We start from the raw sequence: 54,100 nt of genomic DNA, 5'->3' as shown, positions 1-54,100 counted from the left end.
TGTGTACGTCGCCATAGACAGCAACCTTCGAAACTACGTTAAGGCCCCAGATGATTTTGGATACGAGTGGGTGGCAATGGCGGTTAAGAAACAGCAGCTTTGTCTGTATGTGGGGGTAGGGGAGATGGGGTATCGCGCACTTGCCTCGGTGCCCGTCAATGTAAGCCATCTCGCAAAATTTGTTTTTCTGGACACCAAATAAACCGGGTGACTTGCTCAGGCGCGGGTCCCAAACGCCCGGCCATCGAACGAATAGGCGCCTGCGCCAGCCATTGCCAGCGCCAGAAAACCGCCTGCAGTGGCGATGTCCTTCATCAGCATCTGTGAATGCATGAAGGTCAGCGTCGGATCGTCGCCACCCTGGCCATAGTGGCCGATGAAGCCCGCCGCGATGCAGAACGCAGCGAGTAGCAACGCCACGATCGGCGTCTTGAAGCCGACGAGGATGAGCAGTCCGGCGATCAGCTCGAACAGGCCTGTCGCCCAGGCCACCAGCGTCGGCAGCGGCAGGCCGAGGCCGGCGAAATAGCCTGATGTGCCGGCGATGTCGGCAAGCGCATGGAAGCCGGACGGCACGAACAGCGCGGCGAGCAGCAGCCGGGACAGCAAGAGCAGCGCATTGCGAGGCATGGTCTCCTCCGATATCGGCGGCCGATCCTAGCAGAGTTCCAGCCAGCGGATATAAACCGACAACGAAAAAGGGGCGCGGAAAATTCCGCGCCCCTTTGTTCAGGAAATGCTGGGCCGCTTCAGCCGCGCTTGGCGTCGATCGAATACGCGCCTGGGCCCGACGAGGCGAGCACGAGGAAGCCGCCGGCGATGCCGAGGTTCTTCATGAAATTGATCATCTGCATCTGATCGGCCCAGCCGGTGTGGGCGACCAATGCGGTGGCGACGGTGAAGATCGCCATCACCCAGCCGACGATCCGGGTCTGGAAGCCAACGAGGATGGCCAGGCCGCCAAGCAGTTCGATAAGGCCGACGACAATGGCGGTCACCATCGGCAGCGGCAGGCCAAGGCTGCCGAAATAGCCGGCGGTGCCGGCAATCGCCGTCAGCTTGCCGAAACCGGAAAGCAGGAAGATGACAGAAAGCAGGATGCGGCCGAGCAGGATCGTGCCCGAGGCGCCGGCGGCGGTGCCGGAACCGGCAAACGAAGTGTTGGTCGACGTGTTGGTGGACATGCGTAACTCTCCAGAAGGGTTTGGCCAAACGGCTTGGGATACCCGTCTAGTTAGCGCAGGCCGACTGTTCACCAAAGATGCCAGATTGGTTACGGATTGTTCACCAAGGTAACGTTTTCGCGATCAACTTACCCCGGATGCGTCATGTCCTGCGGCCGCACCAGCCGCTCATAGTCGGCTTCGCTGACCAGCCCGGTGGCCAGCGCTTCCTCGCGCAGCGTTGTGCCGTTCTTGTGCGCCGCCTTTGCAATCTTGGCCGCGTTGTCGTAGCCGATCGTCGGCGCCAGCGCGGTCACCAGCATCAGCGAACGGTCGAGTGCCGCCTTGATGTTGTCCTCGCGGGCCTCGATGCCGACGACGCAATTGTCGGTGAACGACACCGAAGCGTCGGCCAGCAGCTGCACCGACTGCAGGAAACAATAGGCCATCAGCGGATTGTAGACGTTGAGTTCGAAATGGCCCTGGCTGCCGGCGAAGCTGATCGCCGCATTGTTGCCGAAGACCTGCACGCAAACCTGCGTCATCGCTTCGCACTGGGTCGGGTTGACCTTGCCCGGCATGATCGACGAGCCCGGTTCGTTTTCCGGCAGCGACAATTCACCGAGGCCCGAACGCGGGCCGGAACCGAGCAGACGGATGTCGTTGGCGATCTTGAACAGCGCCGCCGCGCAGGCATTGATGGCGCCGTGCGAGAAGACCATGGAATCATGGGCGGCAAGCGCCTCGAACTTGTTCGGCGCGGTGACGAAATCGATGCCGGTGATCGCGGCGATACGCGCCGCCACCTTTTCGGCAAAACCGACCGGCGCGTTGAGGCCGGTGCCGACCGCGGTGCCGCCTTGCGCCAATTCCTGCAGGCCGGGCAGGGTCAGTTCGATGCGCTTGACCGACGAGGCGACCTGCGCCGCATAACCGGAGAATTCCTGGCCGAGCGTCAGCGGCGTCGCGTCCTGTGTATGGGTGCGGCCGATCTTCACAATATGGGCGAAAGCCTTGGTCTTGGCCTCGAGTGCCGCATGCAAATGTCTTAGCGCCGGCAGCAGGTCGTGGATGATGCGCTCGGCGCAGGCGATGTGCATTGCAGTCGGATAGGTGTCGTTCGACGACTGGCTCATATTGACGTGGTCGTTGGGATGCACCGGCTTCTTCGACCCCATGACGCCGCCCAAAAGCTGGATCGCCCGGTTGGAAATCACCTCATTGGCGTTCATGTTGGACTGAGTGCCTGAGCCGGTCTGCCAGACGACCAGCGGGAAATGCTCGTTCAGCTTGCCGTCGATGACCTCCTGGGAGGCCTCGATGATGGCCTTGCCGATCGCCGGATCGAGCCGCTTCAGCTCCATATTGGCCTCCGCTGCCGCCCGCTTGACGATGCCCAGCGCCCGCACGATCGAGGCCGGCTGTTTCTCCCAGCCGATCTTGAAATTGGCAAGCGAACGCTGCGCCTGCGCGCCCCAATAGCGGTCGGCGGCGACCTCGATGGGACCGAACGTGTCGGTTTCGGTTCTGGTCTCTGGCGCGCTCACGAAGTCTCTCCGGTTTGCAATTTGCAAACGGCGTATCGCGTTGCACAAATGCCTTCAAGCGGAGATTGCGGGTGACGGGAATGCAAATCGGTTGAAGGTGCTGGCAATCTCCCCACTTGAGGGGGAGATGTCGCCGAAGGCGACAGAGGGGGTCGGTAGGTCTTGACGCAACTCCCATAGCGGACGGAACAGGCTGGTGTTCCACGCGAGACGACCCCCTCTGGCCTGCCGGCCATCTCCCCCTCGAGGGGGGAGATCGCAACCTCACCCCGCCGTGTATCCTCCATCCACGGCGAAGATTCCGCCGCTGGTCCATGCCGCTTCGTCGCTGGCGAGATAGACGGCGATGCCGGCAAGGTCGCTGGTTCGGCCGATGCGGCCGAGCGGGTAGCTGCGCTCGACATAGGCCTTGAGCTCGGCTTGCGCGGCCTCAGGCAGGTTTTCGATCGACCTGCGCCGCATCGCTGTGTCGACCGTGCCGGGCGCGATGGCGTTGACCCTTATGCCGCGCGGCCCAAGCTCGAAGGCGAGCGACTTGGTCAGCGAATTGAGCGCGCCCTTCGACAGCGAATAGAGGCTGGACGGCCGCTTCGGAATCATCTTGTGCGCGAAATAGGACGAGATGTTGATCACCGAAGCCGCACCCGGCGCGAGATGCGGCAACAGCCGTTGGGTGAGGAAGAATACGGCCGTGACGTTGAGCGCGAACGACTGCTGGAACTGGTCCTCGCTGACGGTCTCGAACGGCACAAGGAACGCTACGCCGGCATTGTTGACGAGGATATCGACAGGTGGGCCGCGTTTGACATGCGCGACCACGGCATCGATGCCGGCGCTGGCCGACAGGTCGGCCGAAAGCGTTCCGACATTATCCCCGAGCTGCTTGCGGGCGGCGTCGAGTTTTTTGCCGTCGCGGCCGACGATCAGCACGTCCGCGCCTTCGCGCAAAAACGCCTCGGCGATTGCCAGCCCGATCCCGTCCGAGCCGCCGGTGACCAGTGCCCGTTTGCCGCCTAGTCTCATCCAACACTCCCGCGCATTGCCGTCTTCCGCCGGCGGCATGAACCCCAGAGCAGCGCTGCCTGCACTCCGGGTCAAGTCGCCTGCCTATCCCAGCGTATGAAACTTCGCCTCGTCTCACCGCCCAAGCAGCGATTGTGAGGTTGGCGACAGCCGCAAAGTCTCAGTCGGCTTGGCCATACGTGACTGGACGCTCTGCTCGAACACTTGCCACTCCGGGGAGGCAGCCAAGGCTGCCTCGTGGCGGGCATGTGCATCGGCGCTGGCGAAACCGGTGATGCTGATGAAGACGTTTTCGCTGGCCCGCACCGGCAGCCGCGGAAAGCTGTTTTCGGCATGCTCGGTAACGAAGGCGGCAAGCGGCCGTGCGCCAAGTGCGGCGAGCACCGGAAGAGCTGCGGTCTGACACTCCTTGGCGAAACGGGCTTCCAGGCCCGGTTGCAAATGATGAATCCTGATGACAACAATTGCCTGCAAATCACTGCTTGCGCTTGGTTCTTCGAGGTCCGACTGGGGTACTCGTTTCGATCCCGAGAGGTCTAGGCTCGCGCCCGGCCAGGCCGGCTTCAGCAGCAGCACGTCGTCGGATGAGATCATCGTGGCGTTGGCGGCGTCGCGCCAGGCAGCCCAGACCGGCCCGTCATAGAAGGCGGTCAGAGCGTTTTTCCGCGCTTCCATACCGTCGAAGCCGCGCAGCCAGACGAACATATCCGGCCGGTCGAGATCGCGGAACTGGCCGATGATGGTCATCCCCGCGGTTTCCTGGCCCTCGATCAGGTGATTGTCGAAGATGCCGATCAGCGTCTCGCGCTTGCCGGGTTTCAGCGTGTATTGCCTGAGTTCGACAACGGGCGAGGCGAGCATATCGGATTTAGATTCGACGTTCAAAGGCAGGTTCATTGCGCGATCTCCAAAACAGGACAGTCATCCTGTTTTGCAAAACAGACCGGTTGTCCTGTTTTGTCAATCTGCTATCGTGTGAAGATGTCAGCAGAGATAACCGCGCGCCCAAAGTCGCGGGCTCAAAAACGCACCAACGACCCCGAAGGCATGCGCAAAAAGGTGCTCGATGTCGCCGAGGAGGCGTTTCAGGCACGCGGCTATCATGCATCCAGCATGGGCGACCTGATGGCGACGGCGGGCGTCACCGGCGGCGCGCTGCACCACCATTTCCCAACCAAGAAGGCGCTGGCGCTCGCAGTGATCGAGGAGCGGGTCGCCGCCGCCGTAGAAGAGACTTGGATCGCGCCGATGCGGATGGCTCCCTCAGCGCGCGAGGGCGTGCGCTCCGTGTTCGCGGCCGTCGCGGCGGAGCTGGAGCAGCAGGGTTTCGTGCGCGGCTGCCCGCTCAACAACCTGGCGCATGAACTGTCGCTTGCCGATCCGGATTTCCGCATTGCCCTTGCCGGCATTTTTTCGACCTGGCGTCAGGCGATCGCCGACAAGATCAGCGCCGACCAGCAGGCGGGCCGGGAGCTGGGCACCGATCCGCAGCGCTTCGCAGCGCTCGCCGTCGCCAGCTATTCGGGCGCCATGTCGATGGCCAAGACAGCACAGGACGCGAGCGTGCTGCGTGACTGCCTGATGGCGTTGGAGCAGGGAGTTATGTCGTCCAAAGCAGGAACGAGGCGACGTAGCAGGATACTGCACAGAGCCCTCTGACGCCGGCAGGACAGTCGCTCACTATGACCGAGGCGGGGAGGCCGAGCTCTTAATTCGGCAGCGGCTTGATCAGCTCGTAGCCGACCACGCTTTCGGCACTGGTGCCCTCGTCATAGCGCCTGGCCACAACTGCCTGCAGGTCGGGTGCGTAAAGCGCGGTAAACTCGTCCCGCATCTCGCCGGCCTCGCTCCTGATGGTCTGCTTGACCGCGAGCACGGAGTATTTGCAATCACCCAGGCTGAACGTCTCCTTGCCCTTGATGTTGATCTCCAGCGTCTCGGTGCCCTTCGGCGGCTTGTTCGGTGCGAGACGGGCAAATACGATCTTGCTCTTGGCACCCGCCTTCAGCGGGAACACCTTCCTGAGATCGGAAAACGGGATCATCGCCAGCTGCCCCGTGCTGCTGTCGCGAAACACCTCGATCAGCCCGCCGAACAGGTACTGCGACTGCGGCGACTGCGACTGGTATTTGTTGGCCACGGCAACCATTCCGCCCGCCGCCGGACGAAATTCGCTGTGGATGCCAGCCCTTTCGAGAATAAAGCCGGCCTTGGCCGATTTGGCGTCGATGCACTCGGCGCCTTGCGCCGCGCTCGTTACCGCCAGAATGGCCATTGTCATGCCGATGGATGCAGTGTTCATGGCGTCCTCCTCTGCCCGCGTAAGTTGAATGCCGAAAGCAATGCCAGACCTGGGGGAACGTGTCGACACACTTTGCGAGCAACTGGACTGCCGGTCCGCGTCGTGCTGAATTTTAGCGCATGATGCATCGCATTTCCGCCCGGCCGGTTTCCCGGCGCAGGTTCCTGATGAAGGCAGCGGCCGTTGCCGCGGCCGGCGCCGTTTCGCGCCCGGCCTTCGGCCAGACCGGGCAGCGCATCCCGCCGATCGACGCCACTTTCCTGTTTATCGCTGATGTCCATGCCTGCCGCATGGCGAACGGATTGAGCCCGCACTGCGAGCAGGAGGGCAAGACAGACGCTGCCTTGCTGCGCAACGTCGCCGCACTCAACGGCGTCGGCGACAGGCAATGGCCGGTTGAAATCGATGGCGTTGCCACCGCCCTGCGCTCGACGGGCAAAATCGGCACGCCGCTCGGCCTCGTCGTTGGCGGCGACATCACCGATGATGGCGGCGGCCAGATCACCCAGCCCAGCGAGGGCACGCAACTGCTTCAGTTCAGCCAGCGCTACCAGCAAGGCGTCGGCCCCGACCGCGTGCACATGCCGGTCTATGTCGGCCTCGGCAACCACGACCTCGACCAGAACGGCCCGCGCTCGCATGTCGACTGGTACCGCCGCGAAATGCGCGACTACGTCGAGGTCAACCACCGCCCCGGCGTGTTCTTCAAGCCGCCTGCGCCGGCGACCGACTACGATGTCGGGACCGATTGCTACTCATGGGATTGGGGCGGCCTGCATCTTGTCCAGACGCACCGTTTCGCCGGCGATATCGGCCATGGCGCCGTCAGCAGCCTGCCATGGCTGAAGCAGGACCTGGCGACTTATGCCGGCGACGGCCGCCCGGTCATCCTGTTCCAGCATTATGGCTGGGATACTTTTTCGATCGAAAGATGGGACGCCGCCGAGAAAACCTTCGACGACGGAGGCAAGGGTCCGCCCCACTGGTGGAGCGAAGCCGACAGGCAGGCGCTGCTGGCTGTGCTGAAGGGTTACAACGTCGTCGGCATCTTCCATGGCCACCAGCACGCGACGCCGATGATCTACCACCGTGACGGGCTCGACTTGTTCAAGCCGAAGGCCGCCTTCATGGGCGGCTTTGCGTTGGCGCGGGTGACGGGAAACAGCATGGATGTGGTGCTGGGCGAAGCCGCCGGAGATCATGGCGAGGTCACCTTCACCAATGCATACAGCAAAAGCCTGACTTTCTGACGGGCAGGAGAGGGCCAAAAAAAGGCGGCCGAGCGCCTTTTCTGGTTTGCAAAGGGCCGGCGTCAAAGCGCCTCCCTAGCCTTGTCCTTCACGTCGCCGTAAGCCTTCTGCATCTTGCCGGTGGCCTTGTCGACGTCGCCTTCGGCCTCGGTGCGCCTGTTGCCGGTGGCCTTGCCGGCGGTCTGCTTGACCGAGCCCTTGGCTTGCTTGGCAACGCCGGCAACCTGATCCTTGTTCACCATCTCGCATCTCCTGAACCGTTCGCCTGGAGAAACGGTCGCGGATCGCTTAGGTTCCGGGTTCTGCCCGTCGATTGGGATAGCTTCCGGCCGCAAAGCCGACAGGATAGGGTGCACCAGAACGCCCGAACAGACAGGGCCGGAGGGACAATGGCTGAATTCACGCTCTTCATCGGCAACAAGTGTTTTTCGTCGTGGTCACTGCGGCCGTGGCTGGCGATGAAGTATCTGGAGATCCCGTTCGAGGAAGGTCTTGTGCGCCTGCGCACGCCCGAGACCGCGGCCAATCTGGCCAGGATATCGCCGACCGGCCAGGTGCCGGTGCTGAACCATCGGCTGCCGAATGGCGAGGTCCGGATCGTCTGGGAAACCCTTGCCATCCTTGAATATCTCGCCGAGCTGTTTCCCGGGAAAAAACTCTGGCCGGCCGACATCGGCGCCCGCGCGCTGGCCCGCTCGGCGGCGACAGAGATGCATTCCGGCTTTCGCGAGGTCCGCTATGGCTGGCCGATGAATTTGCGCCGGCCAAAAGGCCACAAGCCGCTCGACGCCGAAGGTGAGGCACAACGGGCGCGCATCGAAGGGCTATGGCGCGAATGCCGCGAAAAGCACGGCAAAGGCGGGCCGTTTCTGTTTGGCCGTTTCACCGCGGCCGATGCCATGTACGCGCCGGTCGTCACCCGCTTCGACACCTATGGCGGCACGCTGGCAACCGATACCCGCGCCTATGTCGACGCCGTGCTTTCGATGCCGGCGATGCGCCACTGGTATGCCGAGGCGGCGAAAGAGCCTTGGCCGGAGCCCGGCCCAGACGAGTAGAACCACGCAAAGCCGGTCTTCCACTTCGCGGCCCGCGGCCTATCTGAAGATCGGGCAGGGGCCTTGGAGACTTCACAATGACTTCTGTTTCTTCCGCACTGGCCGCCAAGGTCGCACTTGTCACCGGCGCCTCCTCGGGCATCGGCGAGGCAACGGCTGTGGCGCTCGCAGCCGCCGGGGCCAAGGTGGCGATTGCCGCACGCCGCGCCGATCGTCTCGAAGCGCTGGCCGCACGTATCGAAAAGGCCGGCGGCACGGCGCTCCGCATCGAGGCCGACGTCACCAGCAACGACGATGTCACCGCCATGGTCGACAAGGTTGTCACCGAATGGGGCCGCCTCGACATCCTCGTTAACAATGCAGGTGTCATGCTTCTGTCGCCGGCCGCCGATGCCGAACTCGACGACTGGCGCCGCATGATCGAGCTCAACCTGCTGGCGCTGATGGGCGTCACCAAGGCGGCGCTGCCGCATCTGAGGGCCGCCAAGGGTCACATCGTCAATGTCTCGTCGATCGCCGGACGCGTCGCCAATCCCGGCGCCAGCGGCTATGCCGCAACCAAGTTCGGCGTCGTCGGCTTTTCCGAATCGCTGCGCCGCGAAGTCTATGCCGATAAGGTTCGTGTCACCGTCATCGAGCCTGGCCTTGTGCGCACCGAACTCGGCGACCATGTCACCAACCCGGCGGCGAAGGCCGGGCTCGACCAGCGGCTCGCCGCCATGGAGGCGCTGACCGCCGAGGACATCGCCGCGGCCATTCTCTACGCCGTGGGCCAGCCGGCACACGTCAACGTCAACGAGATCGTCATCCGCCCGACCGACCAGGAACGGTGAACGGCGTCAGATATTTTCGCTACGCCTCAAATCCCGCCCGCAGGAAATCGCCACACTCCTCGACCAGCCGCGACGGGTCCCTCGCGAGGTAGACGCCGAAATCCGCCATCGGCGCCGGCGGCAGGTTGAAGCGTCCGTTGAGGCTTTGGCAGTCGGGCGGTAGTCCTTCCTGCAGCAGAAGGCCGATGCCAAGCCCGGCCCTCAGCGCCGAGATCAGCGTCGCGAAAGTCGACACGCGGCAGCCGATCTTCCAGCCGATCCCGGCCTCGGCGAGCGAGGCCAGCATTCTGTCCTGCCAGGAGCAGGCGCCTTCGAAGATGATCAGCGGAAGCTCGACCTCGTCATCGATCTCGATCATGCGGCTTGCCGCCCAGACCAACTGTCGTGACAGATGGCCTCGCGGCGCCTTTGTGAAGCGCGCCGGATCGGCCATGACGATGTCGCATTTTCCTTCGCCCAGCGACTTGCTGAGATCGCTGCTGCTGGCTGATGTCAGCTCGATCTCCACGGAAGGATGCCGGCGGCGGAAGTCGGCAATGATCAACGGCAGCCGTGTCACCGCCAAATCCTCGACGATGCCCAGCCGGACACGGCCGACCAGCTTGCGGCCTTCTATCTCGCGCCTGGCATCGTCGCCGATCGCGATGGCCTTGCGGGCGAAGGCGAGCAGGATCTCGCCGGCCTCGGTCAGCGTCACGCCGCGCGGCGAACGGCGCAGCAGCTCGGCGCCGACTTCACCCTCGAGGCGCTGAAGCTGCATACTCACCGCCGCCTGGGTGCGGGCAAGCCGATCGGCGGCCCGGCTCACCGTTCCCGTATCGGCCACGGTGACGAAGGCGCGCAGCAGCCGGACGTCGATATCTCCAGTCATAAGAATTCCTGATAGCTGTGTCAGTACTATCAGGCTACCCGAAAGCCCGATCTGAATTCAAGGTCCGCTCGCACCAACGAAAACAGGAGCAGCCACCTTGTCCTACAGACGAAGATTTGAGGAGTTCGGTGTCGCCTGGCCGTCGCTCGATCGGCCCGCTTTGCCGTTCTCGCCGACGGTTCGGGTCGCAGACATCGTCTATGTCTCCGGTCAGATCCCCGAGATCGGGCAGGAGATCGCTGCGATCGGCCAGGTCGGCGCAGAGATCGATCTGGCCGCGGCGCGGAACGCCGCCCGGCTCTGCGCGGCCAACATCGTCTATTGGCTGGACAAGGAATTGGACGGCAATCTCGACCGCGTCGTGAGATTCGCCAAGCTGACCGTCTATGTGAACGCGGCGGCCGGCTTTGCGGCCTATTCGGAGGTCGGCAACGGAGCATCCGAATTTCTGCTCCATGTTTTCGGCGAGCGTGGCGAGCATGCCCGCTGCTCGCTCGGCATGGCCGGCTTGCCGGCCAATGTTCCGGTCGAAGCCGACGCCATTGTGCATGTCCGCTGATGCACGCCCAAAGCATGCACTCAGGGCTTATCCGGGAGTGCGCAGTGAAACCAGAGGAGGCTTGGCTTGATAAGTACAAATCTTGAGGGGCGGAAGGCGCTGGTTCTCGGAGGAGGCAAGGGCCTGGGTTTCGGCGTCGCCGAAGCGCTCGCGGCGAAAGGCGCGGAGATCATCCTGGTCGGACGAGGGGAGGAGACCCTGGATGCGGCGCGGCGCGCGATCGAGTCCGCCGGCCCCGTCTGCTCGACCTTCAGCGCCGATCTTTCCGATAACGACAGCGTCTCCCGGCTGATCCGTGCCATCGAGGACGAGCATCAGCGGATCGACATCGTCCTGCTCAATGGCGGCGGCCCGCCGCCCTTCGCGGCCAGCGTCTTCGATGCGAGCGTCTGGGAGAAGCAGTTCACCAGCATGGTGCTGAGCCAGATGCGTATCGCCATTTCTTTCCTGCCAGGCATGCGGTCGCGGCGCTGGGGGCGCATCATCGCCGTTTCCTCCACGTCCGTCCGCGAGCCGATCCCCGGCCTCACCGCTTCGAATGCGTTGCGCGCGTCGCTTGCCGGCTGGGCCAAGACCCTGGCCGGCGAAGTGGCGGCGGACGGCGTCACCGTCAACCTGTTGCTGCCTGGCCGTTTTGCGACGGACCGGACGAAACAGTTCGACGCGATGGACGCCGCCGACAGGGGTGTGGACGCTGCTGTGATCGCCGCCGAGAGTCAGGCCGAAATCCCGGCAAAGCGCTATGGAGCCCCCGCGGAATTCGGCGCGGTTGCCGCATTCCTGGCCAGCGACGACGCCGCCTATATCACCGGCGTGGCTTTGCCGGTGGATGGCGGGCTCAGCCGGGCCATGCTGTGAGGGGCAGGGTGCAGCGGCGCGAATGGTCGCATCACAGGAACGCCCCTCGTGCCTTTTATCTGCGCGGGGGCGTCCTGTTTGTCGTCCGCCTCTCTCAAGATCGCTCTTTCAAGAACGGCTTTCGACACCGAAAGAATGCCCCGGCGCCAAAATGGTTCCCGGCTGATTGGTTTTTTCGGCGGGCAATAGCCCGGCTTTCGCCGTCCGATGTGCTGGCGCGGGCCGCCGCCGCGCGTCTCCGCGAGTGTGGAAAATCAAAAAAATTGACACAACGCGCAAAGAAGTCTATAAGAATTTTGTCGATATTTGTTTGACCGACTTTTGTTATCCGCGTGCTTAGGCGCGCCTTTGGCGAACTTCCCCCATCAAAATCGAGACAAACGTTGTTGTGCATCCGCATGACGGCGAACGAATATTTGCCATGGAAAGGGTTCGTTATGAGCACAGGCACAGTTAAATGGTTCAACGCCACCAAGGGTTTTGGTTTTATTCAGCCTGACGACGGTTCTGCCGACGTTTTCGTCCACATCTCAGCCGTCGAGCGCGCCGGAATGCGCGACATCGTCGAGGGCCAGAAGCTTGGCTACGAGATGGTCCGCGACAACAAGTCGGGCAAGATGTCCGCCGACCAGTTGAAGGCGGCCTAAAACGGAATTAAGCCTCACCGGTGACCACGGATGTACTGGCACCGGTGAATGGCAAATTCCAGCGCATGATCGCGGGGATGTTAAGTCCCCGCTCATGCGCATGAGAAGAACGTTTCCTTGCGCGTCTCTCGGGATGCGCGGGCGCTCTCATGGAAGGTCAGGCGGTGCCTGGCCTTTTTCATTTTTGCGCTTCGATCGCCGAAAGAGCGCTGCTCGACGGCCCGGACGTGCTAAGGACGTTCCAGCAATTTGAAACCGGCTGCCGTATTGCTTTGTGCGGGATCCTGGCCGAAAGACCAGTCTCGCCACTTTTCGGCGGCGTGCTCCGAACCGGGAGAAAGACCTTGACCGCAACTTCAAAAAAACCCCGCGACCAGGCCGAATCCATTTTCAGCAAGACGCGGACCCAGTCGATGTCGCTCGACCGCATCAATTCCGAACGGGATGCCGTCAGCCAGGCCCGCGAAGCCAAGACCGCGCGGCTGCGCGAATTGCGCCTGGAGAAGGAAGCCGACGACATGGCGGCGGCGGTTGCGCTCGCGGCCTCGCCGAAACGCGCAGGCAAACGCTGATGGCCACCAAACGCGTGCCTCAAAAGGCGATCGCCGCAGATTCGACCATCGCCGATGTCGTGGGCGAACTAGACAAGCCGGTCGAATATGTCCGGCGCGTGCTCGAAAAGCTCGAGCGCTGCAGGCGTGTCCACGGCGATGCCCAGGTTCGGCTCGGCGTGCGCGGTCGTGCCGAATGCCCCAATTATCTGATCGAATACGTCCGGGAAAACGCCAAGACCCGCGAGCGCGTGACCTTTCAGGATGCCGCCTACAGCGGCAGCACGCATCGCGAGCTGGCGCCCCGGCACATCGAGGAAGCCAGGAACTGGTCGCCCGAAGAAATGAACATCACGGCCGTTTCGGCGCTCATCGGCCGCCTTCGCAATCCGAATGCGCCATCATCGCGTTTCTCTGACGAGGATTGATATGGCAATCAAGTTTTCCGCCAAGGGCCAGCCGGCAGCGCCTGCTGCCGCCGTGAAGCCGGCCAAGCCGACGGCCGCGCCAAAAACCGGCGAAGCCGCCGAAGCGGGCACCGATCTGTTCAGGTCGCCGGCGGAAGCACCGCCGCGCAAGCCCAAGAAGAAATAGCGCCCTTGCAGCAAAATGCCGACCGGAAATCTGCGCCAAGGCTGCTTGCCCTGGCGGTCGCAGAGGAGTTTTCGTCGCCACAAGAGGGCGCCGCTCCGATTGCCTTCGATTGCCAGACCTGTGGCGCCTGCTGCGCCTACTCGTCCAGATGGCCGCGCTTCTCCACCGAGGATGACGCGCAGCTCGACCTTATCCCGCAAAAATACGTGGCTGCCGACGAAGCCGGTATGCGCTGCGACGGCGCGCGCTGTTCGGCACTGTGCGGCGAGGTCGGCAAGTCAACGGCCTGCGGCATCTACGACATCCGCCCTGACGTCTGCCGCGCCTGCATGCCGGGCGATGACGACTGCCTGATCGCGCGTCGGGCTCACGGTCTGCCGACGCTGTAATGACGGCCCTCGGGCTGGCGTCTCAGTTTGAATTTCGTCAATCAGATGCGCGAAAGTCGCTGCGGTAGAGGCCGGGCGATCGTCCGGTCAATCGTTTGAATGCCTGCGAGAACGACGGCACCGATTCATATCCGACGGCGCGCCCGATCTCGCCAATGTTCTGGTTCGTTTCCCGCAGAGCCTTGGCGGCAAGGTTCATCCGCCACCGGGTCACATAGGACAGCGGCGGCTGTCCTACCAGTTGAGCGAAGCGACGCGCGAAGGTGGCCCGGGACTGTGCTGCGCCGCTGGCAAGGGAAGCGATGGTCCAGGGATTGCCCGGCCGCTCGTGGATCAGGCGCAAAGCCTGCGCAATGCCTTTGTCGCGCAAGGCGCCAAACCATCCCCCTGTTCCGAGTGGCTGATGTTCGATCCAGGCACGCAACAAGAAGATCAACGTGCTGTCGAGAAGGCGTGGGGCGACAATGTCGTGGCCGCCGAGATCGCCTTTCGCTTCGACCTGCAGAAGTTCCAGGGCAAGCCGTAGCGGCTCGCTGGTGCCAATCTGATTTCGGGTCAAATGGATCAGCGGAGGAAGCAGCGAAACCATCGGGTATGGCCCGACGCCGTCGAGTGAATATCTCGCACAAAGAAGAGTTGTCGCGTCGCTCTCGCTTTTCGGTTCCAGTCCGCTCCGATTTGCGGAAAGGACGGCGGATATCGATGCCGTCGGTGCATCCGCCGGATTGCAAAGGGCATGCCCGATACCGCTCGCGACAAGGATGACATCTCCCTCGCCTAAGCGGATCGGCGCTTTTTGACCAGTCAGCCGCAACCAGCATTCGCCGTTCTGTATGACGTGGATGGCGGCATTCCTTGTCGGATCCACCGAAATACCCCATGGCCGATGCAGGGTCGCGCTGCCGATCATGGCGCTGCCAAATCTCAGCGACGCAAGAACTTCGGACAAGGCGTCCATGAGAACCATCCTCCAACGATGAATAGGACGACGCTATTAGACGATTGGATAAGAATCTAGTGGAATAGCGTATCGACCATCTCACAATCGCAACAGATCATGTTGGCAATGTCGGCGTGCGGACGCTCCCGTCCACACCGGGCAGAAGCAGGCACGGGAAGGAGCAAAACATGCGTGACGAACCATCAAATTCAGTTCCAGCCAAGATTCATAGTTCGCTCGAGACCAACAAGGCGATCGTCCTGGACTTCATCGACAAAGCAGTAAACCAAGGCAACATCGAAGCTGCTTCGATGCATTTTGGCGAACGCTACATCCAACACAATCCGAACATTGCGGATGGTGCGGAAGGCTTCAAAGCCTATCTGCAGCAGCTCAAACAGTCATTTCCCCTCGTGAAGGGAGAGGTGAAGCGGATTTTTGCCGAAGGGGATTTCGTCATCGTGCACATGCACGCAAAACGCGAACCGGAGGAGGAGGGCTTGGCCATCGTCGACATTTTCAGGCTGAAGGACAGCAAGCTGGTCGAACACTGGGAAGTTCGGCAGCCTATTGCCGATAGCAAGCTGCACGCCAACAGCATGATCTGAATGCGCATAGGCTCTCAGGTTGGCTTGTGCCCGCACGTTTCGCTGATTACGCTGCCGGCGGCAGGGCCAGCACCGGGAGACCATCCGTGAGCATCGAATTTCTGTTGACGTCGCTGATTGTCGTGGCTTCGCCCGGTACCGGCGTTCTCTATACGCTGAGCGCCGGGCTTTCGCGTGGTGCGCGCGCCAGCATCATTGCCGCTTTCGGCTGCACGCTCGGCATCATTCCGCACATGGCGGCCGCCATCACCGGCCTCGCGGCTCTGCTGCATACCAGTGCCGTCGCCTTCGAGACGCTGAAATATCTCGGCGTCGCCTATCTTCTCTACATGGCCTGGAACACGCTGAAGGAGAAGGGCGGCCTGAGCGTCGACGAAAATGTCGCGCCGCGCTCGGCCGGCAAAGTGATCACTTCGGGCATCCTCATCAACATCCTCAATCCGAAGCTGTCGATCTTCTTCTTTGCCTTCCTGCCGCAATTCGTCAGCACCACCGAACCGCATGCGCTGTCGAAAATGCTGGAGCTCAGCAGCATCTTCATGCTGCTCACCTTCGTGGTCTTTGTCGGCTATGGCATTTTTGCCGCGTCGATCCGCAGCCATGTCGTGTCGCGGCCAAAGGTGCTGACCTGGATGCGCCGCACCTTCGCCGGTGCCTTTGTCATGCTCGGCGCCAAACTGGCGCTGGCGGACCGGTAGACAGGAAGATCGCGGACCTAACCCTTCACGTAGCCCATGGCCTCGACGATCTGCCCGTCCGCCACGCGCATCAGGTTGACGCCGCGCAGCGATCTGCCGTCGGCCATCCAGTAGCGCCAGCGGATCGTCGCCCGGTCGCCGGCGACGAAAGTTTCTTCGATGTCGAAGCGCGTGCCGGGTCCGGTCGCGATCGCCGACCACAGTTCGACGCAGGCGCCCTTGCCGATGCGGCGGGCGCCGTCCGGGGCCGGCGTGGTGTTCTCGATCACGCAATCTTCCGCCACCAGATCGTCGAGCGCCGACGGGTCGTGGCGCTGGAAGACGTCGTTGTAGCGCCGCATGATCTCGGCCGTTTCGGCGGAGCGTTTGGCTGCGGCGATGTCGATGATGAGTTCCTGTGTCATTGGATATTCGTTCCCTTCAGTGATCGGTAGCGGTTTCGATGAGGCGGGCCTTGAGCGTGATCACTGCGACGCCGGCCAGCGCCCGCGACACGAGGCAGCTCTCCTTGGCCGTCTGCGCCAGCCGCTCGAACTCCCCCGCCGCCAGCCCGGCGACGCTTGCCTCGGTCTCCAGCTCGATACGGGTCAGCGTCGGTCCGGCCGCGGTGGCGCCGAGATGCGCTTTCGCGATCGTGTGGATGCGTGCGGGAGTGTAATCTTCGCGGCCGAGGATGGCGCTCAGCGCCATCGAGAAGCAGCCGGCATGCGCCGCCGCAATCAATTCCTCGGGGTTGGTGCCGGGACCGTTCTCGAAACGCGACGGGAACGAATAGGCGCCTTCGAAGACGCCGCTGCCGAGCTTCAGCCGGCCCGAACCTTCCTTCAACGATCCCTGCCATTGGGCCCCTGCTTCACGAATGGTCATTGTGTCTCTCCTTTGATTTGAGGGGTCGATCAGATTTTGGGGCGGACCAGTCAGGCGCCGTCGACGACCACTTTCCCGAAGACGTCGCCTTGCTGGAAATAGCGATAGGCGTCGTTGGCCTCGTCGAAGGCGAACACCTTGTCGATGACAGGCTTAAGCCGATGCACCGAGATGGCGCGCAGCATGGCTTCGAGGTTGGTGCGATTGCCGACGAACAGGCGGCTGATGGTGGCGAGGCTGCGCTGGTAGACCGGGCCGGGGATCTGCACCGTCCCGCCTTTCGCATCCTGTATGGTGAGAAGCACGATGCGCCCGTAAAGCGCGCAGGCGATCATCGATTGCGCGAAGGTCAGCGGGCCGCCGGTCTCGACGACGAGGTCGATGCCGCCGGTCTGCTCTCGCACCGCAGCACCCCATTCCGGCATGTCGGCGGTCGAGACGACGAGGTCGGCGCCCAGCGCCTGCAGCCGGTCCAGCTTCTCGTTGCGCGAGCTGACTGCCACGACACGGCAGCCGAGCAGCTTGGCGAATTGCAGCGCAAATAGCGCGACGCCACCTGAACCGATGACAAGAACCCATTGGCCGGGCTTCGGCATTTCGGCTGCCGTCACGGCATTCCAGGCGGTCAGGCCGGCGCAGGTTAGTGTCGCCGCTTGATGCCAGTCGAGATGATCGGGAAGCCGCACCGCCCATTGCTCATCGAGCACGGCGTATTCGGCCAGCATCCCGTCCAGCGTGCAGCCAAGCTGGTCGATCAGACCGGCATTGATGCGGCCATCGATCCAGCGCGCAAAATAACTGCCGGTGACGCGGTCGCCGACGGCGAAGCGGGTGACGGCCTCGCCGACGGCAACGACTTCGCCGGCGCCGTCGCTCAGCGGGATAACGCCTTGGCGCGGCGCCAGCGGGTAGGTGCCGTTGAGGATCATCGTATCGCGGCGGTTGAGCGAGGTGGCGCGGACACGCACGACGATCTCGAGCGGCTTCGGCGTCGGCTGCGCCTCGTAGCGCATCACCAGGCACTTGGTCCCGCAGGTTCCTTCAAGACGATAACTGCGCATTTGCCTCTCGTATATGTAGACTGATCTACATATTATGTAGACCGATTGTCATATTCGAGGCAAGGCCTATAATGCTCTCTCCTGACAGGGGTTGACATGGCGAACGACACCCGCACCCGCATACTCGAGACGACGGGGCTGCTGCTGAGGCAGCGCGGCTACCACGGCACGTCGCTCAACGATATTTTGAGCGCCTCAGGCGCACCGAGAGGTTCGCTCTACTTTCACTTTCCGGGCGGCAAGGATCAGCTGGTCATCGAGGTGACGCGCGACAGCGTCGCTGATGTGACGCAGAGGCTGGACGCCGCGCTCGCTGCCGAAAAGGACCCGGCGGTGGCTGTCCACCACATCTACCAGTCGGTCGCGCGCATGCTGGAAGACAACCAGTTCACGCTCGGTTGCCCGATCGCGCCCGTGGTGTTGGACTCGCCGATCGACATGCCGGAACTGGCCGAGTTGTGCCGGTCCGCCTTCGAGCAATGGATAGGCTTGCTCAGGGCGGCCTTCGTCAGGGCAGGGGTGCCCGAGCGCCGCGCGCACGCGCTCGCATTGCTGGTCGAATCATCGCTGGAAGGGCTGATGGTGATCGCACGCGCCACCCACGACCGTGCCCCTGTGCTGGCAGTAGCCGATGAAGTCGCGGCGCTGATTGAGGGGGCATTGCCAGCGAAAGAGGACGCCGTCACGGCGCATTGACGTTCGCGCTTCCACGGCATCGAGGCCGGCGCGGAGCCCTGCCGAAGGGCCGACGCTCCAGCTCTGCAATTCACGTTCTGCGCCGACGTCGAAGAGGCGGTGAGGGGTATGCTTCCGCTTCCTTTGCAATCGGACCGCCTCTCATCCTCCGTCCCATCAACGAAAAAAGGGCGACCTCTCGGCCGCCCTTTCCGCATCTAAGGCGGATGGTTGGATTAGAAATCCATGCCGCCACTCAAGCCCGCTTGCGGGCTTGAGCAACTTGAGTCCATGGGCGTGCTTTATGGACTTCTTAGAAGTCCATGCCACCCATGCCGCCCATGCCGCCGCCGCCCATGCCGCCAGGCATGCCGCCGCCAGCCGACTCCTTCTTCGGAGCCTCCGCGATCATGGCTTCGGTGGTGACCAGCAGGCCGGCGACCGAGGCCGCGTCCTGCAGAGCCGTGCGCACAACCTTGACCGGATCGACGATACCCATGGCGATCATGTCGCCATATTCGCCGGTCTGGGCGTTGTAGCCGAAGGTTGCCCCCTTGTTCTCAAGGATCTTGCCGGCAACGATCGATGCTTCCGCACCGGCGTTGGCCGCGATCTGGCGGGCCGGAGCCTGCAGCGCGCGACGCACGATGCTGATGCCCGCGGTCTGGTCGGAGTTGGCGCCGGTTGCCTTGATGCTCAGCGAAGCGCGCAGCAGTGCGACGCCGCCGCCGGGAACGATGCCTTCTTCGACGGCCGCGCGGGTCGCGTTGAGGGCGTCATCGACGCGGTCCTTCTTTTCCTTGACTTCCACTTCGGTCGCACCGCCGACGCGGATGACGGCAACGCCGCCCGCCAGCTTGGCGAGACGTTCCTGCAGCTTCTCCTTGTCGTAGTCCGAGGTGGTCTCCTCGATCTGCTGCTTGATCTGGGCGACGCGGCCCTGGATTTCGGCCTTCTTGCCGGCGCCGTCGACGATGGTGGTGTTCTCCTTGGAGATCGACACCTTCTTGGCGCGGCCGAGCATGTTCAGGCCGACATTCTCGAGCTTGATGCCGAGGTCTTCGGAAATGACCTGGCCACCGGTGAGGATGGCGATGTCTTCCAGCATGGCCTTGCGGCGATCACCGAAGCCCGGCGCCTTGACGGCAGCGATCTTCAGGCCGCCACGCAGCTTGTTGACGACCAGCGTGGCCAGGGCCTCGCCTTCGACATCTTCCGAGATGATGACCAGCGGCTTCGAGGTCTGCACGACGGCCTCGAGGATCGGCAGCATGGCCTGCAGGTTGGAGAGCTTCTTCTCGTGGAGAAGAATGTAGGCGTCTTCCAGATCCGCAACCATCTTCTCGGCGTTGGTGACGAAGTAGGGCGAAAGATAGCCGCGGTCGAACTGCATGCCTTCAACGACTTCAAGCTCGGTCTCGGCGGTCTTTGCTTCCTCGACGGTGATGACGCCCTCATTGCCGACCTTCTGCATCGCTTCCGCGATCATCGAGCCGACCGACACGTCGCCATTGCCGGCGATGGTGCCGACCTGGGCAACCTCTTCCGAGGTCTTGATCTTCTTGGCGTTCTTGATCAGCGTCGCGACGACGTCGGCGACGGCGAGGTCGATGCCGCGCTTGAGGTCCATCGGGTTCATGCCGGCGGCAACCGACTTGTGGCCTTCCTGGACGATCGACTGTGCCAGAACGGTCGCGGTGGTGGTGCCGTCGCCGGCGATGTCGTTGGTCTTCGAAGCAACTTCGCGGACCATCTGCGCGCCCATGTTTTCGAACTTGTCCTCAAGCTCGATTTCCTTGGCGACGGTGACGCCGTCCTTGGTGATGCGCGGTGCGCCGAACGACTTGTCGATGACGACGTTGCGGCCCTTGGGGCCGAGCGTGACCTTCACCGCGTCGGCGAGGATGTTGACGCCGCGCAGCATGCGCTCACGAGCGTCGCGGGAGAATTTTACGTCTTTGGCAGCCATTTTTAGCTCCTGGCAGGGGCTTGGATTGAGCCCGAAGATTTAAACGAGGGTGAGGCCGATATTCAGCCGATGATGCCCATGATGTCGGATTCCTTCATGATCAGAAGGTCTTCGCCATTGAGCTTGACTTCGGTGCCCGACCACTTGCCGAACAGGATGCGGTCACCGGCCTTGACGTCCAGCGGGACGAGCTTGCCGGCTTCGTCGCGGGCGCCGGAACCGACGGCGATGATCTCGCCTTCCTGCGGCTTTTCCTTAGCCGTATCGGGGATGATGATCCCGCCCGCGGTCTTGGATTCGGATTCGACCCGACGAACGACCACGCGGTCATGAAGCGGGCGGAACTTCGACTTTGCCATTTTTTATTCCTCGATGAGAATGGTGAGAACAGTTCCTCCGTCCGGCGGCGCCGGACATGTGGTTAGCACTCATCTTGGGGGAGTGCTAACGTGGCGCTGAAATAGGCTGGCAACTCGCGCGAGTCAAGGCGCCCGGTGAGCATCATCAGGACAATTGCTTCAAATGGATACTTGACTAAGTCAACTAAATCGCTGATCTTGCCGGGAGGAGGATGCCATGACCATTCATGATCACCCAGGCAAGGAGCGGATCGACGCGGTGCGGGCCTTCAACCGCTTCTACACCCGCCAGATCGGGCTGCTCGACGAAGGGCTGCTGAAAAGCACCTTCTCGCTGACCGAGGCGCGGGTGCTCTATGAGCTGGCGCATCGCGATGGCCTGACCGCCACCGACCTTGCGCGCGATCTCGGCCTCGATGCCGGTTATCTCAGCCGGCTGCTGAAGAGGTTCGAGGAGCGTGATCAGGTCGAGCGCGCCACGATCGAGGCGGATGCGCGGCGCTCGTCGATCGCGTTGACCAAGGCCGGGCGGCAGGCCTTCGCGCCGCTGAACCAGGGTTCGCACGACCAGGTCGCGGCTTTGCTCGAACGGCTTTCGGTTGCCGAACAGGACAAGCTGGTCAAGGCCATGCAGACAGTGCAGCGTTTGCTGGGCGGAAGCGCCGAGCCCAAAATTCCCTATATGCTGCGGCCCCTGCAAGTCGGCGACATCGGCTGGATCATTCATCGCCAGGGCCTGCTCTACGCGCAGGAATATGGCTGGGACGAAACCTATGAAGCGCTGGTCGCCGAAATCCTCGGTGCCTTCGTCAAATCCTTCGATCCGAAATGGGAACGCAGCTGGATCGCCGAGCGGGAAGGGGAGGTCGTCGGCTCGGTCTTCGTCGTGCGCCAGTCGGACGCGGTGGCGAAGTTGCGCCTGCTCTATGTCGAGCCGTCGGCGCGCGGCCTCGGCATCGGCAAGCGGCTGGTCGAGGAATGTATCGGCTTCTGCCGCGCCACGGGTTACAGGACACTGACGCTGTGGACCAACGGCGTGCTCGCCGCCGCTCGCCACATCTATGAGGCTGCGGGCTTTAAATTGACCAACGAGGAGCGCCACCATTCCTTCGGCAAGGATCTGGTCGGCCAGAACTGGAATTTGGAGCTGTAGCAGCGCCGCAGAATTTCGAGCATCGGCCTGGGGCGGTCGCTCAGGTCGCAGGCTTAATGTTTTGGTTCAAGCGAAAGAAATTGGTGGGATCATACTTGTTCTTTAGTGCGGCCAACCTCGGATAATTCTCGCCGTAAGCCGCCAGAACCCGATCAGTGCCCTCTTCGCCGAGATTATTCGCATAGACGCCGCCGGTCGAGAACGGTCTCATTGCATCCCACAGGTCGCGCGCCCATCGGATGTGCGTTTCGTCGTCAGACGGATTGTCCCAGATCGATATCGGGAAGCAATCGTAAAGTGCATCTCTGTTGGCGTAGGGCGTTCCGTCCATCGGTACTCGCGAGATGGCGCCGCCAACCTGCTGCAGGACTAGAAGCGATTCGCTGGGTGCTGTCATGTAAGCCGCTACCATGGTATCGATCGCCTGATCTGTGATTTCGCGCATGAACTGCGCCTTCCAGTAGTAGCGCCGCCCGCGCGGAAAGAGGCTGTCCCCGGCCGATTGGATTTGAAGATAGGGGACAGGAGCAATCCGGCGCTCAACTGGCGTGCCATACTCTCTCAGAGGTTGAATGATTTGCTGGCCTTCGTCGAGTGGGCCGATGTAGCACGCCGATATGCTGAAGAAGCGTTCGCCCGAGGGCGCCGTCACAAGTGCTGCATCCAGGCTCAGCTCATCCGGGGCGCCGCTCGAGAACGCACGATAGAACCGCATCGCTTCGCGTGCCTCTTCGTAGCGGTATAGCATCGATCCCGCGATGAGGAGCGGACCCACGGGATGGAGCTTGTATTCGAAGGTGGTGACTATTCCGAAATTGCCGCCGCCGCCCCGAATGCCCCAGAACAAATCTGCATTTTCGGCCGCGTTTGCCGTGAGCAACCGGCCGTCCGCCGTCACGATTTCGACAGCGACAAGGTTGTCGCAGCTCAGTCCATGTTTGCGGCCAAGCTTGCCGAACCCGCCGCCGAGTGTCAGTCCGGCTATGCCGGTATCCGCGTTGACACCCATGGTCGTCGCAAGACCATGGACCTGTGTGGCTGCGTCGAACTCGCCCAGGTTCAGGCCGGCTTCTGCGCGCGCAACACGGCGGATCGGGTCGACTTCGATCCGCTTCATGCGTGACACATCGATCACCAAGCCGCCGTCGCATACCGAACTGCCGGCGACGTTATGACCACCGCCGCGGACGGCGACGAGGAAGCCTTGCGATCGGGCGAAGTTGACGGCCGTGACGACATCGCTGGATTCGGCGCAATAGAAGACAGCCGCCGGCCTCTTATCGACCATGCCATTCCAAACTCTGCGCGCCTGGTCATAGCCAGGGTCGTCCGCAAGGATCAGATCGCCGCTAATCGCCTGCCTGAGCCGGGCGATATCTGGCGCCTGCAACGTCGGCTCGGAACCGTCTATAAGCTTGAACATGCTCATCGAGGGATACCCTTCGTGATCCAGCACGGTTGGACAGGCCGCTGTCGTTCACCGGATCATAAATATCTCATGCGGCGCCATTCGCTGCAAAATCGAATATCTCAGTCGCTGGATGAGCTAAATTCATCTAAACTGCCTGGATGAGAAAACTTCCGCCGCTCGGGTCGCTTCGCGCCTTCGAAGCCGCTGCCAGGCTGATGAGCTTCAGGAAGGCCGCGACGGAACTCGGAGTGACGCCAACGGCCATCAGCCACCAGATTCGATTGCTCGAGGAGGTCTGTGGGCAACTGCTGTTCCGGCGGCGCCCACGACCGCTCGTGCTCACAGGCGTGGGCGAACGGCTATTCCCGGTAATTTGCAGCGGCTTCGACGCTTTCGCTGCGGCAATTGCGTCAGCCTCGGCCGGAGTTGGCCAACGCCCGTTGCGCGTGACGAGCCCAAATGCATTTGCCAGCCGATGGCTGGTTCCGCGCCTGTCGAAGTGGCGCGAACAGCATCCGAACATTCCACTGGAGATCATCGGGACAGACGCCGTTCTGGACCTGCGAGCCGGTGACGCCGACGTCGCGATCCGCTATGCGCGCAGGATGCCGCGGGATGTTCCCGCGCAGGAAATTTTTCGGGACGCATTCTTTCCGGTATGCAGCCCGGAGCTGTTCGCAGGAGGCGACCGACAGATCGAGCGCGCCGCCGATCTGCTGCAATACCCGCTCATCCATTTCAATTGGACGAACCGCGACCCGGAAGCGCCGACTTGGCAACGATGGCTGGCGATCGCGCGCTCGATCGATCCCAGCATCCCCAATGCCAACCAGGCATGGGACCTAAGCTTCCGTGAAGAGCTGCACGCGATTGACGCGGTAGCGGCAGGCCAAGGTATCGCTATCTGCAGCGATGTGGTCGTCAGTGGCGAACTCGAGGCTGGCAGGCTAGTCAAGGCACATGATCTCTGTCTGCCAGGCTATGGCTTTTACCTTGCCTGCGTAGCCAATCACCCCCGACAAGCGCATATCGAAGCGTTTTCCGCCTGGATGAGATCGATAGTCTGAGCATCTGAACGCCGATCTTCTGCATGCTCGTCACAAGCGCCCGGCGTAATAAATTGCTAACCACGATCGCCCTGCACCGACTGCCATGCACACTTGCCGGCTTCTGGCACAATCCGGCTCCTTGAATTATGAGCACGCTTATTATATATGTCGCTCATGGTTTCCGACGGCATCGACAGATTGGGCTTTTTGATCCACGACGTGCAGCGCCTGATGCGCAAGCGCTTCGAGGCGCGCGCCAGTGGTTTCGGCCTTTCTTCGGCGCAATGGCGGCTTCTGGTACGTGTCGCCAAGGAGGCGGGTGTCGCGCAGGCGCGGCTTGCCGAGCTTCTCGAAATCGAGCCGATCAGCGTCTCGCGTCTTGTCGATCGCATGGAGGAGGGCGGCTGGATCGAGCGCCGTCCCGACGCAACCGACAGGCGAGTGCGCATGATTTTCCCGACCGCCAAGGCGAACGCGGCCTACACCCACGTCAAGAGCCTTGCCGGCGAGGTTTATGAGGAATCGCTCGTTGGCGTTTCGCCGGAAGATCGCCGCGTCCTGGTCAGGGCGCTGGAGACAATGGTGCAGAATCTTGCAGATGGTGAGACGCCGCCCTCGGAAAAAGTGAAGAATGCGGAAGGCGCAGCAGCATGAACGCGGTAGCCAAACTAGATGAGAATGCGGCCAAGCTGGAGATGGAAGCTCCCGCGAAGCCGGCGGCAGCTCCGGTAACGGTCGCTCCGCAGATAGCTCCGGCGCCGGTGGCGCCGAAGAAGAAGCGCCGTGCCGGCCGCTTCCTTTTGATGTTTGTGCTGCCCGCTGCGTTGATCGCCGGCGGCAGCTATGTCTGGGTGACCGGCGGCCGCTATCAGGAGACCGAGAACGCCAATCTGCAGCAGGCCAAGGTGTCGATAGCCGCCGATACGGCGGGCCGCATCGTTCAGGTCGACATTTTCGACAACCAGTCTGTCAAGCAGGGCGACGTGTTGTTCGCTATCGATCCCGAGCCCTACCGGATCGCATTGGCCCAGGCCGATGCGGCGGTGGCCGGCGCACGGCTCAATGTCGAGCAGCTGCGTGCGGCCTACAGCCAGGCGCTGGCGCAGGAGAAGTCCGACGAAAGCCAGGTCCAGTACGCGCAGTCGCAATATGACCGCGCCGCCGATCTTGCCCAGAAGGGCATCAACGCCAAGTCGTCTCTGGACGAAGCCAAGAACGACCTCGACAAGGCGAAGCAGCAGCTGGCCGTGGCCCAGCAAGGGATCGTCAGCGCCAAGGCGGCACTTGGCGGCAATCCCGACATCGAGACCGACAAGCATCCAACGGTAATGGCGGCGCTCGCCGCACGCGACAAGGCGGCCTACGATCTGGTCCAGACCACGGTCAAGGCCCCCGCCGACGGCATCATCAGCCAGGCCGCTTCGTTCAAGGTCGGCCAGTATGTCGGTTCGGGCACGCCGCTGTTTTCGCTGGTCGAGACCGGCGACACCTGGGTCGACGCCAATTTCAAGGAAACCCAGCTCACCAACATGAAACCCGGCCAGAAGGCCGAAATCATGGTCGATACTTATCCGGGCAAGACGTTCGAAGCCACCGTCAAGGCGATCGGCGCCGGCACCGGCGCCGAGTTCTCGCTGCTGCCCGCGCAGAACGCTACCGGAAACTGGGTCAAGGTCACGCAGCGCATTCCGGTCCGCCTGGAATTGACCGATGCCGACGCCAAGGCGGCGCTGCGCACCGGCATGAGCGCGACCGTCACGGTGGACACCGGCGTTTCCCGCGGCCTGCCGAGCATTTTCCGCCGCGCCACGGCAGGCGAGGCCAGGTAAAGAGGCCTGGTAGCGGCCGCATAGCAAACAGCGAGATGGATGCAGGATTGGTCCGAGGGAGGCGCAGGAAAAGTTGAATGCGTAGACGGGCTGCGCTGTAGCCTGCCTGAGCAGACAACGCCGCGCAGGATCTTCGGTCCTCCGGTTTCCGGGCGGCAGGCGCCCGCTTTGTCGAGACGCTCAGTCGATGTAACCCCCACATCGATGCTCGCGTCCCACCGCGATAGGTCTCTCTACAGCGGGGCCTCGCCGTCCGGAAACCTAATGTACACGTTTTTGTTACCTGCTGGAAGTTTTAGCTCATGAGCAGCCCAGAACCCTTTTGCGAAGTACCGCACCGCGGCCTGATCACAGTTGCGCTCATGCTTGCGACGATCATGCAGGCGCTCGACACGACGATCGCCAACGTTGCGCTGCCGACCATGACCGGCGATCTCGGCGCCTCCCCCGACAACATCAACTGGGTGTTGACCTCCTACATCGTTGCCGCCGCGATCATGACGCCGGTGACCGGCTGGCTGGCCGACCGCTTCGGTCGCAAGGAGCTGTTCCTGACGGCCGTGGTCGGTTTCACCGTCTTTTCAATGCTGTGCGGCATCGCCTGGAGCCTTGAGACCATCGTTTTGTTCCGGCTCATGCAAGGCGTGTTCGGCGCGGCCATCGTGCCGCTGTCGCAGACCTTCCTGCTCGACATCAACCCCAGGGAACGCCACGGCCAGGCCATGGCTATCTGGGGCGCGGGCATCATGCTGGGACCGATCCTTGGCCCGACGCTGGGTGGCTGGCTGACCGAGAATTTCAACTGGCGCTGGGTGTTCTTCATCAACCTGCCGGTCGGCATCATCGCCTTCCTCGGCATGGCCGCATATCTTCCCAGCGTCGCCCGGCGGGTGCGCAGCTTCGATTTCTTCGGCTTCACCATGCTCTCGCTCGGTGTCGGCGCGCTGCAGCTGATGCTCGATCGCGGCGGCGAGGTCGACTGGTTTTCCTCGATCGAGATATGGATCGAGCTTGGTCTTTCCATCACCGGCTTCTGGGTATTCACCATACATACGTTGACGGCGGAGCACCCCTTTATCGACCCCAAGATCTTCCTCGATCGCAATTTCGTCACCGGGCTGGCGTTCATCTTTGTCATGGGCGTGCTCATCCTGGCGAGCATGTCGCTGCTGCCGCCAATGCTGTCGACCATCTTCGGCTATCCGACCCTCACCATCGGCGTCGTCCTGGGGCCGCGCGGTGTCGGCACGATGATCGCGATGCTGTTCGTCGGGCGGATCATGCACAGGATCGATGCCAGGATCCTCGTCGTCATCGGCTTCCTGCTGACCGCGCAATCGCTCTACACGATGTCGAGCTTTTCGCCGCAGATGGACAACTGGCTTATCCTCAGCTCCGGCGTCATCCAGGGCCTTGGAATGGGAATGGTGTTCGTGCCGCTGTCCACCGTGGCTTTCGCCACGCTCGACGCACGTTTCCGCACCGATGCAACGGCGCTGTTCAGCCTGGTGCGCAATCTTGGCTCGTCGATCGGCGTATCGGTGGTGACGGTTCTGCTGGTACGCAACACGCAGATCAACCACGCCGAGCTCTCGGCCTATATCAATCCGTTCAATCCCAACCTCTGGGCGGCATCGCCGGCAGCGGCGGGCGGCGATCCGACGGCGCTGTCGCTGATGGATCGCATGGTCAATATCCAGGCGATGATGATCTCCTACGTCAATGACTTCAAGCTGCTGATGATGATGACACTGCTTGCTGTCCCCTTTGTTTTCCTGCTGCGCAAGCCAAAGGCTGCGCCGCCCGCCGGTGGGGCGCCTGCCGCGCATATGGACTAAGTCTCACGGCTCCGGCACCGCGACCGGCTCACGGCTTCCGTTGCCTGTGCCGGTAGCGTCGGCGTTGAGCCAGGTTCACCTGCCATTAGTATATCCGGACCAATATGCAGTCGCTTTTGGGTTGAAGGCGAGCCTCCTTTGCTTGCCTCAAGCATCAGCGGGAGGAATTGTGTTTGGCCACGAAGTCATCCAGGCAAACCGCCGACGCGCCCGAATCCGCAAATTTGACGACGCTGGCACAACTGGCGACTGCCTCATATGAGGCCCTCGAGCGCGAGCTTCGCACCACGATTGCGGCACTTCAGGACCAGGCACTGCGGTTCCAGACCGCGATAGAGAACATCTCGCAAGGCATCTGTTTCTTTGATGCCGATGAACGGCTGATCCTGTGCAATCGACGCTATGCGGAAATCTATCGCCTTGCACCGGAGCAATTGCAGCCGGGTGCGGCGCTGCGCGAAATCGTCGAGCGGCGCGTCGCTGTCGGAACCTCGGCAATGAATGCGGACGCTTATCTGGCGTTGGCCCGGGCAGTCAATTCGGGCACGGCTTCGGGGAACTGGACAGCCGAGCTCGCCGATGGCCGGACAATTCAGGTCTGCCATCAGCCGATGCCTGACGGCGGCTGGGTGGCCACGCATGAGGACATCAGCGAGCTCAGCGCCAACCGCTTGGTCGTCGACGAGCGTATCTCCTTGCAGACGCTGATCGACCTGGTGCCTGACTACATGTGGGTGAAGGACACCGAAAGCCGCTTCGTCGTCGCCAACCGAGCCATTGCGTCCGACAGCGGTCGAGACAGCACGAGCGACATGATCGGTCTGAGCGACTTCGACCTTCACGCGCCGGATCTTGCGCAGAAATTTCGCCTCATCGAGCAGCAACTGATGCGCGACGGACAACCGATGATCGACGAGGAGGAGTTCGTCGTCGATGCGTCAGGCACCGGCAAATGGTTCCTGTCTACGAAACTGCCGTTGCGCAACGTTCAGAACAACATTTTCGGCCTCGTCGGCATTGCCCGCGACATCACTGCGCGCAAGCAGGCCGAAATCCTTCGCGATGGGCAGGCGCATATCCTCGAGATGATCGCAAAGAGCGCTCCCCTCGAAGACGTGCTCGAGCGGCTCATGCGTCTGGTCGAGTCTCAACTGGCGGGGATATTCGGTTCGGTCTTGCTGCTCGACAAGGATGGCAGCCACTTGCGCCACGCCGCCGCGCCGAGCCTGGCGAGAGACTACACCGACGCCGTCGACGGCGCCGCGGTAGGCCCAAGGGCAGGGTCTTGCGGTACCGCAGTCTATCGGCGCGAGCCGGTGATTGTCGCTGACATCATGCAGGATCCGCTTTGGCAGGACTATCGCGAACTCGCGCGGCCACACGGTTTGCGTTCATGCTGGTCGACGCCGATCCTGTCGCATCAGGGCGCCGTGCTCGGCGTTTTTGCGATGTATTCTATGACGGTGCGCGAACCGACCGAGGCCGAGACTCGCCTCATCGATTTCACCACGCGCATCGCCGGGATCGCCATCGAACGCAAACAGGCCGAAGACCGGATCCACTTCATGGCCAATCATGACGTGCTGACCGGGCTTCCCAATCGCGCCTTGTTGGAGGACCGGCTTTCACAGGCGGTCTTGTACGCCCAGCGATACGATCGCTGGGTGACAGTGGTGTTCATCGATCTGGACAATTTCAAATTCGTCAACGACACGCTCGGCCACAATGCCGGCGACGAGCTCCTGAAGATCGTCGCAAGTCGCATGGTCGACTGCGTCCGGGCGACCGATACCGTCGTGCGGCTTGGCGGCGACGAATTCGTCGTCGTGCTTTTCGACCAGCCGGCGAACGTCGATCTCGTTTCCGAGACCTTGCAAAAGCTCAGGGCTGCACTCGCCGAGCCGGTTCAGCTCGGAGCGCATCTTGTGCGGGCGACGGCCAGTATCGGCATTGCCAACTATCCCAAGGATGGAATGGATCCCGATACGCTGCTGGCAAATGCCGATGCGGCCATGTATCGCGCCAAGGAGTTCGGCCGCGATAATTTCCAGTTTTACGCTCCGGAGTTCAACACCAGGGCGCATGAAAAATTCGTGCTTCAGGAAGAATTGCGAAACGCCTTGGCACGTTCGGAATTCACGCTGCTTTACCAACCGCAGGTGGACCTTCGGTCAGGTCGGGTTTTTGCGGTCGAGGCGCTGATACGCTGGAACCACCCAACGCTTGGCACGGTAATGCCGACGATGTTCATCCCGACCGCCGAGGAGACAGGTCTGATCGTACCGATCGGCGACTGGGTTCTGCATGAGGCGTGCCGGCAGAACAAAGCCTGGCAAGACGCAGGACTGCCGCCCTTGACCGTTTGCGTGAATGTGTCGGCGCGGCAATTCAGGGAGCGCAACCTGATCGATCGCATCGTCAGCGCGCTGAAGGACAGCGGCCTGGAGGCCAGGTATCTCGAGCTGGAGGTGACCGAGAGCCTTATCATGCAGGATATCGAGCTGGCGGTCGCCACCATGAACGCCCTGCAAAGCCTGGGTGTCCAGATCTCGATCGATGATTTCGGCACCGGCTATTCCAGCCTCAGCGCACTCAAGACCTTTCCCGTGGCGCGGCTGAAGATCGACAAGTCCTTCATCAAGGATCTCGCCGCCGACGAGAACGATCAGGCTGTGGCCAGCGCGGTGATTTCATTGGGGCAAAATCTCAACCTGAGGGTCATCGCCGAGGGCGTTGAGACAGATGATCAGGTGGCTTTCCTGCGCAGAAACAATTGCGACGAAATGCAGGGCTATCATTTCAGCAGGCCGATTTGTGCGCAGGACGTCGAGGAATTGCTCGGCGGCGGCCGCAAAGACTGACGGATCGGTCGCCAGCAGGCTTCTGCCGACCAAATGGCGGAAGTTATCTGCCGAGCACAAGGCACCAGTAGCGAAGCGTGCTGTCGCGGCCGTCGCGCACATAGGCGAGGCCGAAGCGGGTGAAGCGCGGGTCGAGCATGTTGCGGCGGTGGCCTGGCGAATGCACCCAGATATCAAACAGCTTCTGCTGGTCGAAGCGGCCTTCGGCGATGTTTTCGGCGGCAGCGCCGGCAATGCCATTGTCTTTGACGCGCGAGGCAAAGTCCTTGCCCCAGCCGGTGGTGTGGTTCATTCGGCCGCCGCGCGCCATATAGCCGGCCTGCTGCAGCGCCGCCTGCTCGAGCGGCGCATCGGGGACAAGCGGCCCGAGACCCGCCGAAGCGCGGATGCCGGTCAGCGTGCCAGCGGCGGAGGCAGAGACACCGGCGCCTTCGCCGGTGGGCAGCACGGTGGCGCAGGCGACGAGCCCGGCAAGGGCGCCAAGGCCGGCAGCTCTGAGCAGCACGCGCCTGCTTAGGCTTGGTTGGGCCTCATAATTTTCGATTTTCGTAACGGTCATGCCCGCCTGACATAACCGCGATCATGGCTTTTGCCGGGCAGGGCGGTGAAAATGCGTGATGATGGTTTCGACGTGATGGCACTGTGTCAGATTGATTTCACTGCTCAATCGAAACAGGCTTGCTCGGATGGCGGCATTCGCCCAGGCGGCTGTTCGGGCTCGATACGCCCAGGGGCTCGATACCCAGTCAGGCATTCACGGACCGAGAGTTTCTTTTGCCCCATCTTTGCGGCTTGACGAGCGCTGGCGAGGTATCCTCGGTTGCAAATTTTCTCTGGGGGATATCGCTTGCAGTGACGACCGGAGCGATTCGTACGCCTGAGCACCAAGCAGCCTCCGGTATTGGTCTTCGAGACGCTGATTGAAATCGTGGACGGTCCGGATCACCGCAAGCGCCGCGTCAGTTGCAACGATTAATTTGGCCCGTCGGTCGTTCGGATCATGCGAACGCCGAACATAACCGAGGCGCTCCAGTTCATCGATCAACTCACCCATCGATGCTTTGCCGATGCCCGCACGCTCTGCGAGGACGCTGGGTCGGGTTCCCTCCGCGTCGATGTTGGCGAATACAGCGCCGTGTTTGGGCTTGATTGCCGAATGGCCGCTCTCCCGGAGAACCTGGACCAAAGCGCTCGCCGACGATTGATAAGCATAGAGAAGCAGAGACTGCGTGTATGGCTGATTATCCATCTTTCCAAACTTATATGGTGCCCATATAGTATGGCAACCGAACTATATGACATGAGGTCAGCATGGCTACCGGCAACATCCGAACTGAAGGGGTGGAAAGTGTCGCGCACAGGCTGATCGAAGCTTGGAATCGTCACGATGCTCGCGCCTTTGCCGCCGTATTCGCGGCAGATGCCGAGTTTACAAACGTCTTCGGTATGCAGGCGACTGGACGTGACAAGATCGAGCAGTTCCATGCCCCAATTTTTGAGAAGATGTTCAAGCACAGCCATCTATCCGCCGAAAGCGTGCGGAACAGGCTTGTTCGCCCTGATGTTGCCACGCTCGACCTGCGGTGGTCTATGACTGGCGCGCTCGATCCGATGGGAAACGAATGGCCGCGTCGGCGCGGATTAATCAGCGTAGTGGCGACGCGGGATCATGACGAATGGTTGATTGCAACGATGCACAATATGGAACTTGGGGACGATCAAATGGCAGAGTCTCAGGAGAAACTTCAACAGGATAAGTAGGCTCTTCGTTCACGTCAGGATCGAAAGCGACAGCCATCCAGCATAGTCAAGCCGATCTGATCGGGCAATGAGATCGAACGGCGGGTCAGGTGATCGGGATTGGCGAGCTATGCTACAGGAGTTGGTGCTGGATGGCCCGTGCCTTGTCCGTTTGGCCGACCACAATGGCGCGCCTCATAGCCGGTCGCCTTGGTCTTGCGGGATCTAATGTATGAACGGCTTGGAGCGCTGGGCTCTCGCCGGCAGTTCTTGGCGGCGCGGTGATCGCCGGTCGGCTATTCCGCCGCCACGAGTTTGGTTTCCGGCGTCGATGTAGCCCGGCTGGCCCGATCGTCCTCGGTATCTTCCCACCAATCGCCCAGGGCGTCGATGAGTGGCACAAGCTTGAGACCGGGCTCCGTGAGGTCGTAATCCACGCGTAGCGGATAGCCGGTACGCGCCGTTCGCCGCACAATCCCGGCTTCCTCCAGCTTGCGTAGTTCGAGCGCCAGGATGCGGTGCGACACTGTCGGATTGTCACGCCTCAGGTCGCTGAAGCGCTTGGTACCGTCCTTGAGATAATAGAGCAGCAAGGTGGGCCAGCGACCGCTGAGCACACGCATGGTCTCCTCGATCGGGCAGCGTGAGACGACATCTTTCATGGCGGGGACCTGGTTACAGAATAGTGCGTAATTTACATGGGGCGACCAGCGTTTAGGGTCAAGTTTCGCTGCGCAGCGTGACCCCTAACATGGAAGAGAGAAAGAAATGGAACCTATTCTCCTTTACGGCTTCCCGCTGGGAAGTTCGATGGGGCTTGTCGCTGCTTTTGAACGCCTCGGACAGCCCTACCGCCTGTGTCGTGTCGACATGCTCGCTGAGATGAAGAACGACGCCTATGCTAGTATCAACGGCCGCCAGGAAACGCCGGTGTTGATCACCGACGAAGGCAGGGTGCTCACCGAGACCATGGCGATTGCCGCCTGGCTCGAAGCTCGCGATACGCAACGTCGTATCAGCTTTGAGTCTCGCTCGCCGGAAGCCAACCGGATGCACCAGCTGATGGCTTTCGTGAACACCGGTTTCACCGCCGCTTTCACCCCGCTCTGGGCTGCTTATGAAATGGAGCCGGCCGAACCGGTGCTGCTGGCGACCTTGCGTGACTTTGGCCGCAAGGTCGTTACCAACCGCCATGACCAGCTCGAGGCGATGATCGTCGACGCGGATTTCCTGGTCGGCGGCCGGCTGACGCTTGCCGATACCACGCTGATCGGCGTGGCGCGCTGGGCGGAGTTCCACCAGGCGGTCGACGGCGCCGCTTATCCCAAACTGGCGGCGCTACGCCGCCGCATCGAAGCCGATCCGGCCGTGCGTTACGCACAGGCCATCGAGGGTGGCGAAAAGCCGGCGGGTTCGGGTGCCTGTCTTGGCCATGTCCCGCTGGCCGAAGTGATCGATCGTTTCGCTGCCTAGCTTTTGTCACGCATCTCAGCCGCGCGGCGCCAAAGTGTGGTGCCGCGCGGTGACCGCCTGTGGCTTTAGCCGGGCAGGGCAAACAATCCGTGCACGATTAGTCAGGTGATCAGGTGGGATGCGTTGACACGCATCCAGTCGGCCAGCGAATCCAGCGTGCCACGCAAGGTTCTACCCAGCGGCGTTATCTCATACTCCACGCGCGGCGGCATCTCGGCATAGACCCTCCGATAGACCAGACCGCGATGTTCGAACAGGCGCAGCTGCCGCGTGAGCTCCTTTTGCGTAATCGGTGCGACGGCCCTCTGGAGCTCGCCGAAGCGGATCGGACAACCGGTGACGATCAGGCGATAAAGAATGGGAATGGCCCATTTTCCCGAAACCAGATTGACGAAATCGATCATCGGGCAACGATCGGTCGTGCCATTTCCGCCTTCGACTGGCGTTACCTCGATGGCTTTTGCCTGCGCCATGAAATTATTTCCTTTAGTACCCATTCGGTGCCTACTATACAAAGCATACTATCGTGTCGACAATGCCATTCTCATCGTCTTTGGGAAGGCAAATCATGGGTCGCCAAATCATGGGTCGCTTGAAAGGCAAATATGCCCTCATTACCGGGGCAACCAGTGGCATCGGTCTCGAAACCGCGCGCCAGTTCCTGGCCGAGGGTGCGACGGTGGCAATCACTGGCAGGAGCCCGTCCGGGCTGGAAGCTGCGCAGCGCGAGCTGGGCGGATCGGCGCAGGTGATCAGGAATGATGCCGGCAACCTCGCCGATCAGCGTGCGCTTGCCGCCGAACTCGCGCAGTGCTGGCCTCGGCTCGACATACTGAACATCAACGCCGGCGATGTGATGCATCAGCCCCTTCAGGATTGGGACGAGGTGGTCTATGACCGTCTGATGCAGACCAATCTCAAGGGGCCGTTCTTTTTGATCCAAGCCCTGTTGCCGATGTTCTCCAACCCGTCATCGATCATCCTGTGCGGTTCGGTCAGTGCCCATATCGGCCTGCCCCAGAGTAGCGCCTACGCCGCCAGCAAGGCTGGCCTCCTGTCGTTGGCGCGCACCCTCTCGGGTGAGATGATCGAGCGCGGTATTCGCGTCAATGGCCTCAGCCCCGGGCCGACCGAGACGCCGGCCTTGGGCAAGCTGGGTCTGCCCGAAGCGGACGAGAAGGCGCTTGGCGATCAGATACGCGCGCTAGTGCCGATCGGCCGGATGGGCAAACCCTGGGAACTCGCCAAGGCGGCGGTGTTTCTAGCATCGGATGAGTCGAGCTTCGTCGTTGGCACGGAACTGCTCGTCGATGGTGGCGTCGGAAATCTATAACCGGGATTTACCATCGTGACCATCGACTTGGCGACAATCACCCCTAAATCGACTACCATAGTGCTTATACGAGAAGTGGCAGCTACGGGCGGCCATCCTGGCGGCGGCCGTCCCGACCCACGGGAGAAAGGTTATGGCCGGCTTTCATGTCATGGCGGACGCACGTGGAATGCATGTACAGCCCACGGTGCGCCGCATCAGCACCGAGGATCTGCTCGATGCGCTCCGTCTCGGCGTAGAGGATTTCTGGGCCAAGCCGTCGCACTACGTGTTCCTGTGCCTGATCTATCCGGTGGTCGGCCTGATCCTGACGCAGTGGACGTCGGGCTCGAACGCCATCCAACTCATCTATCCGCTGATGTCCGGCTTCGCTTTGGTCGGTCCGTTCGCCGCTATCGGCCTTTACGAAATCAGCCGCCGGCGCGAGTTCGGCATGGATACATCCTGGTGGCATGCGCTCGACGTGCGCCACTCTCCGGCGCTGCCCGCGATTGCGGTCATCGGTATCATGCTGGTGGTACTGTTCCTGCTCTGGCTGTTCACCGCGCAATCGATCTACACCAGCCTGTACGGCAATCAGCCTCCGGCCTCTATTGTCGGCTTTATTCGCGAGGTGCTGACGACCAGCAAGGGTTGGACGCTGATCCTGCTCGGCAACCTGGCCGGATTCGCCTTTGCCGCGATCGTGCTGGCGACGACCGTCGTCGCCTTTCCGCTGCTGCTCGACCGCGATGTCGGCGCGGTCTCGGCAATCGAGACGTCGGCAAGGGCAGTTCTGACAAACCCGCTGCAGATGGCGCTGTGGGGCCTGATGGTCGCCGTGCTGCTGGTCATCGGCTCGATCCCGCTATTTGCCGGGCTTGCCGTCGTCATGCCCATCCTTGGCCACGCGACCTGGCATCTTTACCGCAGGGTGGTCGAACCGGAGCGGGCACAGCCGGACCGGCGGCCGATGTAGGACCGATCAGCGTTGCGCGTCGGTTGCCATCTTGACGGCCAGCGCGGTCAGTACCGTGCCCATCATCCAGCGCTGGATCACCAGCCATAGCGGCCGCCCGGCGAGGAAGATGGCGATCGAGCCGGCCGTCACCGCGATGATGGCGTTGACGGTCAGGCTGATCGCGACCTGCGTGGCACCGAGCACCAGAAGCTGCGACAGCACGTGGCTCTTGTCGGGGCTGATGAATTGCGGCAGGAGCGACAGATAGAGCACTGCCACCTTTGGGTTGAGCAGGTTGGTCATCAGACCCATGGCGAACAGCTTGCGCGGTCTGTCTTTCGGCAGTTCGCGGATCTGGAAGGGCGAGCGCCCACCGGGCTTCACCGCTTGCCAGGCGAGCCACAGCAAATAAAGCGCGCCGGCAAGGCGCAGCACATCATAGGCAAAGGGCACGGCGAGCAGCAGCGCGGTGATGCCGAACGCCGCCGACAGCACGTAGAACAAAAAACCGAGCGCCACACCGCCCAGCGAGATCAGCCCGGCCTTCGGCCCTTGCGACAGCGAGCGCGAGATCAGATAGATCATGTTTGGGCCGGGCGTCAGCACCATGCCGAGGCAGACCAGCGCAAAGGCAAGGTGGTTGGCGGGTTCAGGCAAGAGCGCATCTCCGGATGAGGACACTCACCACATGCTTCCATCACCCGCAAGGGCATGAGGGCAGGAGCCTTTGCGCCAGTGCGCCGGGGCCCCTGCCTTAGTCGCCAATCCCATCGCCTTCAGCCGACGATGCGCAGGTTCGACAATTCGTTGGCGATTTCCTTGAAATTGTCCGACAGCGTCGCGCCCGTCGCATTCCAGAACAGCTTGGCCGGCTTGCTCGGGTCGGCCGAATCCTTGCGGAAGCGCGAATCCGACGAACACGCCTTCAGCGCATCGATTGCCTTCTTGTCGCTGGCATCTGTGGGCGACAGGTCGAGCGCCACCGTCATCACCAGAATGTTCGAATTCTTTGCATTGGCGCAGAGCGTTTTCATCTGCTCGTCGAGTGCTGCCGTGTAGTTGGCACCGGTATAGGTGGTCTTGCCGATATCGGTGCTGGTATTCATGAACAGGCGGGTTACGCTTCCAGATCCCGGATAGGTCAGCCCAGTGTAGCCGTAGGCGGCGTAGGTCGACCTGTTGTTGGCGTAGCTGCCGTCGCTGACGGCACTATAAGTATTGGCTCCGTCGGTCAGCACCACGACCACCTTGTCGTTGCCCCTCTCGCTGTTCGGCCGACCATCGGTGAACGGTGGGTTGCTCGATACAGTTCGCCAGCCCCAGGCAAGGCCCTCCGGCACGTTGGTGTTGCCGTTCGGCGCCATGGCGTCGATGGCGTCCTTGATCTCCTGCTTCTCTGCGTCCTGGCTGACGTCCTTCAACGGCGTGATCGGGTTGGTGGTGCAGGAGGAATTCGGCCCATCGCCCGCGGCTGCGGATTGCGAACCGTATGGTTTTACCAGGAAATATTTGCGCATGTCAGACTGGCGCTGGGAAGCGGTAGGACCGGCGACATAGGGCCAATCGGCCCACCAGTTGTTGCCGTAATTGTAGGACGTGCTGATGACGTCGTTGATGCCGTCACGGTTGAAATCGAGCCACAGAGTGCCAGCCTCATCCGGGGCGAACATCGGCACGAAAAGCGTGGCCGGCGCGGCTGTATCGGGCGTCGTGTCGTCGACATTGTAGGGATATGGCCGTGCTTCGACGCAACCTTGCCAGCTCGCATAGCGGCTTGTGGTGTAGATATATTCCGGTGCGCTCCAGTGGCCGTACTGGCAGGTGCCGTTCTTCTTATATGTGTCGCAGACATATTGCTTCGAATTGGGTACCTCTTCGCGGCCCGATTCGACCGTCATGTCGGCGTAGAGGCTGAAACGCGTCAGCGGCTGGTCCTTGGTCTCGCCCCAGCCGATGCCGCGCTTGTACCAGACGCCATTGAGCTTCTCGGCATATTTGTCCGGATTGTTGGCGGCACTCATCGTCGTCCAGTCGAAATCCTCGTGCTGGATCGGGGAGATGCCGTCCTGATCCATCCAGCCGTCCTGGTCGTGGGTAGGACCGACATTGACCGAGGCCGCAAACGGCACGAGAGAAAACTGCACCGGTTTGGTGATCTGCTTCATCTGCTGCGCCTGAAGCGCCAGCGTATCGACAAGCTGCTTGGCGGCCGACTTCAGCAGGTCTATTCGCTTCTCGCCGGTGCCGGAGCCGAGATCGCTCATCGAGCCGGAATTATCCAGCACAAGCGCGACTTCGAGGGTGTTCTTGAGGCGGAGTTCCGAACATTCGGTGAAGGTCGTGTCGCTTGCCGTGCCGCCGATCAGCAGGCTGGCGGCCGGTAGAAAATAGGGGTGGAAGGTGAGGCCGGCGCAGAGCTTCAAGGTGCCGCCGCCGGCATTGTTGTTGGGCAGCGTGACGGTCAGCGCTGTGTTCGCCGGATCGACACGTGCGAGATTGGTTTCGAAAAATGTCTTGGCGTAGGCCTTGACGTCGTCGTCGCTGGCGCCGGCGACGATCTGCTGGGCGGCGGCGAGGCCGGCCGCGTCAAGGGCATTCAGCGTTTCGTGCTTCTGGCGCAACAACTCCCCGTAATCGACGCTGAGCGCCAACCCGCCCATCAGCGGTACAATGGTGATTGCGGTCATTAAGGAGTAGTTGCCACGTCTGTCGCGTCGGAAATTTCCGATCATTGCCTTCAGCATTCCCGCCCGCCCCTTTTTTTTCCGGACGATGCCACGCATTTTTAAATTTCCGATTGCTAAAATACGTTCAAGGTCGGCACGGTTTTTCAATGCCCGTTAACCACACGTCCGCAATCGGCAATGCTGCTCCGCGGCAAAGCCCGATAAGGCTCTGAAAAAGAAGGCTTTCGCCATCACGTCCTCGCCGGCGTCCCCGGGCGGCAATCTTGCGGGCACAACGAAAGCTGGTGACAGAGCGAAGCGCTTCGGTTAATCCGTGCCGGCCGCTACGGACCGTCGGTCGCGGCGCTTGCAAGCATCATGGTACAGGGACAACGGCATGGCGGATTCGCCCGACATCATCGGTTCGCTCGCAGACTTGTCGGGAGCCTATTCAGCCATCCTGTGCGACGTCTGGGGCGTGGTGCACAATGGCGAATGGCATTTCCCGGCGGCGGCTGCCGCGCTGATCGCTGCTCGCGCGGCGAAAATACCTGTCGTGCTGATCACCAATTCGCCGCGTCGCAGCGCCGACGTGGTGGCACAGATGAACGCCATCGGCGTTCCGCCCGCCGCCTACGACCGTGTCGTGACGTCCGGCGACGTTACCCGCGACCTGATCGCCGAAGGGCCGCGAAAGATCTTCCATATAGGCGCCGATCGGGATTTCACGCTCTATGAGGGCCTCGACGTCGAACTCGTCGAGGAGTTCGAAGCATCCGGCGTGGTCTGCACCGGCCTGTTCGATGACGAGGTGGAGAAGCCGGAAGATTATGCCGATCTTCTGCAGAGGCTGCGTGCCAGGAACCTGCCCTTCATTTGCGCCAATCCCGACATCGTCGTCGAGCGCGGCGAACGCATGATCTGGTGCGCAGGCGCTTTGGCCCGCGAATACGCACAGCTTGGCGGACGCACGCTGATCGCCGGCAAACCCTACGCGCCGGTCTATGACGTCGCCATGAAGGAGATCGCCGTCATTCTCGGCCGCCCGGTCGAGCGTTCGCAAGTTCTGGCCATCGGCGACGGCATGATGACCGACATCAAGGGCGCGGCCGACAATGGCTTCGACGTGCTCTACGTATCGGGCGGCATCCATGCCCGCGATTACGGTGAGACGCTGCAGCCGGATCCGGCCAGGCTCGCGGCCTTCCTGGAAAAATATGGCTACAGGCCGGTCGCGGTGATTCCCAGGCTGCAATAGGTTCAAGCCATGACGGCCATGTTCGAACGCATTTCCGCAACCGCACCGCTGCCGGCCCATCTGCGCGGCGGCGTGGTGGCTATCGGCAATTTCGACGGCGTCCACCGCGGCCACCAGGCGGTGCTCGAACGCGCGCGCGCCGAAGCGGAGCGTCGCGGCGTACCCGCCCTGGTGCTGACCTTCGTACCGCATCCGCGAAAGGTGTTTAGGCCGGACATGCCGTTGTTCGTGCTGACGCCGCCGCCGATGAAGGCGCGGCTGTTGTCGCATCTGGGCTTTGCGGCGCTGGTCGAGCAGCCGTTCACACGCGAGTTCGCCTCCTTGTCGGCGGAGGCTTTCGTCACCGGCGTGCTCGAGCGCAACCTCGGCATAAGCCACGCCGTCACCGGCTTCGATTTCCATTTCGGCAAGGACCGCCAGGGCGGTCCGGCCTATCTGATGGCTGCCGGCGAGCGCCACGGCTTCGGCGTCACGCTGGTGGATGCGTTTCGCGACGAAAGCGCCGAGGTGGTGTCGTCGAGCCGCATACGCACGCTGCTGTGCGAGGGCAATGTGGCCGAGGCCGCCGGCTTGCTCGGCTACCGTTTCACCGTCGAGGCGGAGGTGATCGGCGGCCAGCAGCTCGGCCGGACACTCGGCTTTCCGACCGCAAACATGAGGCTTTCGCCGGAAGCGACCCTCAAGGAAGGGATCTATGCCGTCCGCTTCCGTCGCGCCGACGGTTCGCTTCACGATGGCGTCGCCAGCTTCGGCCGCCGGCCGACGGTCGACGACAATGGCGCGCCGCTGCTGGAGACCTTCGTCTTCGACTTTTCCGGCGACCTCTATGGCGAGATTTGTGCCGTGTCCTTCTTCGGCTACTTGCGCTCGGAGGTGAAGTTCGACGGGCTTGACGCGCTGGTCGCCCAGATGAAGCGCGATGAGGCCGAGGCGAAGGCACTGCTCGCCGGCGTCAGGCCGCTTTCCGGGCTGGACGCGGCCATGGCTTTTTAGAGCATGGTCCCGAACCGAAGGTCAGCGAAGCAAAAAAGTGGGAACCGGTTTTCCGATTAAGATCATGCTCAACCAGAATTTATCTCTTCAGCGCCAAGCCAAGGGCGATGAAGGTCCAGCCCTGGAAGATCAGGTCGACGGCCAGGAACAGGCCCAGAACCCACACGCTGTTGACCGGCCAGCCCATGGCGATGACCAGTCCCGCCAGCGCGCTGATGACGCCGGCCGCGACTACCCAGCCCCAGCCCGGCTGCGGCCGGTGGCTGTAGCCGACCCAGGCCCTGAGCACGCCTGAGGCAAGCAGCGCGACCGCCAGGAGGAAGGTCAGCACCGTCGAGGCGAGGACCGGATTGTCGAAGGCGAAGAAGCCGGCGACGGCGTAGAGGAGGCCGCTGAGCAGCCAATAGAAGAAGCGGCCCCATGTCTTCACGCCGAAGGCATGGATGATCTCGACAATGCCGGCCATCAGCATCAGCCAGCCCACGACAAAGACCGAGGCGACGGTTGCGATGAACAGATTGCCGAAGGCAATGCCGCCGAAGACAAGCAGCAGCACCCCGAGCGCGACGAACCATCCCCATTTCGCCCGCGTCTGGCTGATCGCATCTTTCAAGGCATCGCCGTGCAGTGTCATCGCCCTCTCCCTCAAGACTACTTGGCCGTTTTTGTCGGCTTTGAAGGTAACGCCGATAGGCCTTCTCGTAAAGCGAGCAGGCTGTGAGGGTCACACCCATGCTCGGGCGGTACGCCTGCGAGACGTCTGCTTTTGCCAAGAGCAGCCGCTGCGAGTTTATTTCCGTGAAACGTGGGCTTGCGCCCTCAGGCCAAACCGTGGTCACGCCGAGGTTTAGTTGGAGAATAGCTCCTGTCCGCAAAGCGGCCGCAACGTCGAGCTTTGATACAGAGCCAGACCTCCAAACGCCGCGCAACGCCGGTCGCATCCGCATGTCACAACCTTGCGTCGAGGTCTCAGTAATCGCCGCCCTCGCGATGCAGGGTCGCGAGGATTAGCCCGAGCGCGTTGGGCAAGAAGTAGATTGTTCCGCCGAGCTGGTTCGAGAGCGGCATGGTCTTGGCTTCCCATGACAGGAAATAGTCGCCGGCGATCACCGTGAAGCCGATGCCCCACACCAGGATTGCGCATAGGCAGCCCAGCATCATCCATGCCTTGCCATGAGCGAAATCGGCCCTGCTGCCAACCACCTTGCGCAGCATAAGCACAAGCCCGATCAGTCCGAATATCCCCGCTAGGGTCTCGACGGCCATGATGCCGACGAGTGCCACAGGGGCAGCCCATGGCATGGTGATGGCACGCCATTGCTGCCATGGGTTGCCGTAGGTGTTGGTCATTTCGATCATCGGCTTCACGGCATTCACCAGAGTGTCTTTGAAGTCGGTTGCATCGTTCAACAGACCGAGAAGACCCCACAGGGTGGGGAACAGCGCCATCACGATCAGCCCCAATCGTCCTACGCTGCGCGGATTGACAAGCCGCTCGGCAGTGGTTCCGGCATACGAATTGTCCGGCATCGGAATTCCCCCTCTTTTGAACCTTGCACCGTCGAGCAAATCGAAAATTGGCTGACACGGCAGCGCACCGCCAAATATCGCACGGACGACGGGCGATTTCTCGCTGATGTTGATCGGGCTGATCGCAAGATGATCGTGGCGCTGGTTCGTCGCTGTATTTGCAAGCGGGCAATCGTTATCTTGTCGATGACGTTTGGCTGTTCGCCTTTCTCGGCGCTTGGCAAGACTGGGGGAGCAAATGGGCGATGTGGACGAACACCTCGATCTGACAGAGATCAACGCCGTCCGCAGGCTGTTGACGTCAAAACCACGAACGGTCCGCTGGGACGAACGCCGGGCGCGGCTCGACGAAGTCGGTTCGGTCTGGCCGGTCGCGGAGGACATCCGATGCGAGCGCGTGGTTTTCGATGGCCTTGAGGGAGAGTGGTCCCTGGCGCCTGGGAGTGACAGGGATAAGGTTCTGCTCTTTTTCCACGGTGGTGGCTACTGCTCCGGCTCCCTTAAAAGTCATCGTCGAATGGTTACCGAGGCAGGTCGGGCAATGGGAATGCGCACCCTTGCGATCGACTATCGCCGCGCACCGGAACATCCTTTCCCTGCGCAACATGAAGACGCACTCACCACATGGCGCTTTCTGAGCCGGCAAGGCATCGCGTCGGATCGCATCGTGGTTGGCGGAGACAGTGCGGGCGGCAACCTCACTCTGTGCCTGGTCAGTATATTGCGCACGGCAGGCGAGCCGTTGCCGCGATGTCTTTGGCTGGTTTCGCCTTGGACGGACCTTTCGATGTCCGGCGCGACACTATCAACCAAGGACGCAATCGACCCTATCATCCACCGGGCGTATTTGGAGGAACTGGCAACGGCCTATGTTCCCAATGGCGTTGGTCGGCGCGATCCGCTGATCTCGCCTTTGTTCGCCGATCTGAGCGGATTTCCCCCAATGCTGATACAAGCCGGTTCGGCCGAGACGCTGTTGTCGGACGCAACTCGGCTCGCCGAAGCCGCTGGCGCGGCTGACGTTAAAGTAGGTCTCGAAATTTGGCCGCATATGATTCACGCTTGGCCGGTTTGGAATGCGGGGTTGAGCGCCGGTCGCCGCGCTCTTCACAGCGCAGGCATGTTTGTCCGCGAATGTTTGTAACCCCTGCCGAGGCAACTGCTATCGTATTCCAAACACTTGATCTGGAATCTTGGTGCGCCAAACAATCGACTGCAACGCGGAACAGGCCGGCCAACGCTGCCAATGTTGCGGATATTAAGTCAAATTTTACCGAACTGGCGCCATGGCTTCAGTCAAGCTGGTTGTATCGGCCAATGCGTTCGACGTATGGAGTAACGATGCGGTCTGTCCCGACGATCCCGACGGTCTTGGCCGCATTCATGCTCGGCACCTGCGGCGTTGCCAAGGCCGGCGAGGGCACCTTCGGCTGGCTGTCCGGAGACTGGTACCTGACGGTCGGCGCCACCGGCATGGTTGCCCCGAATTTCGAGGGCGGCAAGAAGTACCTGCTCAGTGCCTCGCCGATCATCTCGCTCGGCAAGGCTGGTCCCGCGGCGCGCTTCACCTCGCGCAACGACAATATCTCATTGGCATTGATCGACGATGGCGGCGTCCGCGCCGGCCTGACAGGCAAGTTCCTGTTTTCCCGCGACGGTGGTGACGCCGACGAATTGAAGGGTCTCGACCCGGTGCGCTGGGGCGGCGAGGCTGGCGGCTTCTTCGAATTCTATCCTTTGGATTGGCTGCGTGCCCGCGCCGAATTGCGGCACGGCATTCGCGCCCATAACGGTTTTGTCGCCGACATCGCCGCCGACGCCTTTTACGATGTGACGCCCGACGTCAGGATTTCGGCCGGACCGCGCGTTTCGTTCGCCTCATCGGACTATTTCGACGCCTATTACGGCGTTGATGCCAAGGAGTCCCTGGCCTCGGGACTTAGCGAATATCATCCCGGCGGCGGGGTGAAGTCGGCGGGCCTGGGCGGCGCGGTGACCTAGAAGGTGACCGAGCCGATGACGGCCAGTCTGTTCGGCGAATATTCCCGCCTGATGGGCCCGGCCGCCGATTCCAGCCTGGTCAAGGAGCGCGGCTCCAGGGATCAGTTCATGATCGGCATGTCGACGACCTATCGCTTCGATTTCTCGATGTGAGCGGGTAGGCGTCGGCTCATTTGATCAAACGGCTGTCGAACGGATAACGGTATAGGCCCGCAATCGTAATGCGTGACGCATCGTCATGGGTCGGGTTGAGCAGATAGTTGTTTGCTTTGCGCATTATGATCGAAGGAATTTTCATGAGCGCGTAACGATTGGCCGAGAGAAAGTCCGTGCCCTGTCGCCGTGTCGATTCCATATCCTTGCCCCAGCCGTCATGGATAACCGGTTCGGTCATTTCTATTCCGTCCGGAACATCGATTTCGATAAGCTGGTAGGTTTCCGGAACGGTTTCGCGCGTCGCATGCACCAGTATCTCCAGCAGTGCCGTCGAAGGGTGGTCGGTGCAATACACGATGGGCATCCCGCGCCTGTTCCATCTTCCATCAACGAGCGTTCCGCCACGACCCGAGAGATCCGCGAAATTGGAGATGCGCCAGATGCGCATCGTCAGGCAAGCATGCCAAAGTCGATGCGGATAAGCTCTTCGGAAACGACGTGGGCGCCGGTCTCTGTCTCGAGGAGATCGATCGGCCTTCCACCATCCAATGCTATGATCTCGCTTCTCAGCCAACGCTGGGCTTTCTCATGGCTGCCGAATACACGATCCGCCTGCTCGGCGATGCGTTCTAGGCGCAGGGCGCGGTCGGATTCAGCTGGCGAAAGCGGCTCGGCACGTTCCTTGCGACGCGCCAGCGTGCGGCGGGGGGCAACGATACGATAGAGTTCTTCGCTACTGAAACCCAGACTGCGCAGATGATCGATCTTGTCCGTAGGGACGGAAAAGTCGTGTGTTGCGCGAATTGCCCTTGCTGCGACCGACATGAACGTCTCTTTGGCACAGGCCATTCTGCTTGCCATTTGCCTACAAATGTATGCGCAATTGGCACATGACGCAAGGAAGCATCAGAGTTCGGGCTTTTCAACGTCGCCTGTCTCGGTTAAAAGCCCAGCCATGACGAGCTTTTCGCGCCTTCCCGCGACTGCGATACGAATTACAGGCCCGGTGTTCCGGGCGGCTTGACCGCCGCCGGAGCCGCCGGGAATCTTGCGCGCGCCTCTCGCGCTTTTTCCAGATCATGATAGTTCAACGCCCGGGCTCTTTTGCCGCCGGGCAACGCATATGGCAGACGAATGACTGATACCGAGACCGCCGAGACGATCGATTATTCCAAAACGCTCTACCTGCCGCAGACGGATTTCCCGATGCGCGCCGGTTTGCCGGAAAAGGAACCGCTGCTGGTCAAACGCTGGCAGGACATGGATCTTTACCGCAAGTTGCGCGAAGACGCAGCCGGCCGCGAAAAATACGTGCTGCACGACGGCCCACCCTATGCGAATGGCAACATCCATATCGGCCATGCGCTGAACAAGATCCTCAAGGACGTCATCACCCGCTCGTTCCAGATGCGCGGCTATGACTCGAACTATGTACCCGGTTGGGATTGCCACGGCCTGCCGATCGAATGGAAGATCGAGGAGCAGTACCGCGCCAAGGGCAAGAACAAGGACGAGGTGCCGGTCAACGAGTTCCGGCAGGAATGCCGCGAGTTTGCGGCGCACTGGATCAAGGTGCAGGGTTCCGAATTCCAGCGGCTCGGCGTCGTCGGCGACTTCGACAATCCCTATACGACAATGGCTTTCCATGCTGAGGCGCGCATCGCCGGCGAGCTGCTGAAATTCGCCATGTCCGGCCAGCTCTATCGCGGCTCCAAACCGGTTATGTGGAGTGTGGTCGAGCGCACCGCGCTGGCCGAGGCGGAGGTCGAATACCAGGACTATGAGTCGGACACGATCTGGGCGAAGTTTCCGGTCGTCAGCCTCGCTCGCCAGGTCATCAACATCGAGGATGGGCAGCCAGCCCTGGACCCCAAGCTGACGCAGACGTCGCTCGATCTGCTTGATGCCAACGTCGTCATCTGGACTACGACGCCGTGGACAATCCCCGGCAACCGCGCCGTCAATTACTCGCCGCGCATCAACTATGGTCTCTACGAGGTTACGGCGGCCGAGAACGCCTTTGGTCCTCAGCCCGGCGAAAAGCTGATCTTTGCCGAGAAACTTGCGGACGACGCTGCCGCTAAGGCCAAGGTCACTCTGAATCGGCTTCGCAGCGTTGGCGCCGAAGAGCTTGAAAACCTTACGCTTGCCCATCCCCTCAAAGCTCTGGGCGGCGGCTACGATTTTCCCGTGCCGATGCTCGCCGGCGATCACGTCACCGACGATGCCGGCACCGGTTTCGTCCACACCGCGCCGGGACATGGCCGCGAAGACTTCGACGCCTGGATGGATGCAGCCTCTGATCTTCGCCAGCGTGGCATCGACACCGCGATCCCCTTCACCGTCGACGATGCCGGCTTCTTCACCAAGGACGCGCCGGGCTTCGGCCCGGACCGCGAGGGTGGAGCGGCGCGCGTCATCGACGACAATGGCAAGAAGGGCAACGCCAACCAGGCTGTCATCGACGAGCTGATCAAGCGCAACGCGCTGTTCGCGCGCGGCCGCCTGAAGCACTCCTATCCGCATTCCTGGCGCTCGAAGAAGCCGATCATCTTCCGCAACACGCCGCAATGGTTCGTCTATATGGACAAGGAGCTTGGCGACGGCACGACGCTGCGCAGCCGCGCCCTGAAAGCCATCGACGATACCCGCTTCGTGCCCGCCGCCGGCCAGAACCGCATCCGCGCCATGATCGAGGAGCGCCCTGACTGGGTGCTGTCGCGCCAGCGCGCCTGGGGCGTTCCGATCGCCGTCTTTGCCGATGCCGACGGCAATGTGCTGCGCGACGAGGCAGTCAACCAGCGCATCATGGACGCCTTCGCGAAAGAAGGCGCCGACGCCTGGTTCGCCGCCGGCGCCAAGGAGCGGTTCCTCGGCAATCACGATGCCTCGAAATGGCAGCAGGTCATGGACATCCTCGATGTCTGGTTCGATTCAGGCTCGACGCATGCCTTCACGCTTGAGGACCGGCCCGACCTGAAATGGCCGGCCGACGTCTATCTCGAAGGCTCCGACCAGCATCGCGGCTGGTTCCACTCCTCGCTGCTCGAAAGCTGCGGCACCAGGGGCAGGGCGCCCTACGACACCGTCGTCACCCATGGCTTCACCATGGATGAGGAGGGGCGGAAAATGTCGAAGTCGCTCGGCAACACCGTCGTGCCGCAGGACGTCATCAGGCAGTCCGGTGCCGACATCTTGCGGCTGTGGGTGGTGACGACTGATTATTGGGAAGACCAGCGGCTCGGCAAGAACGTGCTGCAGACCAATATCGACGCCTACCGCAAGCTGCGCAACACCATCCGCTGGATGCTGGGCACGCTCGCCCACGACGATGGCGAGGAGGTGCCGCTGGACAAGATGCCTGAACTGGAGCGGCTGATGCTGCACCGGCTCGCTGAACTCGATGAGGTCGTACGCTCGGGCTACGACGCGTTCGAATTCAAGCGCATCACCCGCGCGCTGCTCGACTTCATGGTGGTCGAGCTGTCGGCCTTCTATTTCGACATCCGCAAGGACGCGCTTTACTGCGAAGCGCCTTTCAGCCTGAAGCGCAAGGCTTCCGTGCAGGTGGTGCGCCATCTCTTCGACTGCCTGGTGAAATGGCTGGCGCCGATGCTGCCCTTCACCATGGAAGAGGCTTGGCTCGACCGTCATCCGGATGCGGTCTCCCTGCATCTCGACCAGTTCCCGGAGATCCCGGCGGACTGGAAGAACGAGGCGCTGGCGGAGAAGTGGCGCAAGGTGCGGCAGGTTCGCCGTGTCGTCACCGGGGCATTGGAAATCGCCCGTGCGCAGAAGGTCATCGGCTCTTCGCTGGAAGCGGTGCCGGTCGTCACCCTCGACGATGCCGTGCTCGAAGCGGCGATCGCCGATGTCGACATGGCCGAGATGGCGATCACCAGCGATCTGGTAATCGTGCACGGCAAGGCGCCGGCAGGCAGCTTTACCCTCGACGACGTCAAGGGCGTCGCCGTGGTCGTCGAGAAGGCGGAGGACCGTGGCCTGGTGAAGTGCGCGCGCTCCTGGCGCTACACCGCCGATGTCGGCTCAGATCCGGAATTCCCGGATGTTTCGGCCCGTGACGCCGCTGTTCTGCATGAGCTGAAGGCTTTGAGCCGTCTTTAAGGCGGTGCACAAATGCCACGGCGGGCGGCCGATCGGCCCCCGCGCGTTGCCCTTAACGAGTGGTTGAGGTAAACACGCGAAACTCCGGACGACAAATTGTCGCCGGAATTCCGTCGGAAGAGCATAGGCGATGGGGACCGGACCTTTCTTTGGCCGGCGGCAATCGAGAGGCTGTCTACAGTGGGACTTTTTGGCATGACCGAGAGAACTTACGCGCGCGTTGCGCTGCTGGCGCCGCTTGTCGTATCGGGCCTCGCTTTGTCCGGCTGCATGGGCTCGCCCACTTACGGGACCGACAAGACCGCGGGCGCGCAGCTTGCCGGCGACCTCACCGGGGCTTTTTCCTTCGCACCCAAGCGCAAGGATAGTATCGACTACAAGCCGCGCCCCACGCTGGTGAAGCCAGGGCCGGGGCAGAAGGAAGTCTTGCCGCCGCCGCAGGAAAGCATCGAGACGGCAAGCGCCGAATGGCCCGAATCGCCGGAGCAGCGCCGTGCCCGCCTGCGCGCCGATGCCACCCTGCATCAGGACGACCCGGCCTACCAGGCGCAGGTCATCGATGACGTGCAGACGGATCCGGCGTCGGTCAAGGCCGCGCTGAAGCAGTCGGGCTCGAGCCACCCGCCAGCCTGGACTCCGGCCGATTCGGACAAGAGCCGCGCCGCGGAAATCATGCGCCGCCGGGCTGAAGGCAAACAGGGCGACCCGACCACCCGCAGATATCTGAGCGAGCCGCCGGTGCAATACCGCGCTGCCGCCGCCACCGCGCCGCAGGGTGACCTCGGCGAGGACGAGTACAAGAAGGAACGCCGCCTCAAGAGGGAGGCGGCCGCCAAGAGTAAGAGCGGCGGCATGTTCGACTGGCTGCCCTGGTAGGCTGACGGCGCCGGAGACGTTCTTGCCTGGATTGGCTGGCTGGATTGGCTGACTGGGATTTGGACCGTCTGCCGGATCAGGGTCCGCGTCGCTCGCGAAAAAAGTCTTTCAGCAGCGCTGCTGCAGCGTTTTCGGCCATGCCCGGATAGATATCGGGCACATGGTGGCAGGTCGGTGACGTGAAGAAGCGAACGCCGTTGACCACTGCGCCGCCCTTCTCGTCGGCAGCGCCGAAATAGAGCCGGCGCAGCCTGGCGAAGGAGATGGCGCCGGCGCACATGGCGCACGGCTCCAGCGTCACATAGAGATCGTGGCCGCTGAGCCGCTCGCTGGAAAGCTTGCGGCAGGCCTCACGGATCGCCAGCATCTCGGCATGGGCGGTGGGATCGGCAAACTCGCGGGTGCGGTTGCCGGCACTCGCAACGACCGTATCGCCGCCGACGACGACCGCGCCAACCGGCACTTCGCCACGCAGGGCGGCGGCTTCGGCTTCTTCAAGCGCCAGCGCCATGAAATCCTGCCGCTTCACGCGGTTTCCATTCCGATTATCTCCTCGCCACTAGAGCGCGATCCTGTTACTACCCGCGCAAACGAGCAAAGGCCACATGGACGACAAAAACAAGAAATTCCCGCGCAAGGCCGGCCCGAAGCCGGCGGGTCCGCGTGGTCGCGATGGCGCTTCCGGCAAGGGCGGCAAGCCGCCCTTCGGCGCCAAAAAACCTTACGCTCCGCGCGGCGACCGGCCGGCAGCTGCCGAAGGCGAGCGGCCGAAGCGCGACTTCAAAGGCGGCGACAGGCCGTTCAGCAAAGGGCCGCGTCCGGAGGGCACGCCTTATGAAAAGCGCGAAGGTCCGCGCAAGCCTTACGCACCGCGCGGCGACCGGCCAGCAGCTGCCGAAAGCGAGCGCGGCGAGAGGCGCTTCGACCGTCCCAAGCGTGATTTTGGCGATCGTCCCAAGCGTGATCTTGGCGGCGATCGACCGCAAGGGCCACAAAGGGCACAGGCCGCATCGGAAGGCGGCTTCAAGCCGCGCCCGCGTCGCGTCGAGGCAACGGAAGAAGCCGGCGAACGCATTGCCAAGCGGCTGGCGCGTGCCGGCCTGGCCTCGCGCCGCGACGCCGAGGAATTGATTGCGGCCGGCCGCGTCAAGGTCAATGGCAAGGTGTTGTCCTCGCCGGCCTTCAACGTCATGCCCGGCGACATCATCCATCTCGACGGCATGGAGATTCCGCCGATCGAGCGCACCAGGCTGTTCCTGTTCCACAAGCCGGCCGGCGTGGTCACGACAAACCGCGATCCCGAAGGCCGCAAGACCGTCTTCGACGTGCTGCCGCCCGGGCTGCCGCGGCTGATGACCATCGGCCGGCTCGACATCAACACCGAAGGCCTGCTGCTGCTCACCAATGATGGCGGCCTGTCGCGCGTGCTCGAACTGCCGGCGACCGGCTGGTTGCGACGCTACCGCGTGCGCGTCCACGGCAAGGTCGAGGAAAGCGCGCTTGCCGGCCTGCGCGAAGGCATTGCCGTCGACGGCGTCTTTTACGGCGCCATCGAAGCGACGCTCGACCGCGAGCAGGGCTCGAACGCGTGGCTGACACTCGGCCTGCGCGAAGGCAAGAACCGCGAGGTCAGGAACATCCTGGGCGCGCTCGGTCTCGACGTGACGCGGCTGATCCGTATTTCCTACGGGCCGTTCCAACTCGACGATTTACCGGAAGGCCATGTGCTGGAGATCAAGGGCCGCGTGCTGCGCGACCAGCTCGGCGAGCGCCTGGTCGAAGAGTCCGGCGCCAATTTCGATGCCGATATCGCCAAGCCGTTTTCCAACAAGCCGGTCAGGCGTGAGCGCGAGGAGGAGCCCGAGCGGCCGAAATTCACCCGCGACGGCGAACGCCGGCCGATCGGCGAGGGCGGCCTGATCAAGAACCGCAAGCGGCGCGAGGGCAGCCGCGACGAAGCGCTCGGCAAGCTGTCGACAAGCCCTGACAGGAGCTTTGCGCCAAAAAAGAGCTTTGGCGAGCGTGGCCCCAGACCTGAACGCAGCGACTTCGGGGACAAACCCCGTGGCGACAAGCCTCGTGGCGGCTTCGGTGGGAAAAAATCCGAACGCGAGCAGCGGCCGATCGAGCCGCCGGGCCAGCGCAAGGCCAATGTCTGGATGGCGCCGGGCGCACGGCCGATCGGCAAGGGCAGGGCGGAGGCAGACGCCGCCAAGGCGGCAGAAAACAAGGCGCGCAAGGCATCGTTCAAGCCGTCTTACGGCAAGCCCGGCGGCAAGCCGCAAGGCGGCGGTGCAAAGCCGTTCGGCAAACCGCGCGGCGAGCGCCCGGATGGCGGTGGCGACCGGCCGCGCGGCGGCCCGAAAGGAAGCAATGCGGATCGTCGGCGGTGAGTTTCGCGGGCGTCCGCTGGCGACGCCCCGCACCTTTGCCATCCGCCCGACCACCGACCGCACGCGTGAGGCGGTCTTCAACGTGCTGGCGCATCGCTTTCCCGAAAGACTGGACGGCGCGCGCGTGCTCGACCTGTTCGCCGGCACCGGCGCGCTCGGCCTCGAAGCGCTGTCGCGCGGCGCCTCCTACGCTGTCTTCATCGAGGAATCCGCCGAAGGGCGCGGCTTGATCCGCACCAATGTCGAGGCCTTCGGCCTCACCGGCCGCACCAAGATTTTCCGCCGCGACGCGACGGGCTTGGGCGAGGCGGGCACCATCGCCGCATTCGGCCTGGTCTTCGCCGATCCGCCCTATGGCAAAGGCCTTGGCGAACGCGCGTTGCGCTCGGCCAAGGCCGGTGGCTGGCTCGCCCCCGGCGCGCTCTGCGTCGTCGAGGAAGCGGCGGTGGCGCCGTTCGAGGCAGGGCCGGGCTTTTCGGTTGTCGACGAGCGCAACTATGGCGAGACGGTCATCCGGTTCATCGAGGCCGCCTGAGTTCGGCTTCCACGATGGCGCCTTCAAAATGACGAACAATTCGCTTTGCCTCGACCAGCAACCCCGCCTATCGTCCCACTACAAACCGGAGCCATCTATGACATTTCAGGCTGAATGGCTGCGCGGAACGCTCTTGGGACTGGCTCTGGTGATGGCCGCGCCGGCTCTGGCGGATAACAATCCTGACGATGGCGTGGTGACCGATTTCCTGCTCGACAACGGCATGGAGGTCGTCGTCATCCCCGATCACCGCGCCCCCATCGTCACCCATATGGTCTGGTACAAGATCGGCAGCGCCGACGAGCCGCCGGGCAAGTCCGGCATTGCCCATTTCTTCGAGCATCTGATGTTCAAGGCGACCAGCAACCATGCGACGGGCGAGCTCGACCGTGCCGTCGCCGCCATCGGCGGCTCGGACAACGCCTTCACCTCCTACGACTACACCGCCTTTCACGAGACGGTGGTGCCTCAGGCGCTCGGTGAGATGATGGGCTTCGAGGCCGACCGCATGCGCAATCTCATCCTCAACGACGACGTCATCAAAACCGAGCGCGACGTCATCCTCGAGGAGCGCCGCTCGCGCATCGATAGCAATCCGCAGGCGGTGCTCGACGAGGAGATCGACGCCACGCTGTGGCAGAACCAGCCGTACCGCATTCCGGTCATCGGCTGGATGCAGGAGATGGAGAAGCTGAACCGCACCGACGCGATGGCCTTCTACAACAAATATTATACACCCAATAACGCCGTGCTGGTGGTGGCCGGCGATGTCGAGCCGGAAACGGTCAAGGCGCTGGCCGAAAAGACCTATGGCAAGATCGCGCGCGGCCCGGACCTGCCGCCGCGCATCCGCCCCGTCGAGCCCGAGCAGAACACCAGGCGCACGGTGACGCTGACCGACGGGCGCGTCAGCGTGCCGAGCTTTACCACGCAATGGGTGGTTCCGTCCTATCACACGGCAAAGCCCGGCGAAGCCGAAGCGCTCGACGTGCTGTCCGAAATCCTCGGCGGCGGCAACCGCAGCCGGCTCTACCAGGAGCTTGTCGTCAGGCAAGGCATCGCCGCCGAGGCCGGCGCCTTCTTCCAGGGCACCATGCTCGACGACACCAATTTCACCG

The 54,100-nt window shown here is 62.3% G+C and carries 59 protein-coding genes and 1 pseudogene (2 of these 60 cut by a window edge); 34 read left to right on the top strand and 26 right to left on the bottom strand.

Annotation, left to right across the window (positions count from 1 at the left end):
- On the top strand, positions 1–202 hold the final stretch of the coding sequence (locus tag NKI18_RS12155; RefSeq protein ID WP_352616760.1) for a hypothetical protein. Its footprint begins 425 nt before the window's first position; 202 of the gene's 627 nt are visible here — the last part of the coding sequence; its start codon lies off the left edge, out of view; its stop codon occupies positions 200–202.
- Positions 203–216: 14 nt separating this feature from the next.
- Here the strand turns inward: NKI18_RS12155 and NKI18_RS12150 are convergent, their stop codons facing one another.
- The 5 genes from NKI18_RS12150 to NKI18_RS12130 form a co-directional block, all read right to left on the bottom strand.
- Positions 217–630: a DoxX family protein gene (locus tag NKI18_RS12150; RefSeq protein WP_352616762.1), complete on the bottom strand. Its 414-nt coding sequence runs from the start codon at positions 628–630 to the stop codon at positions 217–219.
- A 119-nt stretch (positions 631–749) separates the two neighbouring features.
- Entirely contained in the window at positions 750–1,184 is a 435-nt protein-coding gene (locus NKI18_RS12145) for a DoxX family protein (RefSeq protein WP_352472646.1), read from the bottom strand.
- A gap of 128 nt (positions 1,185–1,312) precedes the next feature.
- Complete coding sequence (fumC, locus tag NKI18_RS12140) at positions 1,313–2,710, bottom strand: class II fumarate hydratase (RefSeq protein WP_023677621.1); 1,398 nt, start codon at positions 2,708–2,710, stop codon at positions 1,313–1,315.
- A 264-nt stretch (positions 2,711–2,974) separates the two neighbouring features.
- Positions 2,975–3,733 carry an SDR family NAD(P)-dependent oxidoreductase gene (locus tag NKI18_RS12135; protein WP_352616767.1) on the bottom strand — a complete coding sequence of 253 codons (759 nt, stop codon included), beginning with the start codon at positions 3,731–3,733 and terminating at the stop codon, positions 2,975–2,977.
- A gap of 114 nt (positions 3,734–3,847) precedes the next feature.
- Positions 3,848–4,630 carry an NIPSNAP family protein gene (locus NKI18_RS12130; protein WP_352616770.1) on the bottom strand — a complete coding sequence of 261 codons (783 nt, stop codon included), beginning with the start codon at positions 4,628–4,630 and terminating at the stop codon, positions 3,848–3,850.
- Positions 4,631–4,780: 150 nt separating this feature from the next.
- On the opposite strand from NKI18_RS12130, the gene NKI18_RS12125 reads away from it, so the two are divergent.
- Positions 4,781–5,392: a TetR/AcrR family transcriptional regulator gene (locus tag NKI18_RS12125; protein WP_352595764.1), complete on the top strand. Its 612-nt coding sequence runs from the start codon at positions 4,781–4,783 to the stop codon at positions 5,390–5,392.
- 49 nt (positions 5,393–5,441) lie between these two features.
- On the opposite strand, the gene NKI18_RS12120 is transcribed toward NKI18_RS12125, so the two are convergent.
- Positions 5,442–6,035 carry a hypothetical protein gene (locus NKI18_RS12120; protein WP_352616773.1) on the bottom strand — a complete coding sequence of 198 codons (594 nt, stop codon included), beginning with the start codon at positions 6,033–6,035 and terminating at the stop codon, positions 5,442–5,444.
- Positions 6,036–6,154: 119 nt separating this feature from the next.
- On the opposite strand from NKI18_RS12120, the gene NKI18_RS12115 reads away from it, so the two are divergent.
- Positions 6,155–7,285 (top strand): metallophosphoesterase, encoded by a 1,131-nt coding sequence (locus tag NKI18_RS12115; RefSeq protein ID WP_352616775.1) that lies wholly within the window; start codon positions 6,155–6,157, stop codon positions 7,283–7,285.
- Positions 7,286–7,347: 62 nt separating this feature from the next.
- On the opposite strand, the gene NKI18_RS12110 is transcribed toward NKI18_RS12115, so the two are convergent.
- Positions 7,348–7,527, bottom strand: a complete 180-nt coding sequence (locus NKI18_RS12110) for a CsbD family protein (RefSeq protein WP_352616778.1) — start codon at positions 7,525–7,527, stop codon at positions 7,348–7,350.
- A gap of 147 nt (positions 7,528–7,674) precedes the next feature.
- Here NKI18_RS12110 and NKI18_RS12105 point away from each other — a divergent pair, with 147 nt between their 5' ends.
- Entirely contained in the window at positions 7,675–8,343 is a 669-nt protein-coding gene (locus tag NKI18_RS12105) for a glutathione S-transferase family protein (protein WP_352616781.1), read from the top strand.
- Between the two features lie 77 nt (positions 8,344–8,420).
- A complete protein-coding gene (locus tag NKI18_RS12100; protein WP_352616784.1) occupies positions 8,421–9,176 on the top strand; it encodes an SDR family NAD(P)-dependent oxidoreductase in 756 nt (251 codons plus the stop codon).
- Between the two features lie 19 nt (positions 9,177–9,195).
- Here the strand turns inward: NKI18_RS12100 and NKI18_RS12095 are convergent, their stop codons facing one another.
- Positions 9,196–10,047: a LysR family transcriptional regulator gene (locus NKI18_RS12095; RefSeq protein ID WP_352458366.1), complete on the bottom strand. Its 852-nt coding sequence runs from the start codon at positions 10,045–10,047 to the stop codon at positions 9,196–9,198.
- A gap of 97 nt (positions 10,048–10,144) precedes the next feature.
- Between NKI18_RS12095 and NKI18_RS12090 the strand changes: the two genes are divergently transcribed.
- The 7 genes from NKI18_RS12090 to NKI18_RS12060 all read left to right on the top strand — a co-directional run bounded on the left by NKI18_RS12090 (position 10,145) and on the right by NKI18_RS12060 (position 13,645).
- Entirely contained in the window at positions 10,145–10,606 is a 462-nt protein-coding gene (locus tag NKI18_RS12090; RefSeq protein WP_352616790.1) for a RidA family protein, read from the top strand.
- A gap of 66 nt (positions 10,607–10,672) precedes the next feature.
- Complete coding sequence (locus tag NKI18_RS12085; protein WP_352616793.1) at positions 10,673–11,464, top strand: SDR family oxidoreductase; 792 nt, start codon at positions 10,673–10,675, stop codon at positions 11,462–11,464.
- 437 nt (positions 11,465–11,901) lie between these two features.
- Positions 11,902–12,111, top strand: coding sequence for a cold-shock protein (locus NKI18_RS12080; RefSeq protein WP_010915421.1), 210 nt, complete (start codon positions 11,902–11,904; stop codon positions 12,109–12,111).
- A gap of 344 nt (positions 12,112–12,455) precedes the next feature.
- The gene (locus tag NKI18_RS12075; RefSeq protein ID WP_023677608.1) at positions 12,456–12,683 is read left to right on the top strand and encodes a hypothetical protein; all 228 of its coding nucleotides are present in this window, start codon (positions 12,456–12,458) and stop codon (positions 12,681–12,683) included.
- On the top strand, positions 12,683–13,090 hold the full coding sequence (locus NKI18_RS12070) for a hypothetical protein (protein ID WP_292664441.1): 408 nt from the start codon (positions 12,683–12,685) through the stop codon (positions 13,088–13,090). Before NKI18_RS12075 ends, NKI18_RS12070 begins: the two co-directional genes overlap by 1 nt.
- Before the next feature lies 1 nt (position 13,091).
- Positions 13,092–13,256, top strand: a complete 165-nt coding sequence (locus NKI18_RS12065) for a hypothetical protein (RefSeq protein ID WP_352569748.1) — start codon at positions 13,092–13,094, stop codon at positions 13,254–13,256.
- Positions 13,257–13,306: 50 nt separating this feature from the next.
- Entirely contained in the window at positions 13,307–13,645 is a 339-nt protein-coding gene (locus tag NKI18_RS12060) for a YkgJ family cysteine cluster protein (RefSeq protein WP_352569825.1), read from the top strand.
- A 37-nt stretch (positions 13,646–13,682) separates the two neighbouring features.
- On the opposite strand, the gene NKI18_RS12055 is transcribed toward NKI18_RS12060, so the two are convergent.
- The gene (locus NKI18_RS12055) at positions 13,683–14,603 is read right to left on the bottom strand and encodes an AraC family transcriptional regulator (RefSeq protein WP_353019780.1); all 921 of its coding nucleotides are present in this window, start codon (positions 14,601–14,603) and stop codon (positions 13,683–13,685) included.
- A gap of 170 nt (positions 14,604–14,773) precedes the next feature.
- On the opposite strand from NKI18_RS12055, the gene NKI18_RS12050 reads away from it, so the two are divergent.
- Positions 14,774–15,193, top strand: coding sequence for a nuclear transport factor 2 family protein (locus NKI18_RS12050; protein WP_352616800.1), 420 nt, complete (start codon positions 14,774–14,776; stop codon positions 15,191–15,193).
- A gap of 86 nt (positions 15,194–15,279) precedes the next feature.
- Positions 15,280–15,891 (top strand): LysE family translocator, encoded by a 612-nt coding sequence (locus tag NKI18_RS12045; RefSeq protein WP_352616803.1) that lies wholly within the window; start codon positions 15,280–15,282, stop codon positions 15,889–15,891.
- A 17-nt stretch (positions 15,892–15,908) separates the two neighbouring features.
- Here the strand turns inward: NKI18_RS12045 and NKI18_RS12040 are convergent, their stop codons facing one another.
- Genes NKI18_RS12040 through NKI18_RS12030 form a run of 3 tightly spaced genes read right to left on the bottom strand, consistent with a single transcriptional unit; the run spans position 15,909 to position 17,819 of the window.
- Positions 15,909–16,295, bottom strand: coding sequence for a nuclear transport factor 2 family protein (locus tag NKI18_RS12040; RefSeq protein ID WP_352616806.1), 387 nt, complete (start codon positions 16,293–16,295; stop codon positions 15,909–15,911).
- 16 nt (positions 16,296–16,311) lie between these two features.
- Positions 16,312–16,758, bottom strand: coding sequence for an OsmC family protein (locus tag NKI18_RS12035; protein WP_352616809.1), 447 nt, complete (start codon positions 16,756–16,758; stop codon positions 16,312–16,314).
- A 50-nt stretch (positions 16,759–16,808) separates the two neighbouring features.
- Positions 16,809–17,819 carry a zinc-dependent alcohol dehydrogenase family protein gene (locus NKI18_RS12030; protein WP_352616812.1) on the bottom strand — a complete coding sequence of 337 codons (1,011 nt, stop codon included), beginning with the start codon at positions 17,817–17,819 and terminating at the stop codon, positions 16,809–16,811.
- A 96-nt stretch (positions 17,820–17,915) separates the two neighbouring features.
- On the opposite strand from NKI18_RS12030, the gene NKI18_RS12025 reads away from it, so the two are divergent.
- Complete coding sequence (locus NKI18_RS12025) at positions 17,916–18,515, top strand: TetR/AcrR family transcriptional regulator (RefSeq protein WP_352616815.1); 600 nt, start codon at positions 17,916–17,918, stop codon at positions 18,513–18,515.
- 292 nt (positions 18,516–18,807) lie between these two features.
- Here the strand turns inward: NKI18_RS12025 and groL are convergent, their stop codons facing one another.
- Positions 18,808–20,463, bottom strand: a complete 1,656-nt coding sequence (gene groL / locus NKI18_RS12020; protein WP_352616818.1) for a chaperonin GroEL — start codon at positions 20,461–20,463, stop codon at positions 18,808–18,810.
- A gap of 62 nt (positions 20,464–20,525) precedes the next feature.
- Positions 20,526–20,822: a co-chaperone GroES gene (gene groES / locus NKI18_RS12015; protein WP_006203049.1), complete on the bottom strand. Its 297-nt coding sequence runs from the start codon at positions 20,820–20,822 to the stop codon at positions 20,526–20,528.
- Positions 20,823–21,039: 217 nt separating this feature from the next.
- Here groES and NKI18_RS12010 point away from each other — a divergent pair, with 217 nt between their 5' ends.
- Positions 21,040–21,975: a bifunctional helix-turn-helix transcriptional regulator/GNAT family N-acetyltransferase gene (locus tag NKI18_RS12010; protein WP_352616821.1), complete on the top strand. Its 936-nt coding sequence runs from the start codon at positions 21,040–21,042 to the stop codon at positions 21,973–21,975.
- Between the two features lie 40 nt (positions 21,976–22,015).
- Here the strand turns inward: NKI18_RS12010 and NKI18_RS12005 are convergent, their stop codons facing one another.
- The gene (locus tag NKI18_RS12005) at positions 22,016–23,404 is read right to left on the bottom strand and encodes an FAD-binding oxidoreductase (protein ID WP_353019777.1); all 1,389 of its coding nucleotides are present in this window, start codon (positions 23,402–23,404) and stop codon (positions 22,016–22,018) included.
- A 140-nt stretch (positions 23,405–23,544) separates the two neighbouring features.
- Between NKI18_RS12005 and NKI18_RS12000 the strand changes: the two genes are divergently transcribed.
- The 5 genes from NKI18_RS12000 to NKI18_RS11980 all read left to right on the top strand — a co-directional run bounded on the left by NKI18_RS12000 (position 23,545) and on the right by NKI18_RS11980 (position 30,963).
- Positions 23,545–24,453, top strand: coding sequence for a LysR substrate-binding domain-containing protein (locus NKI18_RS12000; RefSeq protein ID WP_352517858.1), 909 nt, complete (start codon positions 23,545–23,547; stop codon positions 24,451–24,453).
- A 156-nt stretch (positions 24,454–24,609) separates the two neighbouring features.
- On the top strand, positions 24,610–25,089 hold the full coding sequence (locus NKI18_RS11995) for a MarR family winged helix-turn-helix transcriptional regulator (protein WP_352617015.1): 480 nt from the start codon (positions 24,610–24,612) through the stop codon (positions 25,087–25,089).
- Positions 25,086–26,264: an HlyD family secretion protein gene (locus NKI18_RS11990; protein ID WP_352453709.1), complete on the top strand. Its 1,179-nt coding sequence runs from the start codon at positions 25,086–25,088 to the stop codon at positions 26,262–26,264. The genes NKI18_RS11995 and NKI18_RS11990 overlap by 4 nt, the downstream gene beginning before the upstream one ends.
- A 302-nt stretch (positions 26,265–26,566) precedes the next feature.
- A complete protein-coding gene (locus NKI18_RS11985; RefSeq protein ID WP_352616826.1) occupies positions 26,567–28,102 on the top strand; it encodes a DHA2 family efflux MFS transporter permease subunit in 1,536 nt (511 codons plus the stop codon).
- Positions 28,103–28,275: 173 nt separating this feature from the next.
- Positions 28,276–30,963, top strand: coding sequence for an EAL domain-containing protein (locus tag NKI18_RS11980; protein WP_352616828.1), 2,688 nt, complete (start codon positions 28,276–28,278; stop codon positions 30,961–30,963).
- A 43-nt stretch (positions 30,964–31,006) separates the two neighbouring features.
- Here the strand turns inward: NKI18_RS11980 and NKI18_RS11975 are convergent, their stop codons facing one another.
- Together NKI18_RS11975 and NKI18_RS11970 are read right to left on the bottom strand one after the other, a co-directional pair.
- Positions 31,007–31,522, bottom strand: a complete 516-nt coding sequence (locus NKI18_RS11975; RefSeq protein WP_352616831.1) for a CAP domain-containing protein — start codon at positions 31,520–31,522, stop codon at positions 31,007–31,009.
- 195 nt (positions 31,523–31,717) lie between these two features.
- Positions 31,718–32,212, bottom strand: a complete 495-nt coding sequence (locus NKI18_RS11970) for a MarR family winged helix-turn-helix transcriptional regulator (RefSeq protein WP_352616832.1) — start codon at positions 32,210–32,212, stop codon at positions 31,718–31,720.
- A 62-nt stretch (positions 32,213–32,274) separates the two neighbouring features.
- Between NKI18_RS11970 and NKI18_RS11965 the strand changes: the two genes are divergently transcribed.
- The gene (locus tag NKI18_RS11965; protein WP_352616835.1) at positions 32,275–32,724 is read left to right on the top strand and encodes an SgcJ/EcaC family oxidoreductase; all 450 of its coding nucleotides are present in this window, start codon (positions 32,275–32,277) and stop codon (positions 32,722–32,724) included.
- A gap of 275 nt (positions 32,725–32,999) precedes the next feature.
- Here NKI18_RS11965 and NKI18_RS11960 read toward each other — a convergent pair whose 3' ends face one another.
- A complete protein-coding gene (locus tag NKI18_RS11960; protein WP_352616838.1) occupies positions 33,000–33,365 on the bottom strand; it encodes a winged helix-turn-helix transcriptional regulator in 366 nt (121 codons plus the stop codon).
- Between the two features lie 106 nt (positions 33,366–33,471).
- Between NKI18_RS11960 and NKI18_RS11955 the strand changes: the two genes are divergently transcribed.
- Complete coding sequence (locus NKI18_RS11955) at positions 33,472–34,176, top strand: glutathione S-transferase family protein (protein WP_352616841.1); 705 nt, start codon at positions 33,472–33,474, stop codon at positions 34,174–34,176.
- Positions 34,177–34,277: 101 nt separating this feature from the next.
- On the opposite strand, the gene NKI18_RS11950 is transcribed toward NKI18_RS11955, so the two are convergent.
- Positions 34,278–34,649, bottom strand: a complete 372-nt coding sequence (locus NKI18_RS11950) for a winged helix-turn-helix transcriptional regulator (RefSeq protein ID WP_352503373.1) — start codon at positions 34,647–34,649, stop codon at positions 34,278–34,280.
- 110 nt (positions 34,650–34,759) lie between these two features.
- Here NKI18_RS11950 and NKI18_RS11945 point away from each other — a divergent pair, with 110 nt between their 5' ends.
- Positions 34,760–35,509 carry an SDR family oxidoreductase gene (locus NKI18_RS11945; protein ID WP_352569766.1) on the top strand — a complete coding sequence of 250 codons (750 nt, stop codon included), beginning with the start codon at positions 34,760–34,762 and terminating at the stop codon, positions 35,507–35,509.
- 133 nt (positions 35,510–35,642) lie between these two features.
- Positions 35,643–36,467, top strand: coding sequence for a DUF2189 domain-containing protein (locus NKI18_RS11940; protein ID WP_352503372.1), 825 nt, complete (start codon positions 35,643–35,645; stop codon positions 36,465–36,467).
- 6 nt (positions 36,468–36,473) lie between these two features.
- Here NKI18_RS11940 and NKI18_RS11935 read toward each other — a convergent pair whose 3' ends face one another.
- Positions 36,474–37,106, bottom strand: a complete 633-nt coding sequence (locus NKI18_RS11935) for a LysE family translocator (protein WP_352616845.1) — start codon at positions 37,104–37,106, stop codon at positions 36,474–36,476.
- 119 nt (positions 37,107–37,225) lie between these two features.
- Entirely contained in the window at positions 37,226–39,181 is a 1,956-nt protein-coding gene (locus NKI18_RS11930; RefSeq protein WP_352617018.1) for a pilus assembly protein TadG-related protein, read from the bottom strand.
- A gap of 331 nt (positions 39,182–39,512) precedes the next feature.
- Here NKI18_RS11930 and NKI18_RS11925 point away from each other — a divergent pair, with 331 nt between their 5' ends.
- Together NKI18_RS11925 and NKI18_RS11920 are read left to right on the top strand one after the other, a co-directional pair.
- On the top strand, positions 39,513–40,373 hold the full coding sequence (locus NKI18_RS11925; RefSeq protein WP_352616848.1) for a TIGR01459 family HAD-type hydrolase: 861 nt from the start codon (positions 39,513–39,515) through the stop codon (positions 40,371–40,373).
- A gap of 9 nt (positions 40,374–40,382) precedes the next feature.
- Positions 40,383–41,366 (top strand): bifunctional riboflavin kinase/FAD synthetase, encoded by a 984-nt coding sequence (locus NKI18_RS11920; protein ID WP_352616851.1) that lies wholly within the window; start codon positions 40,383–40,385, stop codon positions 41,364–41,366.
- 79 nt (positions 41,367–41,445) lie between these two features.
- Here NKI18_RS11920 and NKI18_RS11915 read toward each other — a convergent pair whose 3' ends face one another.
- Both NKI18_RS11915 and NKI18_RS11910 read right to left on the bottom strand, forming a co-directional pair.
- On the bottom strand, positions 41,446–42,000 hold the full coding sequence (locus NKI18_RS11915; protein ID WP_352579223.1) for an HdeD family acid-resistance protein: 555 nt from the start codon (positions 41,998–42,000) through the stop codon (positions 41,446–41,448).
- Positions 42,001–42,335: 335 nt separating this feature from the next.
- On the bottom strand, positions 42,336–42,896 hold the full coding sequence (locus NKI18_RS11910) for a DUF2165 family protein (protein ID WP_353019772.1): 561 nt from the start codon (positions 42,894–42,896) through the stop codon (positions 42,336–42,338).
- Between the two features lie 238 nt (positions 42,897–43,134).
- Between NKI18_RS11910 and NKI18_RS11905 the strand changes: the two genes are divergently transcribed.
- Together NKI18_RS11905 and NKI18_RS11900 are read left to right on the top strand one after the other, a co-directional pair.
- Positions 43,135–44,040 carry an alpha/beta hydrolase gene (locus NKI18_RS11905; RefSeq protein WP_352616857.1) on the top strand — a complete coding sequence of 302 codons (906 nt, stop codon included), beginning with the start codon at positions 43,135–43,137 and terminating at the stop codon, positions 44,038–44,040.
- Positions 44,041–44,237: 197 nt separating this feature from the next.
- A pseudogene (locus NKI18_RS11900) lies at positions 44,238–45,050 on the top strand (MipA/OmpV family protein).
- Between the two features lie 16 nt (positions 45,051–45,066).
- On the opposite strand, the gene NKI18_RS11895 reads toward NKI18_RS11900, so the two are convergent.
- Complete coding sequence (locus NKI18_RS11895) at positions 45,067–45,501, bottom strand: RES family NAD+ phosphorylase (protein ID WP_352616860.1); 435 nt, start codon at positions 45,499–45,501, stop codon at positions 45,067–45,069.
- A 2-nt stretch (positions 45,502–45,503) separates the two neighbouring features.
- Positions 45,504–45,878 (bottom strand): Xre family toxin-antitoxin system antitoxin, encoded by a 375-nt coding sequence (locus tag NKI18_RS11890; protein ID WP_353019770.1) that lies wholly within the window; start codon positions 45,876–45,878, stop codon positions 45,504–45,506.
- A gap of 309 nt (positions 45,879–46,187) precedes the next feature.
- Between NKI18_RS11890 and ileS the strand changes: the two genes are divergently transcribed.
- Both ileS and NKI18_RS11880 read left to right on the top strand, forming a co-directional pair.
- On the top strand, positions 46,188–49,178 hold the full coding sequence (gene ileS, locus NKI18_RS11885; RefSeq protein WP_352616863.1) for an isoleucine--tRNA ligase: 2,991 nt from the start codon (positions 46,188–46,190) through the stop codon (positions 49,176–49,178).
- A gap of 195 nt (positions 49,179–49,373) precedes the next feature.
- Positions 49,374–50,054, top strand: coding sequence for a hypothetical protein (locus tag NKI18_RS11880; protein WP_352458053.1), 681 nt, complete (start codon positions 49,374–49,376; stop codon positions 50,052–50,054).
- 76 nt (positions 50,055–50,130) lie between these two features.
- On the opposite strand, the gene NKI18_RS11875 is transcribed toward NKI18_RS11880, so the two are convergent.
- The gene (locus tag NKI18_RS11875; protein WP_352616866.1) at positions 50,131–50,583 is read right to left on the bottom strand and encodes a nucleoside deaminase; all 453 of its coding nucleotides are present in this window, start codon (positions 50,581–50,583) and stop codon (positions 50,131–50,133) included.
- A gap of 76 nt (positions 50,584–50,659) precedes the next feature.
- On the opposite strand from NKI18_RS11875, the gene NKI18_RS11870 reads away from it, so the two are divergent.
- The 3 genes from NKI18_RS11870 to NKI18_RS11860 form a co-directional block, all read left to right on the top strand.
- Positions 50,660–52,447, top strand: coding sequence for a pseudouridine synthase (locus NKI18_RS11870; protein WP_353019767.1), 1,788 nt, complete (start codon positions 50,660–50,662; stop codon positions 52,445–52,447).
- Positions 52,428–52,982: a 16S rRNA (guanine(966)-N(2))-methyltransferase RsmD gene (gene rsmD, locus NKI18_RS11865; RefSeq protein WP_352616872.1), complete on the top strand. Its 555-nt coding sequence runs from the start codon at positions 52,428–52,430 to the stop codon at positions 52,980–52,982. Before NKI18_RS11870 ends, rsmD begins: the two co-directional genes overlap by 20 nt.
- A gap of 97 nt (positions 52,983–53,079) precedes the next feature.
- A protein-coding gene (locus NKI18_RS11860; RefSeq protein WP_352616874.1) for a M16 family metallopeptidase crosses the window boundary here: on the top strand, positions 53,080–54,100 show its 5' portion. Its footprint extends 344 nt past the window's final position; the window shows 1,021 of its 1,365 coding nt (coding positions 1–1,021); its start codon is at positions 53,080–53,082; the stop codon falls past the right edge of the window.

Source organism: Mesorhizobium sp. M0800, from assembly GCF_040320095.1.
GTDB lineage: Bacteria > Pseudomonadota > Alphaproteobacteria > Rhizobiales > Rhizobiaceae > Mesorhizobium.
This window is presented reverse-complemented; position numbering and strand designations above follow the sequence as displayed.

What these genes read in the sequence shown, in the direction of transcription:
- groL (WP_352616818.1), bottom strand. Translation starts at nt 20,463, where the DNA reads ATGGCTGCCAAAGACGTAAAATTCTCCCGCGACGCTCGTGAGCGCATG.
- NKI18_RS12105 (WP_352616781.1), top strand. Translation starts at nt 7,675, where the DNA reads ATGGCTGAATTCACGCTCTTCATCGGCAACAAGTGTTTTTCGTCGTGG.
- NKI18_RS12005 (WP_353019777.1), bottom strand. Translation starts at nt 23,404, where the DNA reads ATGAGCATGTTCAAGCTTATAGACGGTTCCGAGCCGACGTTGCAGGCG.
- NKI18_RS11910 (WP_353019772.1), bottom strand. Translation starts at nt 42,896, where the DNA reads ATGCCGGACAATTCGTATGCCGGAACCACTGCCGAGCGGCTTGTCAAT.
- groES (WP_006203049.1), bottom strand. Translation starts at nt 20,822, where the DNA reads ATGGCAAAGTCGAAGTTCCGCCCGCTTCATGACCGCGTGGTCGTTCGT.
- NKI18_RS11870 (WP_353019767.1), top strand. Translation starts at nt 50,660, where the DNA reads ATGGACGACAAAAACAAGAAATTCCCGCGCAAGGCCGGCCCGAAGCCG.
- NKI18_RS11995 (WP_352617015.1), top strand. Translation starts at nt 24,610, where the DNA reads ATGGTTTCCGACGGCATCGACAGATTGGGCTTTTTGATCCACGACGTG.
- NKI18_RS12115 (WP_352616775.1), top strand. Translation starts at nt 6,155, where the DNA reads ATGATGCATCGCATTTCCGCCCGGCCGGTTTCCCGGCGCAGGTTCCTG.
- NKI18_RS12120 (WP_352616773.1), bottom strand. Translation starts at nt 6,035, where the DNA reads ATGAACACTGCATCCATCGGCATGACAATGGCCATTCTGGCGGTAACG.
- NKI18_RS11890 (WP_353019770.1), bottom strand. Translation starts at nt 45,878, where the DNA reads ATGTCGGTCGCAGCAAGGGCAATTCGCGCAACACACGACTTTTCCGTC.
- NKI18_RS12100 (WP_352616784.1), top strand. Translation starts at nt 8,421, where the DNA reads ATGACTTCTGTTTCTTCCGCACTGGCCGCCAAGGTCGCACTTGTCACC.
- NKI18_RS12010 (WP_352616821.1), top strand. Translation starts at nt 21,040, where the DNA reads ATGACCATTCATGATCACCCAGGCAAGGAGCGGATCGACGCGGTGCGG.
- NKI18_RS11955 (WP_352616841.1), top strand. Translation starts at nt 33,472, where the DNA reads ATGGAACCTATTCTCCTTTACGGCTTCCCGCTGGGAAGTTCGATGGGG.
- ileS (WP_352616863.1), top strand. Translation starts at nt 46,188, where the DNA reads ATGACTGATACCGAGACCGCCGAGACGATCGATTATTCCAAAACGCTC.
- NKI18_RS12050 (WP_352616800.1), top strand. Translation starts at nt 14,774, where the DNA reads ATGCGTGACGAACCATCAAATTCAGTTCCAGCCAAGATTCATAGTTCG.
- NKI18_RS11950 (WP_352503373.1), bottom strand. Translation starts at nt 34,649, where the DNA reads ATGGCGCAGGCAAAAGCCATCGAGGTAACGCCAGTCGAAGGCGGAAAT.
- NKI18_RS11940 (WP_352503372.1), top strand. Translation starts at nt 35,643, where the DNA reads ATGGCCGGCTTTCATGTCATGGCGGACGCACGTGGAATGCATGTACAG.
- NKI18_RS12125 (WP_352595764.1), top strand. Translation starts at nt 4,781, where the DNA reads ATGCGCAAAAAGGTGCTCGATGTCGCCGAGGAGGCGTTTCAGGCACGC.
- NKI18_RS12070 (WP_292664441.1), top strand. Translation starts at nt 12,683, where the DNA reads ATGGCCACCAAACGCGTGCCTCAAAAGGCGATCGCCGCAGATTCGACC.
- NKI18_RS11925 (WP_352616848.1), top strand. Translation starts at nt 39,513, where the DNA reads ATGGCGGATTCGCCCGACATCATCGGTTCGCTCGCAGACTTGTCGGGA.
- NKI18_RS12095 (WP_352458366.1), bottom strand. Translation starts at nt 10,047, where the DNA reads ATGACTGGAGATATCGACGTCCGGCTGCTGCGCGCCTTCGTCACCGTG.
- NKI18_RS11895 (WP_352616860.1), bottom strand. Translation starts at nt 45,501, where the DNA reads ATGCGCATCTGGCGCATCTCCAATTTCGCGGATCTCTCGGGTCGTGGC.
- NKI18_RS11990 (WP_352453709.1), top strand. Translation starts at nt 25,086, where the DNA reads ATGAACGCGGTAGCCAAACTAGATGAGAATGCGGCCAAGCTGGAGATG.
- NKI18_RS11975 (WP_352616831.1), bottom strand. Translation starts at nt 31,522, where the DNA reads ATGACCGTTACGAAAATCGAAAATTATGAGGCCCAACCAAGCCTAAGC.
- NKI18_RS12000 (WP_352517858.1), top strand. Translation starts at nt 23,545, where the DNA reads ATGAGAAAACTTCCGCCGCTCGGGTCGCTTCGCGCCTTCGAAGCCGCT.
- NKI18_RS11930 (WP_352617018.1), bottom strand. Translation starts at nt 39,181, where the DNA reads ATGATCGGAAATTTCCGACGCGACAGACGTGGCAACTACTCCTTAATG.
- NKI18_RS11985 (WP_352616826.1), top strand. Translation starts at nt 26,567, where the DNA reads ATGAGCAGCCCAGAACCCTTTTGCGAAGTACCGCACCGCGGCCTGATC.
- NKI18_RS12145 (WP_352472646.1), bottom strand. Translation starts at nt 1,184, where the DNA reads ATGTCCACCAACACGTCGACCAACACTTCGTTTGCCGGTTCCGGCACC.
- NKI18_RS12110 (WP_352616778.1), bottom strand. Translation starts at nt 7,527, where the DNA reads ATGGTGAACAAGGATCAGGTTGCCGGCGTTGCCAAGCAAGCCAAGGGC.
- NKI18_RS12025 (WP_352616815.1), top strand. Translation starts at nt 17,916, where the DNA reads ATGGCGAACGACACCCGCACCCGCATACTCGAGACGACGGGGCTGCTG.
- NKI18_RS12135 (WP_352616767.1), bottom strand. Translation starts at nt 3,733, where the DNA reads ATGAGACTAGGCGGCAAACGGGCACTGGTCACCGGCGGCTCGGACGGG.
- NKI18_RS12035 (WP_352616809.1), bottom strand. Translation starts at nt 16,758, where the DNA reads ATGACCATTCGTGAAGCAGGGGCCCAATGGCAGGGATCGTTGAAGGAA.
- NKI18_RS12065 (WP_352569748.1), top strand. Translation starts at nt 13,092, where the DNA reads ATGGCAATCAAGTTTTCCGCCAAGGGCCAGCCGGCAGCGCCTGCTGCC.
- NKI18_RS12055 (WP_353019780.1), bottom strand. Translation starts at nt 14,603, where the DNA reads ATGGACGCCTTGTCCGAAGTTCTTGCGTCGCTGAGATTTGGCAGCGCC.
- NKI18_RS11965 (WP_352616835.1), top strand. Translation starts at nt 32,275, where the DNA reads ATGGCTACCGGCAACATCCGAACTGAAGGGGTGGAAAGTGTCGCGCAC.
- NKI18_RS12130 (WP_352616770.1), bottom strand. Translation starts at nt 4,630, where the DNA reads ATGAACCTGCCTTTGAACGTCGAATCTAAATCCGATATGCTCGCCTCG.
- NKI18_RS11945 (WP_352569766.1), top strand. Translation starts at nt 34,760, where the DNA reads ATGGGTCGCTTGAAAGGCAAATATGCCCTCATTACCGGGGCAACCAGT.
- NKI18_RS12150 (WP_352616762.1), bottom strand. Translation starts at nt 630, where the DNA reads ATGCCTCGCAATGCGCTGCTCTTGCTGTCCCGGCTGCTGCTCGCCGCG.
- NKI18_RS12030 (WP_352616812.1), bottom strand. Translation starts at nt 17,819, where the DNA reads ATGCGCAGTTATCGTCTTGAAGGAACCTGCGGGACCAAGTGCCTGGTG.
- NKI18_RS11960 (WP_352616838.1), bottom strand. Translation starts at nt 33,365, where the DNA reads ATGAAAGATGTCGTCTCACGCTGCCCGATCGAGGAGACCATGCGTGTG.
- NKI18_RS11915 (WP_352579223.1), bottom strand. Translation starts at nt 42,000, where the DNA reads ATGACACTGCACGGCGATGCCTTGAAAGATGCGATCAGCCAGACGCGG.
- NKI18_RS12080 (WP_010915421.1), top strand. Translation starts at nt 11,902, where the DNA reads ATGAGCACAGGCACAGTTAAATGGTTCAACGCCACCAAGGGTTTTGGT.
- NKI18_RS12040 (WP_352616806.1), bottom strand. Translation starts at nt 16,295, where the DNA reads ATGACACAGGAACTCATCATCGACATCGCCGCAGCCAAACGCTCCGCC.
- NKI18_RS11970 (WP_352616832.1), bottom strand. Translation starts at nt 32,212, where the DNA reads ATGGATAATCAGCCATACACGCAGTCTCTGCTTCTCTATGCTTATCAA.
- NKI18_RS11880 (WP_352458053.1), top strand. Translation starts at nt 49,374, where the DNA reads ATGACCGAGAGAACTTACGCGCGCGTTGCGCTGCTGGCGCCGCTTGTC.
- NKI18_RS11920 (WP_352616851.1), top strand. Translation starts at nt 40,383, where the DNA reads ATGACGGCCATGTTCGAACGCATTTCCGCAACCGCACCGCTGCCGGCC.
- rsmD (WP_352616872.1), top strand. Translation starts at nt 52,428, where the DNA reads ATGCGGATCGTCGGCGGTGAGTTTCGCGGGCGTCCGCTGGCGACGCCC.
- NKI18_RS11905 (WP_352616857.1), top strand. Translation starts at nt 43,135, where the DNA reads ATGGGCGATGTGGACGAACACCTCGATCTGACAGAGATCAACGCCGTC.